Origin of the sequence: Gordonia terrae (assembly GCF_001698225.1) — a bacterium.
Classification (GTDB): domain Bacteria; phylum Actinomycetota; class Actinomycetes; order Mycobacteriales; family Mycobacteriaceae; genus Gordonia; species Gordonia terrae.
Map to the genome: position 1 here is coordinate 917,201 of NZ_CP016594.1, position 57,252 is coordinate 974,452.

50 protein-coding genes and 2 pseudogenes (2 of these 52 only partly in view) are annotated in these 57,252 nt (G+C 65.5%); 27 read left to right on the top strand and 25 right to left on the bottom strand.

Annotated features, from left to right (window positions below):
- On the top strand, window positions 1-374 hold the 3' portion of the coding sequence (locus BCM27_RS04275; RefSeq protein WP_004020724.1) for an HNH endonuclease. The gene continues 124 nt to the left of window position 1, outside the view; 374 of the gene's 498 nt are visible here — the last part of the coding sequence; its start codon lies beyond the left edge, outside the window; its stop codon occupies window positions 372-374.
- Window positions 375-404: 30 nt separating this feature from the next.
- On the opposite strand, the gene BCM27_RS04280 is transcribed toward BCM27_RS04275, so the two are convergent.
- From BCM27_RS04280 to BCM27_RS04290, 3 genes are all read right to left on the bottom strand, one after another.
- Complete coding sequence (locus tag BCM27_RS04280; protein ID WP_004020723.1) at window positions 405-1,064, bottom strand: DUF305 domain-containing protein; 660 nt, start codon at window positions 1,062-1,064, stop codon at window positions 405-407.
- Window positions 1,061-2,536 (bottom strand): LVIVD repeat-containing protein, encoded by a 1,476-nt coding sequence (locus tag BCM27_RS04285; RefSeq protein ID WP_004020722.1) that lies wholly within the window; start codon window positions 2,534-2,536, stop codon window positions 1,061-1,063. The genes BCM27_RS04280 and BCM27_RS04285 overlap by 4 nt, the downstream gene beginning before the upstream one ends.
- 247 nt (window positions 2,537-2,783) lie before the next feature.
- A complete protein-coding gene (locus BCM27_RS04290) occupies window positions 2,784-3,110 on the bottom strand; it encodes a hypothetical protein (protein ID WP_004020721.1) in 327 nt (108 codons plus the stop codon).
- A 183-nt stretch (window positions 3,111-3,293) separates the two neighbouring features.
- Between BCM27_RS04290 and BCM27_RS04295 the strand changes: the two genes are divergently transcribed.
- Window positions 3,294-4,139, top strand: a complete 846-nt coding sequence (locus tag BCM27_RS04295) for a 3-hydroxybutyryl-CoA dehydrogenase (RefSeq protein WP_004020720.1) — start codon at window positions 3,294-3,296, stop codon at window positions 4,137-4,139.
- A 134-nt stretch (window positions 4,140-4,273) separates the two neighbouring features.
- Window positions 4,274-5,140, top strand: coding sequence for an oxygenase MpaB family protein (locus BCM27_RS04300; protein ID WP_004020719.1), 867 nt, complete (start codon window positions 4,274-4,276; stop codon window positions 5,138-5,140).
- Here the strand turns inward: BCM27_RS04300 and BCM27_RS04305 are convergent.
- A complete protein-coding gene (locus BCM27_RS04305) occupies window positions 5,137-6,423 on the bottom strand; it encodes an MFS transporter (RefSeq protein WP_004020718.1) in 1,287 nt (428 codons plus the stop codon). The genes BCM27_RS04300 and BCM27_RS04305 overlap by 4 nt on opposite strands.
- Before the next feature lie 65 nt (window positions 6,424-6,488).
- Here BCM27_RS04305 and BCM27_RS04310 point away from each other — a divergent pair, with 65 nt between their 5' ends.
- On the top strand, window positions 6,489-7,181 hold the full coding sequence (locus tag BCM27_RS04310) for an SDR family NAD(P)-dependent oxidoreductase (RefSeq protein WP_004020717.1): 693 nt from the start codon (window positions 6,489-6,491) through the stop codon (window positions 7,179-7,181).
- 93 nt (window positions 7,182-7,274) lie between these two features.
- On the opposite strand, the gene BCM27_RS04315 is transcribed toward BCM27_RS04310, so the two are convergent.
- From BCM27_RS04315 to kstR, 3 genes are all read right to left on the bottom strand, one after another.
- A complete protein-coding gene (locus BCM27_RS04315; RefSeq protein ID WP_033204363.1) occupies window positions 7,275-7,742 on the bottom strand; it encodes a MaoC/PaaZ C-terminal domain-containing protein in 468 nt (155 codons plus the stop codon).
- Entirely contained in the window at window positions 7,739-8,749 is a 1,011-nt protein-coding gene (locus BCM27_RS04320) for an alpha/beta hydrolase (RefSeq protein ID WP_004020715.1), read from the bottom strand. The genes BCM27_RS04315 and BCM27_RS04320 overlap by 4 nt, the downstream gene beginning before the upstream one ends.
- 123 nt (window positions 8,750-8,872) lie before the next feature.
- A complete protein-coding gene (gene kstR / locus BCM27_RS04325) occupies window positions 8,873-9,523 on the bottom strand; it encodes a cholesterol catabolism transcriptional regulator KstR (protein ID WP_004020714.1) in 651 nt (216 codons plus the stop codon).
- Between the two features lie 133 nt (window positions 9,524-9,656).
- Between kstR and BCM27_RS04330 the strand changes: the two genes are divergently transcribed.
- The 7 genes from BCM27_RS04330 to BCM27_RS04360 all read left to right on the top strand — a co-directional run bounded on the left by BCM27_RS04330 (window position 9,657) and on the right by BCM27_RS04360 (window position 18,777).
- Window positions 9,657-11,867: an acyl-CoA dehydrogenase family protein gene (locus BCM27_RS04330; RefSeq protein ID WP_004020713.1), complete on the top strand. Its 2,211-nt coding sequence runs from the start codon at window positions 9,657-9,659 to the stop codon at window positions 11,865-11,867.
- 119 nt (window positions 11,868-11,986) lie between these two features.
- Window positions 11,987-13,126 carry an acyl-CoA dehydrogenase family protein gene (locus tag BCM27_RS04335; protein WP_004020712.1) on the top strand — a complete coding sequence of 380 codons (1,140 nt, stop codon included), beginning with the start codon at window positions 11,987-11,989 and terminating at the stop codon, window positions 13,124-13,126.
- Entirely contained in the window at window positions 13,116-14,279 is a 1,164-nt protein-coding gene (locus BCM27_RS04340) for an acyl-CoA dehydrogenase family protein (protein WP_004020711.1), read from the top strand. Before BCM27_RS04335 ends, BCM27_RS04340 begins: the two co-directional genes overlap by 11 nt.
- Window positions 14,276-15,340, top strand: coding sequence for a bifunctional MaoC family dehydratase N-terminal/OB-fold nucleic acid binding domain-containing protein (locus tag BCM27_RS04345; RefSeq protein ID WP_004020710.1), 1,065 nt, complete (start codon window positions 14,276-14,278; stop codon window positions 15,338-15,340). Before BCM27_RS04340 ends, BCM27_RS04345 begins: the two co-directional genes overlap by 4 nt.
- The gene (locus BCM27_RS04350; RefSeq protein WP_004020709.1) at window positions 15,337-15,810 is read left to right on the top strand and encodes a MaoC family dehydratase; all 474 of its coding nucleotides are present in this window, start codon (window positions 15,337-15,339) and stop codon (window positions 15,808-15,810) included. Before BCM27_RS04345 ends, BCM27_RS04350 begins: the two co-directional genes overlap by 4 nt.
- Entirely contained in the window at window positions 15,810-16,982 is a 1,173-nt protein-coding gene (locus tag BCM27_RS04355) for a lipid-transfer protein (protein ID WP_004020708.1), read from the top strand. Before BCM27_RS04350 ends, BCM27_RS04355 begins: the two co-directional genes overlap by 1 nt.
- 160 nt (window positions 16,983-17,142) lie before the next feature.
- Window positions 17,143-18,777, top strand: a complete 1,635-nt coding sequence (locus BCM27_RS04360; RefSeq protein ID WP_004020707.1) for an acyl-CoA synthetase — start codon at window positions 17,143-17,145, stop codon at window positions 18,775-18,777.
- On the opposite strand, the gene BCM27_RS04365 is transcribed toward BCM27_RS04360, so the two are convergent.
- From BCM27_RS04365 to BCM27_RS04375, 3 genes are all read right to left on the bottom strand, one after another.
- Window positions 18,778-19,422: a LysE family translocator gene (locus tag BCM27_RS04365; RefSeq protein WP_033204413.1), complete on the bottom strand. Its 645-nt coding sequence runs from the start codon at window positions 19,420-19,422 to the stop codon at window positions 18,778-18,780. It lies immediately after the preceding gene.
- A gap of 171 nt (window positions 19,423-19,593) precedes the next feature.
- Window positions 19,594-20,892, bottom strand: a complete 1,299-nt coding sequence (locus BCM27_RS04370; protein WP_004020705.1) for an SLC13 family permease — start codon at window positions 20,890-20,892, stop codon at window positions 19,594-19,596.
- A gap of 18 nt (window positions 20,893-20,910) precedes the next feature.
- Complete coding sequence (locus tag BCM27_RS04375; protein WP_004020704.1) at window positions 20,911-22,581, bottom strand: MFS transporter; 1,671 nt, start codon at window positions 22,579-22,581, stop codon at window positions 20,911-20,913.
- Between the two features lie 213 nt (window positions 22,582-22,794).
- Between BCM27_RS04375 and BCM27_RS04380 the strand changes: the two genes are divergently transcribed.
- The gene (locus tag BCM27_RS04380) at window positions 22,795-22,992 is read left to right on the top strand and encodes a hypothetical protein (RefSeq protein ID WP_004020703.1); all 198 of its coding nucleotides are present in this window, start codon (window positions 22,795-22,797) and stop codon (window positions 22,990-22,992) included.
- Window positions 22,993-23,044: 52 nt separating this feature from the next.
- On the opposite strand, the gene BCM27_RS04385 is transcribed toward BCM27_RS04380, so the two are convergent.
- The 3 genes from BCM27_RS04385 to kstD form a co-directional block, all read right to left on the bottom strand.
- Complete coding sequence (locus tag BCM27_RS04385; protein ID WP_004020702.1) at window positions 23,045-23,476, bottom strand: DUF6918 family protein; 432 nt, start codon at window positions 23,474-23,476, stop codon at window positions 23,045-23,047.
- Window positions 23,477-23,598: 122 nt separating this feature from the next.
- Window positions 23,599-24,462 (bottom strand): MaoC/PaaZ C-terminal domain-containing protein, encoded by an 864-nt coding sequence (locus BCM27_RS04390; protein ID WP_004020701.1) that lies wholly within the window; start codon window positions 24,460-24,462, stop codon window positions 23,599-23,601.
- Window positions 24,463-24,465: 3 nt separating this feature from the next.
- A complete protein-coding gene (kstD, locus tag BCM27_RS04395; protein WP_004020700.1) occupies window positions 24,466-26,199 on the bottom strand; it encodes a 3-oxosteroid 1-dehydrogenase in 1,734 nt (577 codons plus the stop codon).
- A gap of 179 nt (window positions 26,200-26,378) precedes the next feature.
- Between kstD and BCM27_RS04400 the strand changes: the two genes are divergently transcribed.
- Entirely contained in the window at window positions 26,379-27,842 is a 1,464-nt protein-coding gene (locus BCM27_RS04400) for an FAD-dependent oxidoreductase (RefSeq protein ID WP_004020699.1), read from the top strand.
- Between the two features lie 38 nt (window positions 27,843-27,880).
- Here the strand turns inward: BCM27_RS04400 and BCM27_RS04405 are convergent, their stop codons facing one another.
- Window positions 27,881-28,684, bottom strand: a complete 804-nt coding sequence (locus BCM27_RS04405; protein WP_004020698.1) for a MaoC/PaaZ C-terminal domain-containing protein — start codon at window positions 28,682-28,684, stop codon at window positions 27,881-27,883.
- A 266-nt stretch (window positions 28,685-28,950) separates the two neighbouring features.
- Here BCM27_RS04405 and BCM27_RS04410 point away from each other — a divergent pair, with 266 nt between their 5' ends.
- The 3 genes from BCM27_RS04410 (at window position 28,951) to BCM27_RS04420 (ending at window position 31,486) form a co-directional block, all read left to right on the top strand.
- On the top strand, window positions 28,951-29,916 hold the full coding sequence (locus BCM27_RS04410) for a thioesterase family protein (RefSeq protein ID WP_004020697.1): 966 nt from the start codon (window positions 28,951-28,953) through the stop codon (window positions 29,914-29,916).
- A gap of 4 nt (window positions 29,917-29,920) precedes the next feature.
- A complete protein-coding gene (locus tag BCM27_RS04415; protein ID WP_004020696.1) occupies window positions 29,921-30,514 on the top strand; it encodes a TetR/AcrR family transcriptional regulator in 594 nt (197 codons plus the stop codon).
- A gap of 126 nt (window positions 30,515-30,640) precedes the next feature.
- A complete protein-coding gene (locus BCM27_RS04420; RefSeq protein WP_157781277.1) occupies window positions 30,641-31,486 on the top strand; it encodes an MBL fold metallo-hydrolase in 846 nt (281 codons plus the stop codon).
- A 229-nt stretch (window positions 31,487-31,715) separates the two neighbouring features.
- On the opposite strand, the gene BCM27_RS04425 is transcribed toward BCM27_RS04420, so the two are convergent.
- Entirely contained in the window at window positions 31,716-32,882 is a 1,167-nt protein-coding gene (locus BCM27_RS04425; RefSeq protein WP_033204366.1) for a PucR family transcriptional regulator, read from the bottom strand.
- 279 nt (window positions 32,883-33,161) lie between these two features.
- Here BCM27_RS04425 and BCM27_RS04430 point away from each other — a divergent pair, with 279 nt between their 5' ends.
- The 4 genes from BCM27_RS04430 to BCM27_RS26190 all read left to right on the top strand — a co-directional run bounded on the left by BCM27_RS04430 (window position 33,162) and on the right by BCM27_RS26190 (window position 38,974).
- The gene (locus BCM27_RS04430) at window positions 33,162-34,202 is read left to right on the top strand and encodes an NAD(P)-dependent alcohol dehydrogenase (protein ID WP_239450688.1); all 1,041 of its coding nucleotides are present in this window, start codon (window positions 33,162-33,164) and stop codon (window positions 34,200-34,202) included.
- A 63-nt stretch (window positions 34,203-34,265) separates the two neighbouring features.
- Window positions 34,266-36,854 carry a flavin-containing monooxygenase gene (locus BCM27_RS04435; protein ID WP_004020692.1) on the top strand — a complete coding sequence of 863 codons (2,589 nt, stop codon included), beginning with the start codon at window positions 34,266-34,268 and terminating at the stop codon, window positions 36,852-36,854.
- A 132-nt stretch (window positions 36,855-36,986) separates the two neighbouring features.
- Window positions 36,987-38,594, top strand: a complete 1,608-nt coding sequence (locus BCM27_RS04440; protein WP_033204421.1) for a 4-coumarate--CoA ligase family protein — start codon at window positions 36,987-36,989, stop codon at window positions 38,592-38,594.
- Between the two features lie 248 nt (window positions 38,595-38,842).
- Window positions 38,843-38,974, top strand: a complete 132-nt coding sequence (locus BCM27_RS26190; protein WP_255220196.1) for a hypothetical protein — start codon at window positions 38,843-38,845, stop codon at window positions 38,972-38,974.
- Window positions 38,975-39,430: 456 nt separating this feature from the next.
- Here BCM27_RS26190 and BCM27_RS25350 read toward each other — a convergent pair whose 3' ends face one another.
- Genes BCM27_RS25350 through BCM27_RS04455 form a run of 3 tightly spaced genes read right to left on the bottom strand, consistent with a single transcriptional unit; the run spans window position 39,431 to window position 42,872 of the window.
- Window positions 39,431-40,369 (bottom strand): alpha/beta fold hydrolase, encoded by a 939-nt coding sequence (locus BCM27_RS25350; protein WP_004023286.1) that lies wholly within the window; start codon window positions 40,367-40,369, stop codon window positions 39,431-39,433.
- A complete protein-coding gene (locus tag BCM27_RS04450) occupies window positions 40,366-41,877 on the bottom strand; it encodes a flavin-containing monooxygenase (RefSeq protein WP_004023285.1) in 1,512 nt (503 codons plus the stop codon). The genes BCM27_RS25350 and BCM27_RS04450 overlap by 4 nt, the downstream gene beginning before the upstream one ends.
- A gap of 50 nt (window positions 41,878-41,927) precedes the next feature.
- Window positions 41,928-42,872 (bottom strand): 3-hydroxyacyl-CoA dehydrogenase, encoded by a 945-nt coding sequence (locus BCM27_RS04455; RefSeq protein ID WP_004023284.1) that lies wholly within the window; start codon window positions 42,870-42,872, stop codon window positions 41,928-41,930.
- A 496-nt stretch (window positions 42,873-43,368) separates the two neighbouring features.
- Here BCM27_RS04455 and BCM27_RS04460 point away from each other — a divergent pair, with 496 nt between their 5' ends.
- Together BCM27_RS04460 and BCM27_RS04465 are read left to right on the top strand one after the other, a co-directional pair.
- Window positions 43,369-44,565 carry a PucR family transcriptional regulator gene (locus BCM27_RS04460; protein ID WP_157781278.1) on the top strand — a complete coding sequence of 399 codons (1,197 nt, stop codon included), beginning with the start codon at window positions 43,369-43,371 and terminating at the stop codon, window positions 44,563-44,565.
- Window positions 44,566-44,861: 296 nt separating this feature from the next.
- On the top strand, window positions 44,862-45,713 hold the full coding sequence (locus BCM27_RS04465) for an SDR family NAD(P)-dependent oxidoreductase (RefSeq protein ID WP_004023282.1): 852 nt from the start codon (window positions 44,862-44,864) through the stop codon (window positions 45,711-45,713).
- 193 nt (window positions 45,714-45,906) lie between these two features.
- On the opposite strand, the gene BCM27_RS04470 is transcribed toward BCM27_RS04465, so the two are convergent.
- From BCM27_RS04470 to BCM27_RS04480, 3 genes are read right to left on the bottom strand one after another with little or no spacing between them, the layout of a single operon-like run.
- The gene (locus tag BCM27_RS04470; RefSeq protein ID WP_004023281.1) at window positions 45,907-47,364 is read right to left on the bottom strand and encodes a class I adenylate-forming enzyme family protein; all 1,458 of its coding nucleotides are present in this window, start codon (window positions 47,362-47,364) and stop codon (window positions 45,907-45,909) included.
- Window positions 47,361-48,293 carry an alpha/beta hydrolase gene (locus BCM27_RS04475; RefSeq protein ID WP_004023280.1) on the bottom strand — a complete coding sequence of 311 codons (933 nt, stop codon included), beginning with the start codon at window positions 48,291-48,293 and terminating at the stop codon, window positions 47,361-47,363. The genes BCM27_RS04470 and BCM27_RS04475 overlap by 4 nt, the downstream gene beginning before the upstream one ends.
- On the bottom strand, window positions 48,290-49,099 hold the full coding sequence (locus tag BCM27_RS04480) for an enoyl-CoA hydratase/isomerase family protein (RefSeq protein WP_004023279.1): 810 nt from the start codon (window positions 49,097-49,099) through the stop codon (window positions 48,290-48,292). The genes BCM27_RS04475 and BCM27_RS04480 overlap by 4 nt, the downstream gene beginning before the upstream one ends.
- Before the next feature lie 3 nt (window positions 49,100-49,102).
- Between BCM27_RS04480 and BCM27_RS26195 the strand changes: the two genes are divergently transcribed.
- Window positions 49,103-49,231, top strand: coding sequence for a hypothetical protein (locus BCM27_RS26195; protein ID WP_255220195.1), 129 nt, complete (start codon window positions 49,103-49,105; stop codon window positions 49,229-49,231).
- Between the two features lie 162 nt (window positions 49,232-49,393).
- On the opposite strand, the gene BCM27_RS04485 is transcribed toward BCM27_RS26195, so the two are convergent.
- The gene (locus BCM27_RS04485; protein WP_004023277.1) at window positions 49,394-50,236 is read right to left on the bottom strand and encodes an SDR family NAD(P)-dependent oxidoreductase; all 843 of its coding nucleotides are present in this window, start codon (window positions 50,234-50,236) and stop codon (window positions 49,394-49,396) included.
- Between the two features lie 256 nt (window positions 50,237-50,492).
- A complete protein-coding gene (locus tag BCM27_RS26245) occupies window positions 50,493-52,451 on the bottom strand; it encodes an alpha/beta fold hydrolase (RefSeq protein ID WP_004023276.1) in 1,959 nt (652 codons plus the stop codon).
- A 108-nt stretch (window positions 52,452-52,559) separates the two neighbouring features.
- Here BCM27_RS26245 and BCM27_RS04495 point away from each other — a divergent pair, with 108 nt between their 5' ends.
- The 3 genes and pseudogenes from BCM27_RS04495 to BCM27_RS26290 all read left to right on the top strand — a co-directional run.
- Window positions 52,560-52,967 carry a winged helix-turn-helix transcriptional regulator gene (locus tag BCM27_RS04495; RefSeq protein WP_033204372.1) on the top strand — a complete coding sequence of 136 codons (408 nt, stop codon included), beginning with the start codon at window positions 52,560-52,562 and terminating at the stop codon, window positions 52,965-52,967.
- Window positions 52,968-53,231: 264 nt separating this feature from the next.
- Window positions 53,232-53,612 (top strand): annotated as a pseudogene (locus BCM27_RS26035) (transposase); the annotation flags it as partial.
- Window positions 53,613-53,617: 5 nt separating this feature from the next.
- Window positions 53,618-53,781, top strand: a pseudogene (locus BCM27_RS26290) (IS256 family transposase); the annotation flags it as partial.
- Between the two features lie 369 nt (window positions 53,782-54,150).
- Here the strand turns inward: BCM27_RS26290 and BCM27_RS04500 are convergent.
- Together BCM27_RS04500 and BCM27_RS04505 are read right to left on the bottom strand one after the other, a co-directional pair.
- The gene (locus tag BCM27_RS04500) at window positions 54,151-55,686 is read right to left on the bottom strand and encodes an acyl-CoA synthetase (protein WP_004023271.1); all 1,536 of its coding nucleotides are present in this window, start codon (window positions 55,684-55,686) and stop codon (window positions 54,151-54,153) included.
- A 305-nt stretch (window positions 55,687-55,991) separates the two neighbouring features.
- Window positions 55,992-56,588 carry a hypothetical protein gene (locus tag BCM27_RS04505; protein ID WP_004023269.1) on the bottom strand — a complete coding sequence of 199 codons (597 nt, stop codon included), beginning with the start codon at window positions 56,586-56,588 and terminating at the stop codon, window positions 55,992-55,994.
- A gap of 236 nt (window positions 56,589-56,824) precedes the next feature.
- Here BCM27_RS04505 and BCM27_RS04510 point away from each other — a divergent pair, with 236 nt between their 5' ends.
- A protein-coding gene (locus tag BCM27_RS04510; RefSeq protein WP_051987163.1) for a TetR/AcrR family transcriptional regulator crosses the window boundary here: on the top strand, window positions 56,825-57,252 show its 5' portion. It continues 235 nt past the right edge of the window; 428 of the gene's 663 nt are visible here — the first part of the coding sequence; its start codon is at window positions 56,825-56,827; its stop codon lies off the right edge, out of view.

Consider the following 57,252-nt stretch of genomic DNA (forward strand, 5'->3'; position numbering starts at 1 on the left):
TCCATTCCCCGACGCTGTCGCTGCCCATTCACAAGGTGGTGGCGATCAAGCGAGATGCCTACCGCCCGTTCGCCGGTAAGACGATGGACTCGTATGCGTCGAACGCGACCATCCTGCGCCGTGATCAGTGGATCTGTGCGTACTGCGACGGACCGGCAGACACCGTCGACCACATCGTCCCGGTGTCGCAGGGCGGCCCGAGCACGTTCGGCAATCAGGTCGCGGCATGCAAGTCCTGCAACGGGTTCAAGGCCAACCGGACGCCACGCAAGGCGGGGATGGCCCTGCGTCACGCACCGTTCGTCTACGACCCCTGGGCGGCGGACCAGAAAGAGGTGTGGGAGATGTTCACCCTGCATCCGAAGACCGATTGAGGCTGACGCCGATTCGTTGACGACCCGTGATCAGGTCGGCAGCGGGTCGGCGCCGCGCTCCTTGAGCAGCATCGTCATCACCCCGATCTCGTCGCCCTGGTCGCCGATCATCATGAGCGCCAGGTCTTTTGTCGCGGAGCCGGAACGCGCGTCGTTGTAGGCCGCCTGGGCCATCGACATGCCGCCGCGATGGTGGCGGATCATCAACTGCAGGAACAAGATCTCCGCCTCGTCCGGTGGCAGCGTGGAGAGCCGGCCGACCTCGTCGATGCTGGCCATGCCCGGCATCGGCGGACGGGAGTCGTCGGGTCCGGCGCCGTGGTGGGAGTGCCCGCCGGACATCCAGGACATCGGCTCCGCCGCGGTGATCGGCTGGTCGAACCACTGCAGCCAGCCTCGCATGGTCGCGGTCTCGGCGGTCTGCGTGTACACGATCCGGTCGGCGACACCGCGGATCTGCGGTGTGACCCCGGGTACCGCGCCGATCGTCCGCGACATCAGGATGGCCTGGTCGTGATGCGTCGACATGTCCTGGGCGAAGCCGATGTCCGACAGGCTCATCGCGGAGGAGTCGTGGTCGCGTCCCGGCCACACCGCACCGATGACGACGCCCATGGTGACGAGCAGGGCGGCGGTGACGCCGAGGACAGCCGCCCGCACCAGCGGGACGCCGGGCCGACGACTGCTCATCCGATCGAGGAGTTCTGGTCCGGCGGCGGGGTGTACACCGCGGGACTCAGCTGCAACACCTGGAAACCGCCGTCGGAACAGGTGACCCGCAGCTCGTTGCCCCGGAACTCCGGCGGGGACATGCACCAGTCGGTCGACATGTCGCCGCCGACGACCATTCCGCTACGCGGACCGACCATCTCGTTCAACCGGACCTTGCCGTTCGCGATCGACATCCCGAGACTGAGGAATTCGACGGCGGGCACACCCAGCAGCGAACCGACGACGTGCGGCGAGTTGGGTGTCTCCAGCAGGGTGGTGCCGGTACGGGCCGGCGGGTTGTAGTAGGCGATCTCGCGAATCCGGTCGAGGTCGCGGATGTCGAAGACTCGGATGCCCGACGACTCCCAGCCGCATGCCAGGGCGGTGGGATCGTTCGGCCGGTCGACCGCGCAGTAGTGCGGATTGCTGCTGAACAGCGAACCGCCGGTCGACGACCGCAGGTTGGTGTCGAGGTTCTCCGGGAGATTGATCTCGAGTTTGATCTGCGCGGTGTAGCGGGGTTTGTTCACCCTCGTCACGTCGAAGATCTTCACCCCGCCGGAGCCGGCCTCGTCCGCGGTGACGATGTGCGGCCGGCCGCGGTAGGTGATCGGGATCGAATGCTGGTTGAGCTGGCCGTCGGGCCACAGATACGCGGCGATGTGGGGGACCTGGGGGTGCGGCCGTCGGCGCTGGACGTCGCTGATGTCGAGCACGGTCACCCCGGCCATGTTGGACAGGAACATCCGATTGCCGTCCGGCGAGACGCCGAAGCCGTGCCCGAGAAACGAGTGGAGCCCCTGCCAGATGACGCGGGGCGACCGGGGCTCGGCGATGTCGATGGCGCTGAGGTGACCGGGGAAGACGCCGGAGGCCCAGTAGGTGCGGCCGTCGGGGGAGAAGCCGCCCTCGTGCGAGGTGAACGGGAGTGGCGTCGACGTGCCCGGTCCCCTGTTGAGGAGTTTGGGGCGGGCGCAGTCGGAGATGTCGTACACGGCGAAGAAGCCGCCGCCCCACAGCAGCGGCACCGAGGTCGCGGCGAGGAGCTTGCGTTCCTTGTTGACCTTCAGGGTCTCCCAGGTGCCGCCGCGCATCGCCGGGTCGGTCAGCGAGCCGACCACTCGCGGTGCGCGGGGGTTCGAGGCGTCGATGACCTGAACGCCCGGCGGGTTCACCCAGTTGTTCCCGGGGAACAGGCTGCCGGTGTAGCTGCAGTGCTCGAAGTTCGCCGACACGATGCCACCGCCCGCGCCGCGCACCCCGCCGAGTCGCGTGATGTTGCAGCGGTAGCCGCGCATGCTGCGTCCGGACAGGCGATCCTCGGCGCTGACGTCACCCTGCAGGCCCGGTTCGGGTTGCGACCCTGGGCCACACTCGGCCTGGGGAACCGACACCTCGGAGATGTCGGGGAACAGGTGGTTGGCCGCCTGTGCGGGTGCGGCGACCAGCATCGTGGCGAGGAGTGTCGCGCCGGCGGCGAGACACGTGACGGCGCGGGATCGTCGGCGCCATCGCCCTGCCGGGCGGGCCGAAACGTGCGCGTCGAATCGAACTGGCATCATCGCATCCCCCGATCGTGATCTGAGTCACGCTAGCGGGCGGGGTGAGACGACACGGCGGAATCGTCGAATCGGCCCCGACGCAGACAACCGGCCCGGGATCGCCGGACCGGCTGTCGATGGAGGGGATGGAACCCGGTCAGACGGCGTCGCCGCCGTCGATGCTGCCGTAGTCGCCGACCTCGACGTTGCCCTCGTCGTCGACGGCGGTGTCGAAGGTGCCGTCACCGTCGGTGTCGGCCACTGCGATGTCGGTGAGACCGTCGGCGTCGGTGTCGGCTTCGATGACGTCGATCTCGCCGTCGGCATCGGTGTCGTAGGCGATGGAGTCGGCCTGGCCGTCGCCGTCGGTGTCGAGGATGGCGTCGGTGGTGCCGTCACCGTCGACATCGGTGAGTGCGGCGTCGACGGCCCCGTCGCCGTCGGTGTCGATGAGAACGGCGTCGGCGGGGATCTCGGTGCTCATGGTGGGTCCTTCCACGTGGATCGCTGAGGGTGGTGGAGCGCTGCTGGTGCAGTGCTTCCGGGCGGTTCGTGTACTTGGAGGCGGCACCCGGGGCGAATGTTCCCGAGATGCCAGGAGTCGTTCGATCGGCTGATCCGAGGACCGACTACCGTTTGTCGTACCACTCGACTTCGGAGGTTCACTGTGCAGCAGATCGGCGTCATCGGCGGAGGCACCATGGGTGCGGGCATCGCGGAGGTGTGTGCCAAGGCGGGCAGCGACGTCGTGATCGTCGAGGTCAAGCAGGAGTTCGCCGACGCCGCGCGATCGCGGGTCGAGAAGTCGTTGGCCAAGGCGGTCAGCCGGAACAAGCTAGCCCAGGACGACGCCGACGCCGCGCTCGGGCGTCTGCGGGTGACGACCGACTACGCCGACCTCGCCGATCGCGAGCTCGTGATCGAGGCGGCCCCCGAGATCGAAGAGCTCAAGCGCGAGATCTTCGCGAACCTCGATCAGGCAACCGGCGCGAACACCATCCTCGCCACGAACACGTCGTCGATCCCGATCATCAAGGTCGCAACGGCGACCAAGACGCCCGAGCGCGTCGTCGGCGTGCACTTCTTCAACCCGGTGCCGGTGATGCCGCTGGTCGAGATCATCTCCACGCTGACGACCGCGCCCGAGACGGCCGACGCCGTGAGCGCATACGTCACCGACACCCTCGGCAAGACCGCGGTCCGCGCGGGCGACCGGTCCGGTTTCATCGTCAACGCCCTGCTCATCCCATACCTGTGTCAGGCGATCCGGATGTTCGATTCGGGTTACGCCTCGGCCGAGGACATCGACCTCGCGATGAAGGGCGGCTGCGGCTACCCGATGGGTCCGCTGACCCTGCTCGACACCATCGGCCTCGACGTCACGTTGTCCGCCGCGGAGTCGCTGTACGCGGAGTTCGCCGAACCCCACTATGCGCCGCCGGCCCTGCTGCGCCGCATGGTCGACGCCGGCCGCCTCGGACGGAAGACCGGTCGCGGTTTCTACACCTACTGATCCGGCAGAAGACAGACGCCGAACCCCGGCTCACCTTCGGGTGAGCCGGGGTTCGCTGCATCCGGGACTGTCGACCGATGTGTCGACACGCGCTAAGCTGGCCACGACACAATCAGGCAACACTTGTTATCAGAATGGGCGGGGCCATGACGCAGGGCGATCAGCGCATGTCGCGGACCGAGATGGACAACATCGACAGCAGCTTCTTCGCGCGTTCGCTGCTGTCGATGGGGCAGACGATGAGCACGACGAACGTGATCATGCAGCTGGCGAACCCGGCGGTCGGATACGGCGTCGCACACAGCAAGGTCGAGAACGGGCGACTCGATCGTCATCCGGTCAAGCGCGCCCGGACCACCGCGTCGTACCTCGCGGTCGCGATGCTCGGCAACGCCGACGACCGGCGCCGGTACCGGCACGCCGTCAACCGGCAGCACGCACAGGTGCGGTCGGACGAGAACAGTCCGGTCGAGTACAACGCGATGAACACCGACCTGCAGCTGTGGGTCGCGGCGTGTCTGTACTACGGCTGGGAGGACATCTACGAACGGGTGCACGGCCCCCTCCACGGCGCGGATCGCGAGAAGTTCTACCAGCAGGGCAAGGTCTGCGGCACGACGCTGCAGATGCCCGCCGAGGCCTGGCCCGCCACGCGCGACGAGTTCACGGCCTACTGGGACGACCAGGTCTCGCGCATCGAGATCAGTGACGAGATCCGCGACTTCCTGCTCGACATCGCGAACTTCGGCTACGCGCCGACCCGCATCCAGGAGAAGTACGGCCCGGTCAAACTCCGCCGGACCATCGGCTATCTGCCCCAGCCGTTCCGCGACGCTCTCCGGGTCGAGTGGACCGACGAGGACCAGGAGTGGTTCGACGGCTACATCGCCGGGCTGGTGGAGAAGGAGCGTCGCACGCCGCTGTGGCTGTCCCGATTGGGTTTTCGTCTTCTGCTCGCCGATGTTCGGCTTCGGGTCCGGATGGGACGGCCGCTCGTCTAGGGGAGAGCGGCGCCGCTGCGGCGAGCGGCCAGGAAGGCCAGTGCTCCGGCGACCAGACACGCGACTGCTCCGACCGCGAGACCGACACGCGCGTCGAAGGTCTCGATGATCGCGCCGACGATCGGACCCCCGATCGGCGTCGACCCCATGAACGCCACCGACCACAACGCCATCACCCGACCCCGCATCCGCGGTTCGGAGTTCAGTTGCAGTGTGGCATTGCCGGTCGACATGAACGTGACACTCAGCCAGCCGACTCCGAAGAGCGCACAGATCGCAGTCGGCAGATTCGGTGCGAGGGCGGTCGCCCCGACCGCGACGCCGAAGCCGAACGCGGCCAGCGTGAGTGGGCGCAGGCCGGTCGTTCCGCGAGCCGCGACCACCAGGCCGCCGACAACCGCACCCACACCCATCGCCGACGTCATGAAGCCCAGTGCCTCGGGCCCGCCGTCGAACACGAAGTCCGCGACGGCCGGCAGGGTGACCGGAAAGTTGTACGTCAACGTCCCGACGAGCGCCATCGTGGCCAGCGGAATCCAGAGCGCGGGGCTGCCGCGGACATATCGGAGACCTTCTCGCAGCTGGCCTTTCGCGCGTGGGATCGGGGTCTCCGTCGTGATCTTCGACGAGTCGAGCGCGAGGAGCGAGGCGACCACGGCGACGAAGCTGACCGCGTTGACGGCGAAGCACAAACCGGATCCGACGAGGCCGAGGACCACGCCGGCGACGGCCGGACCCACCGCGCGGGCGGCGTTGACCATCACCGAGTTGAGGGTGACCGCGTTGCGTATCAGGTTCTTGCCCACGATCTGATGGATGAACGCCTGGCGTGCCGGCTGTTCGAAGGCGTGCCCGAGCCCGAGCATCACCGCCAATACGCCCACGTGCCAGACCTCCACCACCCCGGTGAGCGTGATGACGGCGAGCGCCGCGGCCAGCAGGCCCATCATCGACTGCAGGGCGATGAGCAGTCGGCGCCGGTCCACGCGATCGGCGATCACCCCGGCGTACGGACCGATGAGCAGGACGGGCAAGGCCTGGAGGGCGACGATGAGCCCCAGAACCGATGCCGACCCGCTCAGCGTCAGGACGAGCCAGGCCTGCGCCGTCGCCTGCATCCACGAACCCGTCATCGAGACGGCCATCCCCGCGTAGAACAGCCGGTAATTGGGGATGCGCAGCGACGCGAACATGCTCGTCCGGTCCGACTCGACGGGGGGATGACCGCCCGGCTCACGGTCCCGCAAATCGTCTTCGATCTCGGGAACGCGCTCGTCGGTCATCGACGACCATCGTAGGCGCGCGGCGTGAGCCGCCGGGGTGACGCACCTCCAGTAGGGTCGGCAGGATGACTCAGACGGTGATCGTGTCGGGTGGGACTGGCGGCCTCGGGTCGGCGGTCACCCGGAAGTTGCTCGACGACGGCAGGCGCGTGGTGGTTCCCTGGATCGCCGAGTCCGAGTTGTCGAGGCTGCCCGAATCGGACCGGCTGGTCGGTGTTCACGCCGATCTCTTCGACGAGGCGTCGGTGGCCGAGGTCGTGGCGGTCGCGGCCGGTGACGCGTCGGCGCCGGTGACCGCGGTGGTGAATCTGGTGGGCGGTTTCGCGATGGGGGACCGGGTCGACGCCACGCCGGTCGACGAGTTCGAGCGCCTCCTGCGGCTCAACCTGCGGCCGCTGTATCTGCTGTCCGCGGCGGCGATCCCGAAGCTCGTCAAGGCCGGTGGCGGGTCGATCGTCGGGGTGTCGGCCAAGGCGGCGTTCGCGCCCTTCTCCGGTGCGGCGGGTTACATCACGTCGAAGGCGGCGGTGTGGGCGTTCATCAGTGCGCTCGCCGCCGAGTACAAGTCCGACGGCGTCCGGGCCAACGCGATCTTGCCGTCGGTGATCGACACCCCGGGCAACCGGGCGAGTCAGCCCGACTCGTCCCGCGCGGGTTGGGTGTCGCCGGAGTCGATCGCGGAAACGATCTCGTTCCTGGTCTCCGATGCCTCCAGCGCGATCACCGGAGCGCAGATCCCGGTGCCCGGCGTCGGCTGAGCCGGGCACGATCGGAGATCAGGCGCACAGTCGACGGAATCAGACGCACAGTCGACGGGGCCTCGAAACCGCTGCAGCGCAACCGTTCGGGGATCAGTCGCGCGAACGGCGCGGACGGGCGTGCACATAGGCCTCGACGACCGTGCGCATCACGGGTTTGCCCTCGCCGTTTCGCAGCTCCGCCGACGAGGTGACCAGTGCGCGGTCGCGGTCGTCGAATTCGATCGCGTCGATGACGGTCGACCCGGTGAGGGTGTCGCCGGGTCGGACCGGACGCAGGAACTCCACGTCGCCGAGTCGCTTCCCGGCGATCACCCGCCAATTGGTCAGCACGCCGGTGACATTGAGCTTCTGATAGATCGACATCGTGTGCAGCCCACTGGCGATGAGCCCTCGGTAGGGTCCGCGTTCGGCGACGTCCTTGTCCACGTGGAAGTCCTGCGGATCCCATGCGCGAGCGAAGTCGAGGAGTTCCTCTTCGCTGACGACATGCTCGCCGAACTCGAAGATCTGGCCCACGGACAGGTCATCGGCCCACAAGCGGTCCGATGCGTCGCTCACCTCAGGTCTGCCGCGATCTTCGGCCAGGTGGTCTCGAGGTCACGTTCCCAGTAGCCCCACGAGTGCGTGCCGCTCGGCCGGAAGGTGACCTCGTGCGGCACCTTGAGGGCCCGCATGCGCGAGACCATCTGCTTGGTGCACTCGTTGACCGCGGCCTCGATGATGCCGCCGATGACCATCTGGTTGGCCAGCGTCAGCGGATCGCCGGCGACCAGCGGCGCCTCGAGCCGGTCGAACTGACCGGGCATGCCGGTCCCGCTGGTCATGTAGACCTTGGTGCCGCGCAGCTTGTCCGCGTGGATGTACGGGTCGTTGTCCCGCCAGCCCGCCGAGTTGACCGGTCCCCACATGTTGTTCAGGTTGCCCTGCCCGCGGTCGGCGACGACCATCCGGATGTAGGCCTGTCCGACCGGATCGCTGGTGCGGGCGCATCCGCTGTAGGCGGCGGCCGACCGGTACAGCTTCGGTGCGGCGATCGCGAGATTGAGCACCGACGTGCCGGCCATCGAGATCCCGGCGATCGCGTTGACCCCGGTGGTGTCGAATTCCTTGTCCACCAGCGGTGGGAGTTCCTTGGTGAGGAACGTCGTCCACTTGTTGCGGCCGAGCACCGGATCGTCGTGCTGCCAGTCGGTGTAATACGAGAACGCGCCGCCGATCGGCGTGACGACGTTGACCTCTTTGTCGGCGAAGAACTTCGCGTACTGGGTCTTGGCCGCCCAGGTCGCCGAGTCCTCGCCGCCGCCGGCGCCGTTGAGCAGGTAGAGCGTGGGGCGCGACTTGGTCGTGTCCTTGGGGCGCAGCACGTTGACCGGGATGAGTTTGCGCATCGCCGCCGAGTACACGATGAGGGTCGACTGCTGGGCCGAGTCGTGGACCACGGTGTCGACGCGGGCGCGATCGGGGTCGGGTGTGGGTTCGGCCAGCGCGGCCGGAGCCCATCCGGCGGTCGCGACCGCAACGGCACATCCGGCGACGCACAGTCGTCGCAACCAGGAGGATCGCACCTCTAGCCCCTTCTGTTAACAAAATTCTCAGACGTAACAAAGGTAGCCGAGAACGTCGAGGGCACCCAACCCGAGAAGGCCCTCGTCACCCAGTTGTGACGTCACTTTCGAGGGGGGAGGTGACTACTTGGCGCGATCTTTGAGCAGCAGTCGGACGGTCAGCTCGAGTCGGTTGGTGACGTCGGTGGCCGACGCCCGACGGGTGAGCCACTGCACGAGGTTCGACATCCACACGTCGGAGAGGACACGGGCGATCGCGAGATCTTCTTCGGTCGGCTCCCCGTTGTCGACGATGGCGCCCGCGAGGAGCCGGTCGATGATCCCGGCGACCTGGTCGACCTCGGCGGTGGCGGATGCATCGGCGAACATGAAGGCGCGCGTCATCGCCTCGGTCAGGAGCGGATCGCGCTGCATGGCGAAGGTGATCATGTCCAGGACATGCCGGAGCCGGTCGATGGCGGTGTCGCCGCGCAGCTGCGAGCGGTCGACCTTGGACTCGACGCGCTCGAACTCGCGGGCCAGCGCGGTGACCAGCAGGTGGACCTTCGACGGGAAATAGCGATACAGCGTGCCGACGGCCACATCGGCCTTGTCGGCGACGGTGCGCATCTGCACGGCGTCGTAGCCGCCCTTGGATGCCAGGGCGAGGGTGGCGTCCAGGATGCGGCGGCGACGTTCGCGCTGCGCGGTGGAGCCGGCTTCGGATGAGGCGGCAGGCGCCGCAGCCCCGTTGGGAGCGTCGACCGCGGCGTTGCCGGGTGCAGAACGGGCCATGTGCTCTCGAACATCCTCACGTGTCAAACGGTCTGGCGGGTGGATCGCGGGTGGGTACCCGATCCGAGTACACCCATGGCATATTAGAACAGGTTCTAATTATTCGTCACAACTCGACATACAGGGATTGCCAGTGACAATCGCCACGTCTTCCGAGCAGATCGCGGTGCGCGACAGCATCGCGTCCTGGGCGCGCTCCACCAGTGTGACCGACATCGTCCGTTCCGACATCGACAAGCCCCGCGACCAGTGGACGCAGTTGCTGTCCCAGATCGCCGACCTGGGCGTGTTCGCCGCAGCGGTCCCCGAGACCTCCGACGGCCTCGGGGCGAGTTTCCTCGACGTGGCCGCCATGCTCGAGCAGTGCGGGGTCGACCTCGTCCCCGGCCCGCTGGGTCCGACGGTGTCCGCGGCGATCGCGCTTGCGATCGCCCGCCGCGACGCGCACGAGGGTGGCGCCGACCGGGGCGCCGCGCTGTTGCCGGAGGTGCTCGCCGGATCGGTGCCGGTGGTGACGCCTGCGACGAGTTACGCCGGGGTGGCCCGCGAACTGTCCGGCGGCGACCTCGACCTCGGGCTCGTCGGCGGGTACGTCGAGGGTTGCGCCGTCCTGGTCGAGTTCGGGACCGCCGACCGCGAACGGTCGTGGTGGATCGTCCCGCCGGGTGTCGGCGTCGCCAATGTCGCGCCGCAGACCCCGCTCGACGGCACCGCATCGGTCAGCCGCGTCCGCGTGTCCGAGATCGAGGTCGACGACCTGATCGAACTCGGGGACCCGACGTTCGTCGCCGGCTTGCTGTCGGCGACGCTCGCCGCCTACCAGAGCGGCGTCACCCGGTGGGCCCTCGACACCGCCGTCGAGTACGCGAAGGTCCGCACGCAGTTCGGCGTGCCGATCGGATCGTTCCAGGCGATCAAGCACATCTGTGCGGAGATGTTGTGCCGCAGTGAACGGGTCACCGCGGTCGCATGGGACGTCGCCCGCGCGGTCGACGACGTGCTCGCGGCCGCGCCGGGGGACGAGCTCGTCTCCGCCCGCGAGCAACTCGAGATCAGCAGGCTGGCGGCCGACGTCGTGGTCGGTCGCGACCCGGTCGCCAACACCAAGGACTGCGTTCAGGTTCTCGGCGGGATCGGGTTCACCTTCGAGCACGACGCCCATCTCTATCTCCGTGCGGCGCTCGCCGCGCAGGCGACGCTGGCGAACGCGTCGTCGCACGCCGCCGCACTCGCCGGGCTCGGCCTGTCGGGGACGCGGCGACGTTTCCGTCTCGACCTGTCGCAGGTCGAGGACCGGCGCGAGGAGGTCCGGGCCACCGTCGCGGCGATCGCCGACGCGGCCCCGGACGAGCGCCGCAGACTCCTCGCCGAGACCGGCTATCTGACCCCGCATTGGCCGGCGCCGCACGGCCTGGGTGCGGACGCGGCGCTGCAATTGCTGATCGACATCGAGCTCGAGTCGGCCGGCATCGAGCGGCCCGATCTGGTGATCGGCGCGTGGGCGATCCCGACGATCCTCGAGCACGGCACCGACGCGCAACGTGAACGGTTCGTCGCGCCGACACTCGCCGGCGACATCGTGTGGTGTCAGTTGTTCTCCGAGCCCGAGGCGGGCTCGGACCTGGCCGCGTTGCGAACCCGAGCCGAGCGGGTCGACGGCGGCTGGCGACTGGACGGGCAGAAGATCTGGACCTCGCAGGCCCACAACGCCCAGTGGGCGATCTGTCTCGCGCGCACCGATCCCGACGCGCCCAAGAACAAGGGCATCACCTATTTCCTCGTCGACATGAGTTCGCCCGGAATCGACATCCGTCCGTTGCGCGAGCTCTCCGGACGGGCCAACTTCAACGAGGTCTTCCTCGACGGCGTCGTCGTGCCCGATGACTGCGTCGTCGGCGACGTGAACGGCGGCTGGCGCTTGGCCCGCACCACCCTCGCGAACGAGCGGGTGGCAATGGGTGGGACCGGTCTGGGCAAGGAGATGGAGGCGCTGCTGTCGCAGGTGCGGTCGATGGACCGGGAGCTGACCGACGAGGAGCTGTCGGCGCTCGGCATGCAGCTCGCCGACGCGCATGTCGGCCGGGTCCTCGATGCGCGGGCGGCGACGAGGCAACTGGCCGGGCTCGATCCGGGCGCGTTGTCGAGTGTGCGCAAACTGATCGGCGTCGAACACCGGCAGTCCGTGCCCGATCTCGCGCTGCGGCTCCTGGGGGCCGCCGGTCTGGCGGCGTCCGAGGCCTCCGACGCGGTGCTGCAGAACCGGTGCCTGTCCATCGCGGGCGGGACGACCCAGATCCTGCGCACGGCTGCTGCGGAACGCATTCTCGGTTTGCCCCGGTCCTGACTGCGGCCGAAATGCCGAAACCGCAGATAGGCGCCGATTCCGACACCCTTGCGCACGGATTCTGATACAACTAGAACAGGTTCTAGTTCTTGACGGGTTCATGGTGAGGGAGGCACAGGGTGGACTTTGCCCTGGACGGCACTGCGATCGCGGTTCGCGACGTCGCCGAGGACGTGTTCGCACGACGACAGCCCGACTGGGAGTCGACGTTCGGTGGGCACGATCCCGGGGGGACGGACGCGACCCGCGGAGGGTTCGAAGCCGAAGGCTGGCAGGCACTCGTCGACGCCGGGCTGCTTGCGCTGCCGTTGCCGGCTGCGCTCGACGGCGACGATGTCGACGAGTCGGGTCTGCTCCCGTTGTTCCGCCGGATGGGTCGCGCCGCGTCGGTGACGCCCGCGCTCGGGTCGCTGACCGCGGCGCTCGTGTTCGGCAGAGCCGACGCCCAGTCGGGCGAGGGGTCGGTGTGGTCGCGCTTCGGGAAGTCGCTCACCGGCGGGAGTTGGGTGTCGGTTGCGATCGGCGAACACGGTGACGCCCTGACCGCCACACCGCGGACGTCTGTCCGTGACGGTCGGCTCAGCGGCACGAAGGTCGGGGTGTTGCACGCCGACGGTGCCTCGCTGTTCCTCGTCGCCGCCGATGCGGGCGTCGTCGCCGTGTCCCCCGACGCCGAGGGGGTCGCCATCGCGCGCACGCCGACCTCGAGTGGCTGGGGCGAGTACACGGTGACCTTCGACGACGTACCCGTCGACGACGCCGACATCGTGGTCCGCGACCTCGCGGTTCTCCGCGACCGGTATCGCCTGGCCCTGTGCGCCTATGCGGACGGCCTGGTCGCCGGCGCCACCCGCCTGACCGCCGACCACGTCTCGACGCGTGAACAGTTCGGCAAGCCGATCGCCCTGTTCCAGGCGGTGGGTCAGCAACTGGCGGACATCTACGTCGTCGGCCGGTCGATGGAACTGGCGACCACTGCGGCGGCCTGGCGACTGTCCGAGGGACTCGACGCCGCAACCGATCTCGCGATCGCCGCCTACTGGCTGGCCGAGGAGATCCCGCCGACCACGCGGACGATGACCCACCTGCACGGCGGCATCGGAGTCGACATCACCTATCCGCTGCACCGCTACTTCTCCCTCACCAAGGACCTGGCGCGCCTGGTGGGCGGAGCGCACGTGCGGCTCGACGAGCTCGCCGACATCACCGACGTCCCCGCCGACGACACCCGTATCGCAGAGGTGCCCGATGTTCATTGATCTGACCCCCGAACAGCGCGCGCTGCGCGCGGAACTGCGCGAGTACTTCGCCGATCTGGTCACTCCCGATGAGGCGGCGGTGATGCTCACCGAACGCCACGGACCGACCTACCGCAAGGTCATCAAGCGGATGGGCGACGACGGCTGGCTGGGCGTCGGCTGGCCGAAGGAGTTCGGCGGCAAGGGCTTCGGCGAGATCGAACAGCAGATCTTCACCAACGAGGCGGTGCGTGCCGACGTCCCGCTGCCGTCGGTGACGCTGCAGACCGTCGGGCCGACGCTGCAGGTGCACGGCACCGAGGATCAGAAGCAGAAGTTCCTGCCCGCGATCCTGGCCGGTGACGTGCACTTCGCCATCGGGTACACCGAACCCGAGGCCGGCACCGACCTGGCGTCGTTGACCACCACCGCGGTCCGCGACGGCGACCACTATGTGGTCAACGGGCAGAAGATCTTCACGACCGGTGGGCACGACGCCGATTACATCTGGCTCGCCGTCCGCACGGACAAGGACGCGCCGAAGCACAAGGGGATCTCGATCCTCATCGTCGACACGTCCGATCCGGGCTTCACCTGGACGCCGATCATCACCGCCGACGGTGCGCATCACGTCAATGCCACCTACTACCAGGATGTTCGGGTTCCGGTGTCGATGCGCGTCGGCGACGAGGGCGGCGGCTGGAAACTGATCACCACCCAGCTCAATCACGAACGCGTCATGCTGGGCCCGGCCGGCCGGATCGACGGACTCGCCGCGCGGGTGCGTGCGTGGGTGCAGCGGCCCGGTCCTGACGGGACGGTCATCGCGAAGCATCCGGACGTCCGCCGCGCGCTCGCCACCATCGACGCGTACGGCCGTATCAACGAGTTGCTCAACTGGCAGGTGGCCGCGACGGGAGAGGCCATCTCGATGGCCGACGCGGCGGCCACCAAGGTGTTCTCGACCGAACGCATCCAGACCGTCTGCCGGATGGTCGACGAGATCGTCGGGCGCTACGGCGATTTCACCGATCCGGAGACCGCGGCGCTGGTGAACTGGCTCGACGTCCAGCAGAAGCGCCACGTGGTCATCACCTTCGGCGGTGGAGTCAACGAGGTCATGCGCGACATGATCGCGACCGCCGGTCTCGGCCTCCCGCGAGCCAAGCGATGAGCGCGCCCGAACTCGCCCGCGACGGCGTCGCCGAAGACGAGGCGATCCGTGCCGCCGCGCAGGAGATCATCGACGCCGGCCCGAGCGCGCCGGTCACCGGTCGGGACCCGATCAACCAGCCCATGATCAACAACTGGGTCGAGGCGATGGGGGACACGAACCCCGTCTACACCGACGCCGACGCCGCCCGGGACGCCGGACATCCCGGCATCGTCGCGCCGCCCGCGATGGCGCAGGTGTGGACGATGCGCGGCCTCCACGGCGTGCGGACGGCGGATGACCCATTGGGCCGCGCGAGCGAACTCTTCGACGAGGCCGGCTTCACCTCGGTGGTGGCGACCAACTGCGACACCGTCTATCACCGCTACACCCGCCCGGGCGAAGAGGTCGCGCTGTCGGCCGAGCTCGTGGAGGTGGTGGGCCCGAAGAACACCGCCCTCGGTGAGGGCTGGTTCTTCACGACCAAGAACGTCTGGTCGGTCGGGGACGGCAGCGGGACGCGGGAGGTCGTCGCCGAGATGCGGTTCCGCATCCTCAAATTCCGGCCCGCGGCCAGGACCACGGCGACCGAGCAGGCGCCGGTTGCCGACGTACCTGCCGACCTGGACCCGGCGCGATTGCTGAAGCCCAGCGCATCCCGGGACACCGCCTTCTTCTGGGAGGGGGTGGCCGCGCATGAGCTGCGGATCCAGCGTGATGGCGACGGCGTGCTGCGTCACCCGCCCGTGCCTGCGACCTGGAAACCGCGTGCGGCCGACGGAACGGTCCCGCCGACGGAGTACGTGGTCGCGGCCGGTACCGGAACCATCTACAGCTACGTCGTCCACCGCGCGCCGAAGGTCCCCGGACGGCAGCTGCCGTTCGTGGTGGCGCTCGTCGAACTCGACGAAGGGGTTCGCATGCTCGGCGAACTCCGGGGCGTCGAACCGGACGAGGTGTCGATCGGCATGCGCGTGCGGGCAACCTATCTGGACTTCCCGGCCGACGAGGAGACCGGGGCCGACCCGTGGACACTGCACGCGTGGGAACCGGCCACGACGACGGAAGGTGCTCCGGCATGACGAGCGTTGCAGCTTACCCCGCGGCGGTCGGAACGACGCTGCCGCCGTTGACGATCGAGGCGACGCCGACGTTCGTGGTGGCGACTGCGCTGGCCACGCGCGACTTCCAAGACGTGCACCACGATCGCGATCTCGCACAGGCCAAGGGGTCCAAGGACATCTTCGTCAACATCCTCACCGACACCGGACTGGTGGAACGGTTCATCACCGACTGGGCCGGTCCGTCCGCCCGGATCGGCTCGATCGCACTGAAACTCGGCGTCCCCTGGTATGCCTACGACACCGTCACCTTCACCGGCGAGGTCACCGCCGTCGACGACGGGGTGATCACGGTCGCCGTGACCGGCACCAATTCGCTGGGCAAGCACGTCATCTCGACGGTCACACTCACGATCGGCGCGGCCGAGCCCGCCGCCGTGGGTTCGGGGTCGGAGCATCGAGGCCCGGCCGGTCGAGGGGAGGAACTCTGATGGGGTCACTGTCCGGCCAGGCGGTGATCGCCGGAATCGGCGCCACCGAGTTCTCCAAGGATTCCGGTCGCAGCGAGCTGCGGCTCGCCGCGGAGGCGGTGTCGGCGGCGATCGCCGACGCCGGTCTCACACCCGCCGACGTCGACGGTCTCGTCACCTTCACGATGGACACCAACAGCGAGATCTCCGTCGCGCGAGCAGTGGGTATCGGAGACCTGACGTACTTCTCGCGGATCCACTACGGCGGTGGTGCCGCGTGTGCCACGGTCCAGCAGGCCGCGATGGCGGTGGCCACCGGCGTCGCCGACGTCGTGGTGGCCTACCGTGCCTTCAACGAGCGATCCGGTCTGCGCTTCGGACAGGTGAATTCGGCGGTGGCGAACCAGGAGAACTCCTCGGGTACCGAGAACGCCTTCACCTACCCGCACGGTCTGTCCACCCCGGCCGCCTTCGTCGCGATGATCGCGCAGCGCTACATGCACGACTTCGGGTCCACCAGCGAGGATTTCGGGCGTATCGCCGTCGTCGACCGCAAGCATGCGGCGGTCAACCCGGACGCGTTCTTCTACGACAAGCCGATCACCCTGGAGGATCACCAGAACTCGCGCTACATCGCCGAACCCCTGCATCTGCTCGACTGCTGCCAGGAGTCCGACGGTGGCGTCGCACTCGTCATCGTGTCCCCGGAACGGGCGAAAGACCTGCCGCACAAGCCCGCCGTGATCGCCGCCGCCGCTGCCGGCAGTGCGGCCGACCAGTACATCATGACCAGCTACTACCGGGATGAGCTCGCCGGTCTGCCGGAGATGGGGCTCGTCGGCCGCCAGCTCTGGTCGCAGTCGGGGCTGCGTCCCGACGACATGGACATGGCGATCCTCTACGACCACTTCACCCCGTACACGCTCCTCCAACTCGAAGAGCTGGGGTTCTGCGGGCGCGGCGAGGCCAAGGACTTCGTCCGGGAGCCGGGAGCCCTCGAGGTCGGTGGCCGGTTGCCACTCAACACCCACGGCGGCCAGCTGGGCGAGGCCTACATCCACGGCATGAACGGGATCGCCGAAGGGGTCCGGCAGATCCGCGGGACCTCGGTCAACCAGGTCGAGAGCGCCGAGAAGGTCGTCGTCACGGCTGGGACCGGAGTTCCCACAAGCGGATTGGTGCTGACCGCATGAAGCGCACCGATTTGAGAACCCCAGACGACCCTTCGAGGCTCGTCGCTATCGCTCCTCGCACCTCAGGGAGCAGATGGTCGACCGCTATCGCTCCTCGCACCTCAGGGAGCAGATGGCGAACCCCCACCAACCCACTCCGTATGACCAAGGAGCGCGCACGATGAAGTTCAACCTCGCCGATGTCTTCGAGACCGTGGCCGACTCGGTACCCGAGCGGATCGCGCTCAGCTACCAGGGCAGGCAGATCAGCTACGCCGAACTCGACACCCTGTCGAACCAGGTGGCACATCTGTTCGCCGGGTCGGGGATCGGCGCGTTCGACAACGTCGCCCTGTTCCTGAAGAACAGCATCGAACACGTGACGAGCCTGTTGGGTCTGCTCAAGGTGCGTGCGGTTCCGGTCAACGTGAACTACCGCTACACCAACGCCGAACTGCAGTACATCTTCGACAACTCCGACTCCCGCGCGATCATCGTCGAACTGCCCGAGCACCAGCGCAGTGTCGCCGAACTCCTGGCCGAGATCCCCACCGTGCGCACGGTGTTCGTGATCGGCGAGATCGTCGAGGAGCTGGCGACGGCGGCCGCCGCACTCCCCGATGGACGCACCGTGGAGATCGTGTCCTTCGCCGACGCCGAGTCCAAGCCGGACGGCCGCGACTTCGAGCCGCGCAACGGCGAAGAGTTGTATCTGCTCTACACCGGCGGCACCACCGGGTACCCGAAGGGTGTCATGTGGCAGCACGACGACTTCTTCCGCAAGCCGCTTTCCGGCGGCAATCCGTACGGGGAGGCCCGCAAAGACCTCGACGAGATCGGCACGGCGGTCAAGGATTTCCCGCCCATCGCCTTCCTGCTCGCGGCGCCGCTCATGCACGGCGCGGCGTCGTACTCACTGTTCACCTTCTTCACCCTCGGCGGGCGACTGGTCATCCAGCGGGACTTCGATCCCGAGGCCATCGTCACCGAGATCGAGAAGGAGAAGGTGAACATCGTCCTCATCGTCGGCGACGCCATGGGCATGCCACTCGTCGAGGAACTCGAGAAGCGCAAGGATGCCGTCGACCTGTCGTCGATGTTCTCGATCACCTCCGGCGGTGCGATCTGGTCCCAGCACGTGCGCGATCGCATGCTCGCGGTGAAGCCGGACCTGGTGCTGCGGGACAACTTCGGCGCGTCGGAGTCGGGCAACGACGGCGAGATCATGATGGATGACAACGGCAACCTGAAGGTGCCGCCGACCGACCGGATGATGGTGGTCGACGAGCGGCACAACAAGATCGAGCCCGGCTCGGGGGAGGTCGGCTACATCGCGCGCATCGGCAACGTCCCGCTCGGTTACTACAAGGACGAGGAGAAGACGGCGAAGACCTTCCCGACGCTGGCCGACGGCACCCGGATCTCGATCCTGGGCGACATGGGCACCGTGGAGGCCGACGGGTCGATCGTGTTCCTCGGACGCGGTTCGCAGTGCATCAACACCGGTGGCGAGAAAGTCTACGCCGAGGAGGTCGAGGCGGTTCTGCACGCGCATCCGGCGATCGCCGACGCTCTCGTCGTCCCGGTCCCCGACGAGAAGTACGGGCAGCGTGTCGCCGCCGTGGTGAAGGTCGCCGACGGCGCCGTCGAACCGTCGCTCGAGACGATCCAGGACCACTGCCGCGAGACCCTGGCCCGCTACAAGGTCCCGCGGACCGTCGTCTTCGTCGACGAGGTCAAGCGCACCCCGGCGGGCAAGGCCGATTACCGCTGGGCCAAGGCCGCCGCCGCGGCCCAGGAGACCGCCCCGGTCTGATCAACCCTCGAGTGCGAGACGCACTCCGAGCCCGATCAACGCGACTCCGCCGATCGCTTCGACGCGACGGCGGAGTCGTGTGTTCTGGAGCCAGCCCGCGATGCGGCCGGCGGCGCCCACCAGTACGGTGAAGTACGCCGCGGTCAGCGCGATGTAGATGGCCCCCAGCCCGAGGGTCGTCCACCCCGTCGAGGACCCGTCCGGCACGAAGCCGGGCAGCAGGCTGATGAACAGGATGCCGATCTTCGGGTTGAGGATGTTGGTGAGCAGGCCGGCGGTGAAACCGGAGAACAGCAGTCCCGCCTTCCGGCCCGCGGGCGGCTCGACCACGTCCTGCGATGCTGCGAGATCGGGTGCGGCGCGCAGCAGCGCGCGGACCGAGCTGATACCCATCCACACGAGGTAGCAGGCCCCGACGATCTTGAGGATCTCGTAACCGGTCTCGCTGGCCTGCAACAATGCCGACAGGCCCAGGACGGCGGCGGTGACCCAGACCATCAGTCCGCACACGATGCCGGCGGCGGTCCGGAAGGCTTCGCCGCGTCCACCGCGGACCACTCCGCGCAGGACCACCAGGGTGTCCGGACCCGGCAGCAGCACGATCAGCGCCGCGGTGACGACGAAGGACAACAGTGCGGCGAGCATGAAGGTCATGGTAGGAACGCGCGCGCAGCTCGGTGTACGTGGGGCGGGTGGCTCCCACTGCTGGCCGAGCAGCGTCGACCGAGCGCAGCGAGGCCGCCGCGTCCCGTTCTGCTGGCCGAGCAGCGTCGACCGAGCGCAGCGAGGCCGCCGCGTCCGTCGAGGTCACCTGGGTCAAGCCACAGACGTCAGCCGCAGCACCGCCCACAGTGCGACCACCGCGACGACGAGCGTGGCGGGAACGGTGAGTGCGCCGAGGCGTAGGTACTCGCGGGAGGTCGGGGAGCCCCTGCCCCCGCCCGTGCTGTCGCGGCGCATGATGTCGCGCCACAGCAGATTGGCCAGCGACCCGAAGTAGGCGAGGTTGGGTCCGAGGTTGACGCCGAGAAGCATCGCCAGGACCAGGCCGGGGTCGTGGGCGACCAGCGGGATGAGCAGCAGGGTCGCGGGCAGGTTGTTGACCAGGTTGGCGAGGACGGCGGCCAGTGCGGCGACCGCGAGCAGTGCCAGGAGTGTGGACTCGCCCGGGATGAGTCCGCCGATCCAGTCGCCGATCGGGCCGGTCCGGACCGGGAGGATGACCACACCGAGCACGGCGACGAACCCCAGGAACGGGATGTTCAACGCGGTGGCCGTGTTTCGCAGCGTGGGCAGCGGGGCGTCGAGCAGCCGCGGCACCGTGAAGGCGGCCGCGCCCACGCCGGCCACCGCGGCCAGCGGCACGCCCAACGGTTCGGTCACGACGAACGCGACCAGTAGCAGACCGAGCATCACCAGCATCAGGGTGGGGCGGGGCGGATCCTCGACCGCGGGTTGCTCGTCAGCCGGCGAACCCGGCGCCCTGCGCGCAAGCGAGTCGGCGAAGTACAGGCGGAAGATCAGATACTCGACGACTATCGCGGCCACCCACGGCGCCAGCATCACGCCGGTGAAGCCGAGGAAACTCAGCCCGGTGGCGGAGAACGCCAAGAGGTTGGTCAGATTCGACACCGGCATGAGGGTCGAGGCGGTGTTGGCCAGGTGCGCGTTGGCGAATGCCACCGGGGTGACCCGCGCGCCGATGCGTCGTGCGGTGGCGACGGCGACCGGGGTGAGCAACACGATCGTGGTGTCGAGGCTGAGGACCGCGGTGGTCGCCGCAGCGGCGAGAAAGACGATGCGTAACAACCGATGTGGTGAGGATCGGCTCCAGTGGGCCAGGATTGACCCGATCCAGGTGAAGACGCCGGCTCGGGCGCTGGCATCCGCGATCACCAGCATCGCGGCCAGGAATCCGATGGTCGGGGCCATCGTCGTGATCTCGTCGGCGGCGTCCCGAACGTCGACGAGACCGAGAGCTATCAGCAGCCCGGCGATCGGAGCCGCCACGACAACGGCCGGAAGTCGCTGGGCGACAACGGTGGCGACGATCACCACCAGCAGGCCGACGACGCCGACCACGGTGCCGGCGACGCTGTCCGCGGTGAGTACCACCGGGACAGGCTACGTCACTCAGTCGCGGGCGTAGGTGTCGTCGCGTTCGGGTTCGGAATCGGGGTCGCGCAGCTCTTCGTCGGCAGCGGTCACCTCGACCACGCGTCGCGGCGTCAGCCACAGTAAGGCCACCGAGCTGGCGAGCATGATCCCGCCGAGGACCAGGCACGCAGTCTCGAACGGCACGTAGAACGCCTCTTGACTGCCGTCGGCGATCTTCTCGGCGAGTGCTGCGGCCTGGCCCGACAACCTGTCGACCACCACGCTGGCCTCGGCCAGTGAGCGTTCGATGAGCGTCCCGGCCTGGTCGGCCTCGGCGATCATGGCCTGACCGCCCGCCGTGTCGCCCGCGGCGATCCGCTGTTGACCGGCCGCGGCGAGCTCATCGCGGGCCAGCTGCGCGGTCTCGCCGATCCGCGACTGGTACCCCGCGGCGACGATGCTGCCCGCGATGGCGATCCCGATCGCGGCGCCGATCTCACGGGCCGTGTCGTTGACGGCCGACCCCACACCCTGATTGTCGAGCGGGGTGTTGGACATGATGGCCGTGGTCGCCGGTGCGGAGGCCAGACCGATGCCGACCGCGATGACCGCGACCACGCCCGCGAGCGCCCAGTACGACTCATACCTGAACAGGCCCAGGAGCAGCAGACCGATCCCCGACAGCAGCGCGCCGCCCGCGATCACGAATTTCAGCGAGTGGAGCCGTACCGCCAGCCAATTGGCGATCAGCGTCGTGATCCCCACACCCACGACGAACGGCATCAGGGCCAGTGCTGATTGCAGCGGCGTGTACCCGAAGACCAGCTGGAGCAGCTGCAGCAGCAGGAAGAACATGCCGAACGATGCGAGGAACTGGACGGCGACGGACAGGGCCCCGGACCCGAACGCCCGGTTCGCCAGCAATCGGACGTCGAACAGCGGTGACGCCGAACGGAGTTCCACGACGACGAAGGCAACCGCCAGCAACACGCCGCCGATGATGCAACCGAGGACGATGATGTCGGCCCACCCCCGGTGGGGCGCTTCGAGCAGTCCGAGGACGATGCCCGTGATGGCCAGGACCGAACACACGGTGCCGGGGATGTCGAACCGCCCGGGATCGGTGTCCTTCGACGTTCCGATCGTCAGGCACAGCGCCGCCGCGACTCCCGAGGACGCGGCGAAGGTGATGAAGATCGAGTGCCACGAGAAGAACTCGAGGAGAATGCCGGTCACGAGGAATCCGGCGATGGCGCCACCACCGGCGATGGCCGACCAGATGCTGATCCCGACGGCTCGCTTGTTCTCCGGCATGCCGGAAGTGATGAGCGACAGCGTCGTCGGCATGATGAGCGCGGCCGCGGCACCGGCGACGCATCGCGCGAGGATCAGTTGGGTCGGGGTGTCGACCCAGATCGCGATGAGGGACGCCAGGCCGAACAGCAGCAGTCCCACGATGAGGACTTCCCGACGTCCCAGCCGATCACCGATCGCGCCCGCCGGGAGCAGGAGCGCCGCGAGCGCCAGGGTGTATCCGTCGACGATCCAGGTCATCTGTCCGGCGTCGGCGCCGGTGTCGATGGCGATGTCGGGCAGGGCCGTGTTGAGGGCCGCCATCGCGGCCACGACCATGCTGACCGACAGACAGGCGACGAGGACGAGCCAGGCAGATCGAGCGTCGAGGCGGATGGCGGACGGTAATCTCATTCGGCGTCCTGCGCTTTCGGGGTCTGCATGCGGCGACACGTGGTCGGCCGGCACCGACACTGTGTTGCGATTTCGTTATCGCGACACGCTATGTGGGCGCCGACGCTACACGAGTAACTTGTGACACATTTATCACTGCAGTATCGATACCGGGCGAACGTGAGACCGCGCCGGTCCCCGTTGGCCCCGGACAACCGAAAGTGGTGACAGGTCATGGCCTCACCCCGAATCGCACGAACCCCCGCCGCTGCTACTCCCGCCGTCGCGACCCCGGTCGCATCGCCCGACGTCGCCCCGAACGGGACCGAGATCTCGCCCGCCCGCGTCCATGTGTGGCGTGTGCTGTCGATGCTCGCCGCACTGATCGGCATCGTCGTGGCCCTCGTGGCCATCGCGTCGTCAGCGGTCTGACCCGACTCCGTCGGAGTGGCGTCCCGGCCGCCGACGACGCGCGTACCGACGCCTAGGCGGCGTGCCGCTCGATGGCGGCACCCAGACGCGGCAGTGCCGCGATCACGTACTTCTTTCCCTTGCCGCGCAGCGAGTTGTACGCCTTCGCGAGTGCGGGCTTGGCCGTCTCCGCCTGCTCGTCGGTGACCGAGAGCAAGGCCTCGGCCGCGGCATCGCTGTTGGCCGAGAGGTGATCGCCGAAGGCGACACCGGCGGGCTTGGAATCCCAGAACGGCGCCAGCGCCTTCAGGAAGTCCTCGGCCATCTGATCGGTGGCGCTGTGCACGACACCGGGCTTCACCTTCTGTACCGCGGAGTAGGCGGTCTTCACAGCAGCGCCGCTCAGACCCGACTGGTCGGCCACCTCGGCGTCGATGACACCGACGAGGTCGGTCACCAATGCACTGCGGTTGTCGGCGAGTAGGGGCGTCAGCGAATCGCTCATGGGCGTCTCCTCGGGGATATGCGACGTGGAACCTGCGGGCCGCCTCGCGGTCCGCGTGTGTAGCGTACTGGCCCCTCGAGACATCGTCTCCGGGCCGCGGCCGAGCCGTCGCGACGGCGGGGCTATCGGCGACGTTCGCAGACCACATTGCCGAGGGCCTTCGCGCCGTCGCGTTCGACGACGGTCGCGGTGGCCAGCAGCCGGGAACCGTCTTCCCAGATCTCGACCGCGAGGGTCTCGCCCGGGAACACCACGCCGGCGAACGAAGCCGAGTAGTCGGCGACCGCGGTCACGTCGCCGCCGAGGACCTCGTCGACGATCGCGCGGCAGACCGTGCCGTAGGTGCACAGGCCGTGCAGGATCGGCCGGGGAAAGCCCGCGCGGGTGGCGAATTCGGGGTCGGAGTGCAGCGGATTGCGGTCTCCGCACAACCGGTAGAGCAGTGCCTGCTGGGGGAGCGTCGCCACGGTCAGCCGATGATCGGGAGCGCGGTCGGGATAGTCGACCTTGGCCGACGACCCGCGCTCGCCCCCGAAACCGCCCTCGCCCTTGGCGAAGATGGACGAGCGAGAGGTCCACAGCGTCTGACCCTCGTCGTCGGCGGTCACCGACTCCTGCACGATGACGGCAGCCGAACCCTTGTCCTGGATCTCGGCGATCCGGGTGCGGGTGGTCGCCTTGCCGGCGGCCGGGAGCGGCCGGTACGCGGTCACCTGCTGGCTGCCGTGGACGACCTTCGCGAGGTCGATGTCGATGCCGGGGAACGAGACCTTCGGGGGTTCGGTGGTGTGGAACCCGGCGGCGACCGTGGCGAAGGTGGGCAGCACCTTCGGCGTGGCGTCGTGGATGTACTCGAGCCCGGTGGTGTCCATCGGGTCCGAGGCGGCACCCACCGCGAGGTTGTAGAGGGCGGCGTCCGACGCCGACCATTCGAAGCTCACCTCGGGCAGTTCGGCACCGAGGGCGACGGAGGGATCGATCGGCATGGGTCAGACTCCTGTGGTCGCGGTGGCCTTGGCGGCGATGTCGTCGGCTGCGAGATAACCGAAGACCATCGCGGGTCCGATGGTCGCTCCCGGGCCGGCGTAGGTGTGTCCCATGACCGGCGCGCTGGTGTTGCCCGCCGCGTACAGACCTTCGATGACCGAACCGTCCGCTCGCAGTGCCCGACCCGAGGCATCCGCGTTGATCCCGCCCTTGGTGCCGAGGTCGCCGGGCACCATCTTGACCGCGTAGAACGGGCCCTTGCTGACCTCGCCGAGGCTCGGGTTGGGCTTGTTGGTGATGTCTCCGTAGTAATGGTCGTAACCGCTTGTGCCACGGCCGAAGTCCTCGTCGACACCCGTGCGGGCGAAGCCGTTGAACCGCTCGGTGGTCGCGGTGAGTGCGTCGGCCGGCACGCCGATCTTCTCGGCGAGTTCGGCGATGCTGTCGGCCTTCACGACGACGCCTGACTCGAACCACTTCTTGGGCAACGGCTGTCGCGCGTTGATGCCGGCGAAGAGGTAGCGGTTGCGGCAACGCTGGTCGAAGACGAGCCACGACGGCACGTTCTCGCCGGGACCCTCGCCCTGGCCGAACTCGCCGCCGTACATCTGGTGCACCGCTTCGACATACGGCAGGGATTCGTTCATGTAACGCTTGCCGCGCATGTTCACCATGAAGGTGCCCGGTACCGCCCGCTCCGACAGCGCGAACCACGGACCGCGCGGCAGCGGGATCGTCGGACCCCACCAGGCGTCGTCCATGAGCGACACCGCGGCGCCGATCTTGAGTCCGGCGTTGATGCCGTCGCCGGTGTTGCTGGGGGCGCCGGTGGTCCACTCGGAACCGATGGGGTCGCGCTGGTACTTCTTGCGCATCTCGTCGTTGTGCTCGAACCCGCCGCAGGCGAGGATCACGCCGTGACGGGCCCGGATCTCGACGCGCTTGCCCTCGGATTCGGCGATCACGCCGACAACGCGGCCGTCTTCGGTGATGAGGTCGGCCAGGCCGGTGTTCAACCGCACCGGGACGCCCGCCTCGCGGACGCCGAGGAGGAGTTCGGCTGCGAGAGCTGCGCCCATGGCGATCAGCTTCTTGCCGCGGCTGCGCGCCCAGAAGAACCGGCTGCCGACCTTTGCCATCCGCAGCGGACCGCGCCAATGCCGCAGGCCGGTGTTCAGCCAGCGGTAGTCCGACTGCAGGACCACCATGTTCAGCGGCGCCTTGGTGTACTGCGGGTGCAGGGTCTTCAGGTCGTCCCCGAGCAGGCGCGCGTCGAACGGGCGCGGCTCGATCGACCGTCCGGCGAGCCGGCCGCCGGGTGCCTCCGGGTAGTAGTCGGAGTAGTTCTTCACCCACTCGAGATCGAGCGGGGAGTGCGCCATCAGGAAGTCCAGCGCCTCGGGGCCGCGGTCGATGTAGGCGTCGATGCGTTCGGCCGGCGCGTGTTCGCCGATGATCGCGTGCACGTACTCGCGCGCCTTGTCCGGGGTGTCGACCACGCCGTCACGCCGCAGCACCGAGTTGTTCGGGATCCAGACCCCGCCGCCCGACCGCGACGTCGAGCCGCCCCAATAGGGCGATTTCTCGATCAGGACCGTCGACAGGCCCTTCTGAGCTGCGGTGATCGCCGCGCTCAGGCCCGCACCGCCGGCCCCGACGACGACGACGTCGAAGGTCTCGGGTCCAGGGGTCTCGGGTTGGGTACTGGTCTGTTCTGGTTCGGTCGAGCCGGCCATTGGGTCCCCTTCGTGCGCGCAGCTGGAACGTGTTCTACCTGAATTAGAACACGTTACAGAAATCCGACGCCAGGGGTGGTGCCGGACGGGGTGACGCCCAACCTCCCGGTGTGTGGGATCCGGGATGGCCCACCCCGGCATCGCGGTGAGTGGATGGGTGTCCAGCGAAGGAGAATGACATGAGTGATCCGACCTTGATGCCGGTCTCGGCAGCCGATGTCCAGTGGACCTATGAAGCCGACGTCGTGGTGGCCGGGTTGGGTGTGGCCGGTGCAGCTGCGGCTATCGAGGCCGCCCGCGCAGGTGCCGAGGTCGTGGCGCTCGAGCGGCTCGGCGGAGGTGGTGGCGCTGCCGCGATGTCGGGCGGGTTCATCTATCTGGGTGGCGGGACCGCGTTGCAGCGTGCGTTGGGCTTCGACGACACAGTGGAGAGCATGAAGGCCTTCATGAAGGCCGCGCTGGGCCCCGGCGTCGACGAGGCCAAGATCGACGCCTATTGCAAGGGCAGTGTCGAGCACTTCGATTGGCTGGTCGAGGCGGGGGTGGTCTTCGACGAGTCGTTCTGGGGTGAGCCGGGGTGGGAGCCGCCGCATGGTGAGGGTCTGATGTACTCCGGCGGTGAGAACGCCGCGCCGTTCAACGCCACCATCCCTCCGGCACCGCGGGGTCATCTCCCCCGTCGTGCCGAGAACGCCGAGGGGGAGCAGGCCGGAGGGTTCATGTTGATGAAACCGCTGCTTGATCTGGTGGACCAACTCGGCGTCCGGACGCTGTACAACAGTCGTGTTCAGTCGCTGGTGGTTGATGACGACGGCCGGGTGGTCGGCGTCGTGTCGCGCAGCTTCGGTGAAAATTCGGCGATCCGTGCGCGGCGCGGGGTGGTGCTTGCAACGGGGAGTTTCGCCTACGACGACACGATGGTGCGTGATCATGCACCACACATCGAGGGCCGTCCGGCGGCCTCGATCGAGAGTCACGATGGGCGGTCGATCTTGTTGGGTCAGGCGTTGGGGGCGGCGACGGCGCACATGGATGCGACTGAGGTGGCGATCTTCAGTGATCCGCAGATGATGGCCCGGGGAATTCTCGTCAATGGCCAGGGGCAGCGCTTCGTCACCGAGGACACCTATCCGGGCCGGATCGGGCAGGCGACGTTGTTCCATCAAGGCGGGGAGGCGTTCCTGGTCATGGACGAGGCTTCGCATGAGGAGGCGTCGGCCACGGAGTCGACCAGTGCGATCCTGCGAACCACCCCGAAGTGGGTGTGTGAGAGCGTGAGCGAGCTCGAGTCCGAGATCGGCCTGCCTTCTGGATCGTTGTCAGCGACGGTCGAGTTGTACAACATGCATGCCGCGAACGGATCCGATCCGTTGTTCGGGAAGAAATCTCAGTGGGTGAAACCGATCGGGACGCCCGTTGCCGCCTACGATCTACGCGGGATGGTCGGGGGATTCACACTCGGCGGCCTCAAGACGACCGTCGACTCGGCGGTGCTGCACATATCCGGGGTGCCCATCCCTGGTCTGTTCGCGGCGGGCCGCTGTACATCCGGAGTGTGTGCCGGGGGGTACGTGAGCGGCGCCAGCCTCGGGGACGGCAGCTTCTTCGGACGCCGGGCGGGAATCAGTGCTGCCGCAGGGTGAACCGCGATTGTCCCCCAGCGGGCTGCGGTATCTCATCGTCAGTCCGCGAAGGTCGCCGCTGCACTGTCGATGACGACTCCCTGAGGGCCGGATACCACGAATCCGTCTGCGGGAGTCTTGGAGACATCGATCCGCAGCTCGTCGCCCGGTAGAACCACCGACCGGAACCGCCCGGAGAGCGTTGCGAGGTCGGCAGGATGAGTGCCGCGGTGCCGTGCCAGCGCCACAACCGAGGTCGAGAGGGTGGCCAGGCCGTGGAGGATCGGACGGTCTTGGCCGATGGCACGTGCGGCCAACGGGTCGATGTGGATCGCGTGTCGATCTCCGCACAACCGGTAGAGCGCCGCCGCGTTCTCGGCGGTTCGCACCGAGGTTGCGAATGAGAGTGACTCGGCAGCTGCGACATTCGAGCCGCGCCGGCCGCCGAAGCCACCGCACCCCGGGGCGAAAATCGACCAGACAGCGGTGAAGAATTCACAGCTGACGCTGACGTCGAAGATCGCCGCGGAACCCTTGTCCCAGACGCCGTCCACCCGGGCGGAAAGTGTCGCCCGACCCCTCGGTGGCAGCTGGCTGTGGACGACGAGCTTTTGCGAGCCGTGCAGCGACGTCTCGATGGGAAACGCGCCCAGTGAGCCCAATTCGTCAGGGGCCCATTGTCCTAGGGTCAGCCCGAAGGTCGGAAGTGCGCGCAGGTTTCGCTCGTAGACGAGGTCGAGCTCATCCGGTTTCACGCCGACCGCCAATGCGAAGAGGATGACATCGCGCTCATCCCATGCGACTGTGCGCGAACCCAAGTCGCGGCCCGCCCAGCCGGCCGCCGATTGTGTGGCGATGGTCATCGATTTTTTCCTTCCCGCACGACCTCCGGGTGCCATGGGTGTCTGGTGACCACGAACCTACCAAGCAAGCGTTAGGTATGGAAAGTGGCTCGGCAGTTCGAGGTCGAGGCGGGGTGAACAGCCGCAATGGCCCATGGTCGACGTCGTTCAAACCCCGGCAATCGTTCGTAGCCTCATGTCTACCCATTGTAGTATGGTCATAATACTTTCAACTCGACGACTTCTGGAGGGGCGATGATTCGCAGTAGTTCAGACGACGTGGTGGAATGGCGACCACCTCGTGCACCGTGGCCGGTTGCAAGCTGTGCAGTGGACGGCCGGGCATCGAGCATCGCCCGGCACGTTGGACGCCCCGGTCGCACCCGGCCTCGGATGTCGACGTGACCCGCAGTGGTGTGCGATCTTTCGCCGACGTCACCGACGTGGTCGAGACCAGCTCGACGACGTTCGTCGCCAACCTCGATCCGATGTGGGGGTTCGAGGATCACCCCAATGGGGGGTATCTGCAGGCGTTGATGTCTCGTGCAGCGCTACGTGCGTCTGGCCGCCGCGATGTCATCGCGATGAACACCAGCTTCCTTAGTTCGCCACGAGCGGGTGCGGTGACCATCGAGACCGAGGTCCTGCGACGGAGCCCGTCGACCACTCAGATGCGAGCACGGTTGATGGCCGACGACGAGGTGCGAGTCGAGGCGCTGCTGAGCCTCGGCGAGCTCCAGGAGGACGCGCCAGTCGAATGGTCCGCTTCGACCGTTCCGGTAGGCGGCCCTGCCTACGACGACTGTGAACGGCACACTCCTCGTTTGGACGTCGCGCCGAGAGTGCCCCTCATGCATCAAATCGATCTGCGTATCGAGCCGGCGTCCCTGAATTACTACACCGGCCGCCCCCGTGGACTAGGAGAGCTGCGGGGGTGGCTGAGTCTGCCCGCGGGGGAGGATTTCGACTCCGTCTCACTGGTATTCGCTGCTGATGTGATGCCACCCGCCACCTACGACATCGAATTCGGGGGCTGGGTACCGACGTTCACGATGAGCACCTATGTGCGGTCGCGCCCCGCGCCCGGCCCGGTCAACATCGTGGTCAACGCCCAACTCGTGCAGGGCGGGAAGGCCAATGAGACCTGCACCATCCGCGATAGCGCAGGCCGAGTAGTTGTCCAGTCGCATCAACTGGCAGGCGTTCGCCTGACACCGGGTGTGCCAGGGATGCGCAGGGCAAGCGAGGAGTGAACAGATGGCCCGGTACGGGAACGACCACAAGGTGCGCACCCGCAGGCGTGTCCTCGAAACGGCTGCTCGGCGGTTTAAGTCCGACGGCATCGACCGGTCCGGTGTCGCGACCCTCATGAAGGACGCCGGCCTCACCAACGGGGCGTTTTACGCGCACTTCGCATCGAAGGACGCTCTCGTGGCCAGCGTCGTAGCAGAGCAATTGCGCCGACAGCTGCAAGCCCTGACGGAAATCTCGCCCGGTGTGCCCGCCGCCATCGAGTTCATCGATGTGTATCTGTCCCCTCGGCACCGCGACGCACCGGGCGACGGGTGTCCCTCGGCTGCGTTGCTGGCCGACATCGCCCGGGGCTCGGACACAGTACGTGAGGCCTACACCCGCAATATGCGCGACGTGATCGACCTCGTTGCCGTCAATCTGACCCCAGAACACGGTGACGGCGCGCGCCCTGCTGCGGTCGGACTCCTCGGGCAGTTGTTCGGGACCATTCAACTCGCCCGGGCGATCACAGACTCTGACCTTTCCGACGACATCCTGACCGCCGGCCGGGCAACCGCCCGCGCGATCGTCCGGCGCGGCGTGGCCGTGCCGAACTGACCGTCCCTGTGATCGCATGCAAGCGCGCCGAACCCGTCGAATTGGTTCACGACCGTACGACCTCCGCATATGCACTTCGCAAACTTCAAGTTTCATCTCACCGCCCGCCTGATCGGAGTCAAACGCATGTCTGAACCTGAAGCCGCCCCGCAACTCTCCGTTGTCACCAGTGCCCCAGTCGCTCTGACAACCGGCGGAACGTTCTCGCCGACAACGGCGACACTCATCAGTGGTCCGAGCGAAGTCGCGCTCGTCGACACGCTCTATACGCCTCGGGACGTCGAACTCCTGGGCGATGAGATCGAGGCGACCGGAAAGGTCCTCACCACCATCTTCATCACCCACGCTCATTTCGACCATTACGTCGGATTGGGTGCGTTGCTCGATCGGTTCCCCGACGCGCGGGGCGTCGCCCTTGCCCCGGTGGTCGACCTCATCGAGAAGAACATGGCCGCCGACAAGACGATCACCGACGACTGGCTGCCGGGCAACGTCACCGACTACTCGCGAATTCCAGAGGTGCTGGACGGCAACGTCTTCACTGTCGACGGAATTGAGTTGCGTGCGGTGGACGTCGGGCAAGCGGATATCGAGCACAGCAGCGTGCTGCATATTCCTTCCATAGCGGCTGTGATTGCCGGAGACGTCGCGTACAACGGGGTGCACCAGATGTTGGGACTGAGCGGTCCTGACGACTGGCAACGATGGATCGACAGCGTAGACAGGGTGGCAGCTCTTTCACCGAGGACAGTCGTCGCCGGCCACAAGATTCCAGGACGAAGTGACGACGACGTCGCCGCGATCCTCGATGGGACCCGCGATTACATCAGTGCTTTCATGCACGAGTCGACTGTCGCGTCAGGGCCCGAAGCGCTCGTCGCTGCCATGGTCGGCCATTTCCCGGACTTCGCCAATCCTGCGACCCTTCACTTCTCGGCGATGATGCACTTCCAGCGAGAGCGGAATGACTGAAGCGCCCTCAGCCGTGGGGGCGGCCCCACCCGCAACGACCTGTCACCCGCCCGCCGTCGCTGATGTCAAGTGGCTCTTGCCGCTTTCGTGAATGGGGCACTCGGCGGTAATGCGATGCCTAGCGCGCTCGTGCAGTTCGATTGCGTACGCCCCGATTTCCTTTCATGACCGCATTCTGGTGGATCTCCCGGAGGTCCGGCAGGCAAGGACCGTCGGCTGCGCTCCGAAGTCACTCTGGCATCGGTGCTGCACTCAGGCCGAGTGTCTCATCGATGGCCAATGCGAGTTCGAGAGCGGCACGCCGTTCCGTGACAGTGTGACCCAGCAAAGACTCGATCCGCTCGATTCGTGACCGAACAGTGTTGTGGTGCACGTAGAGTCGCGCAGCCGACGCCCGTGAGTTGCTATTGCTCTGTAGGTATCCCATCAGGGTCGACCTCAAGAGATCCATGGCGGGTGTTTGTCGGGCCAACGGTCCCAGTTCGTTTCGAACGAAGTCACGGGCCCGCCCTACGTCCTGCGTGCAGAGCGAGATCATGTCGACGTCTCGGAATCGGGTGACTCGACCGGTCGGCCGAGAACGCAACTGAGCGACGCGGGCAGCCTGGCGAGCCTCGTCGTGAGAGGCCCGAAACCCGTCGATCCCCGTTCGGGCGGTACCGATTCCCACCAGAATCGGTCCATCTGTCTCGTCGAGACGCGAGAGGACATCGCTGTCGGCCGGAACCCATGACCATACGGTGCGCAGGTCGACTCTGACGTGCAGCGCGCCCGCCGTGGCGGACGGCAATCTCAGATGTTGCACCGCCTGTTCGAAGACGCTCGTAAAGTCGGACGGGGGGCCGGGAACGCCACTGCCCGGCGACGCGTCGAACAGCTGGACCAGTGCGACATGAGAACCGTTGAGGGCGTAGCCTAACTCCCTTGAAGCGGAGCGAACGTCGACGTCGGGTTCCTGCAGCACCGCTCGGACCTTCTCGTTGAGAGCAAGATCCCGATGTTCGGTTATTCGGCTGGCTTCGGCGGCGTATATCGCGGTCACACCCTCAGTGAGGGTAGCTCCCCACCGAAGCATGAACGTCGTTCCCTCTTGGATCACCTCCACAGAGCGTCCGCGAGGCCAGTCCTGCTTGTCAACCTCGATGATGAACTGGCGCACCAGCTCCCCGGCTCCGACGTGGTATGCGCGCAGGATTGACGGGAGCGGAAGGCCCATAGAGGCGAGTAGCGTTGTCTGCGAACGTAACTCCGAGGTCGGTGCAACCAGTTCAAGTGGCACGCCGCGGGCCATGTGGCCAACCAGCGCGTACAAGTTGCCTTCGCAGGTCACTCGGACGATAGAGGCGACCTCTGGGTCTTCCGCTTCGGGTACGTGCTGGAAGATCACTGCGATCATCGCCTCGACGGCGGGGCCCAACCGTGATTGCCAACCGGCGGCGACCTTTGCGACGTCGTGTGGTCCTGTGATCGGTGATTGATGCATATCAGGTGTCCCTCGTTCAATCAGGCCAGTATGGCCTTTCACCAACTCTCCAACTGGTCAGTCCACGGGTCCAGAACGGTGATATGTGTCCGTAGTCACTCCCGGTCTCCTGAGGTTAGCTCGATTCAGGCCACCACACGATCGAAGTCCGCGGTGCCGACGCTTGGGTCGCCACTGCCAGACGGGAAGGGCATGACTGTGAAAGCAGTGCAGATGGTAGCGCCGGGCCGGCTTGAACTCAGAGACGTCGGAGTTCCGGAGGTTGGCCCTAGGGGAGTGCTGGTCAAGGTGGCAGGGGCGGGTGTGTGTCACTCCGACCTTCATGTGCTGCACATGGAGCAGCTTCCGATGACTGGGTTCACCATGGGTCACGAGGGGGCGGGGTGGGTGCAGGAGGTTGGTGCTCACGTGACCGGATTCGAGAAGGACGATCCAGTCCTGGTGACTGCAGGATGGTCGTGTGGTCGGTGTCGTGCATGCGTGGAGGGACGCGACAACGTCTGCCAGGTGACGGGAAGTCGCATGCAGGCGCCGACAATTCCGGGTCTGGGCCCCGACGGGGCGATGGCCGAGTACATCCTGGTCGATGCCCACCACTTGGTGAAGCTGGGATCAATCGATCCGGCGACCGCGAGTCCGCTTGCCGACGCGGGTTTGACACCGATGGGTGCCATCAACAGCGCGCGGAGTCGGCTGACGCCTGATTCGACCGCTGTCGTCATCGGTTTGGGCGGTCTGGGGAATGTCGCATTGCAGATTCTGCACGCCACTTCGGGTGCTCGGGTGATCGGTATCGACCGCGAACAGTCGAAGCTCGACCTGGCGGAGAAGTCCGGCGTCGACGAACTGGTGCTCGCCGGCCCCGGCGCCGCGCAGCACATCCTGGATGAGACCGCCGGCTACGGCGCCGACGCAGTGTTCGATTTCGTCGGTGTGCAGGACACGGTTGATCTGGCCACGTCGATCATCGCCCCAGGCGGAGCGCTTCGCTTCATCGGCCTCGGTGGTGGGCAGTTCACGTTCGGAGCGGACTACAGCAACCGGCTCCCGTGGCAGGTCAACGCCCAACTGGTATACGGCGGTACACGAACCGATCAGCTCGAGGTCCTTGATCTGGCCAGGCGTGGAAAGGTCACCCTAGACGTCCAGCGATATCCACTGGCCGAATTCGAAAGGGCCTTCGCCGACTTGGAACTCGGCCGGGTATCGGGCCGAGCGGTCCTCATCCCGTAACCACCGGTCGCCCTGTTCGAACGGCCGCGCCGTTCGACTTCCTCAAGTTCACAGAAGGAAACAATGAACACCAACCACGATGTTGTCATCATCGGCGCCGGATTCTCGGGCTTGTATGCCATTCACAAGTTCCGCGACGAGCTTAATCTTTCCGTACAGGCTTTCGAAGCCGGCTCTGGAGTGGGCGGAACCTGGTATTGGAATCGCTATCCCGGCGCCCGGGTCGATGTGCCTTCTATAGACTACTCGTATTCGTTCTCGCCAGAGATCCAGCGAGAGTGGCAGTGGTCGGAGAAGTATGCGGCTCAACCGGAGCTTCTCTCTTATATCGAATTCGTAGCTGAGCGTCTGGACTTGAGGCGCAGCATCGCCTTTGATACCCGAGTACTGTCGGCCCGCTGGGATGAAGACTCGAAACGATGGTCCGTTCATACCGATGATGGCTCCGTTGCCACGGCCCGATTCCTGGTGGCGGCCGTAGGAAATCTCAGCACCGAGAGCGGTTATGCTATCTCAGGCTCTGAGAACTTTGACGGAGAGATCTATCATACGAGCGCGTGGCCAGGCGACATCGACCTCAGTGGCAAACGGGTGGGAGTTGTCGGAACCGGATCTACCGGAATCCAGGTGATTCAAGAAGTCGGCAAGGTCGCCGGCTCGCTGACCGTCTTCCAGCGAACCCCGAACTACATCACCCCGCTGGGCAACGAGAGATACACCCCGGACCAGAGCGCAAGATTCGCCGAACACGCTGAAGAACTCCGGAAAGGGAAGCGCGACAATTTCTGGGGATGGGCTATGCCAACGCCGGAGGTGTCTGGCGATCTCGTGACGCCCGAGCAGCGACGAGCCAAATTCGAAGAGGCCTATCGCGCTGGCGGACAACAGATGACGGCGACCTATGGCGATCTGCTGACAAACGAGCGAACCAATGCGGCGGCCTCCGACTACCTACGCCAGAAGATCCGCGAGCGTGTCACCGACCCTCGTAAAGCCGACCTACTCACACCATCCGGCTACCCGTTCATGAGCAAACGGCCGCCGATGGAGGTGGACTACTATGAGATCTTCAATCGCGAGAATGTCGACATCGTGGATGTCCGAGCGAACCCCATCTCGCATTTCAACCCCACCGCGCTCGTCCTCGAAGACGGCAGCGAACACGACCTTGATGTTGTGATCATGGCCACGGGATTCGATGCAGTGACCGGACCATTGTTGGCATTGGGCATCGGCGGACGCGGCAAACTCTCATTGCGTGATGCCTGGCGGGACGGACCCCGATCGTTACTGGGCATAGGCACGCCCGGATTCCCGAACCTCTTCACGATCACCGGACCGACCAGCCATGTCGCATTACAGAACAACGTGCTCTCCATCGAGGACCACGTCGATTTCGCGGCAGAACTCGCCACAAGAGTACTCGAGACGGGGGCAGAGACCATAGAACCGAGCGAGGAGGCGACGCAGCGGTGGGCCTCCATTGTGGACGGACTCCTCGAGAGCACACTCATACCCTCTGGCCGATCATGGTGGATGGGTGACAACGTGCAGGGAAAGAAGAGGTCCACCTTCATCTATGTGGGCGGCGGCCACCTCTTCCGGGCTGTCCTGGCAGACGTTCGCGCTCACGGATTCGGAGGGTTCACTATTGACGGGATCACAACACCTCCCTCACCGATGCTGTTGCTGGATCCGTCCGTCGTAATGATGGTCAACGGGATGATGACTCTGGGCACCAAAAGCTTTGAAGACTGCGAGACGGTGGAAGAGATGCGGGAACTGGTGGACGGTTTCCCCATGTTCCAAGTCCCTGGCCCGGACGTCGAGGTCATCCGCTCTTGCTACCAGGGACCGACAGAGGAGCGGGATGTCCGAGTCTACGTGCCGGCGATGGACGGCCGTTCCGACCGCCCGGTTCTGCTCTACTTCCACGGGGGTGGATTCCTTGCGGGCAGCCTGGATTCGAATGACAATGTGTGTCGGACGTTGTCGCATCGCCTGGACGCCGTTGTGATCGCGCCGAGTTATCGTCTTGCACCTGAGCATCCGTTCCCTGCGCCAGTCGAGGATGCTCTCGCAGCGCTTGCTGCCGCAGCCGATCTGGCGCGGATGTACGGAGGCGACCCACGCAACCTGTTCGTGGGAGGCGAGAGCTCCGGCGGCAATCTCGCTGCAGTCCTCGCTCAGCACGCGCGTTCGGTCCGCCACTCCGACATCGACATCGCGGGTCAGTTGCTCATCTCACCTGCGATCGGGCCGGACCCGCAGACTGAGTCCATGCGCGAATTCTCACACGTGCCCGGGTTGCCCGGAGTCGTCGTACGGGAGATGTGGAAGGCATATCTCGGTGACTGGTCGAATGCGGAGTCTCCGTTGGTCAATCCGCTCCGAGGTGGGTCCCTTGACGGACTCCCACCGGCACTCGTCGTCACCTTTGAGGTCGATCCGCTCAGAGATGAAGGTGAGAACTACGCTAGCGAGCTTGAACAGGCTGGGGTTGATGTGATGTCGGTGCGAATAGATGGTCTGGTGCATGGTGCTCCGCTTGGACTCAGCGCCTTTCTGCCTCGGCATCACGAGATCTACGACGCCATTAGCGTCTTCGTCGCCAACACTCTCGTTCAGAGGCGTTCGGCAATGTCGGAATGAGTGGTGACAGAGTTCGGAGCTTGTCAGGCGGGTCCCCTCGAAGTAGTTGTGTCGAGGGGACCTGTCCGCGTGTTTTGCCAGGTCGACGTCGTGATGACAACGAACGTCGAGAAATTCCCCAATGGAGGTGTCATGAGCTTCACGAGTCCGTTCCCCGACGTCGAGATCCCGGACGTGAGTGTGTTCGAGTTCCTGTTCGGCGCGGTGGCCGAGGAGGACCTCGCCCGTACCGCGCTGGTGGACCCGAAGTCGGGGGCGACGACCACCTATGCGCAGCTGATCTCGCAGATCGAGGCGGCGGCGGGCGCGTTGGCGTCGCGGGGGATCGGTGTGGGCGACGTGGTGGGCATCCTCTCGCCCAACATCCCGGCGTTCGCCACGGTGTTCCACGGGATTCTGCGGGCCGGTGGCACCGCGACGACGATCAACGCGCTGTTCACCGGTCCCGAGATCGCCAAGCAGCTGCGGGATTCCGGCGCCAAGATGCTGGTGACCATCTCGCCGATGCTGGAGCAGGCCAAGGCCGCCGCCGACGAGGTCGGGCTGGCGGATGCGGATCTGATCGTCCTCGACGGCGAGGGCCAGGACGCCTCCGGACACCCGAACGCGGCGGACCTGCTGGGCGTCGGGCTGGCCGCGCCGGAGGTGTCGTTCGATCCGTCCACCCATGTCGCGGTGCTGCCGTACTCGTCGGGGACGACGGGCAACCCGAAGGGTGTGGCGCTCTCGCACCGCAACCTGGTGGCCAATGTGGCGCAGATCCGTCCGTTGCAGGGCATGGGCGCCGACGATGTGGTGATCGCGGTGCTGCCGTTCTTCCACATCTACGGGATGACGGTGCTGCTGAACGCGGCGCTGTACAACCGGGCGTCGCTGGTCGTGATGCCGCGGTTCGATCTGGTCGAGTTTCTGGAGAACATCCAGAACCACAAGGTGACGATGGCCTACATCGCGCCGCCGGTGGCCGTGGCGCTGGCCAAGCACCCGATCATCGACAACTACGACCTGTCCTCGCTGCACACGATGATGTCGGGCGCGGCGCCGCTGGACGACGAGCTGGGTCAAGCCGTGGCCAAGCGACTCGACCTGCACATGCTGCAGGGCTACGGCATGAGTGAGCTGTCGCCGGTGAGTCACATCATCCCGGCCGACACCCCCGGTCTGCTGGGTCGGCAGGACCCCCCGCTGTCCTCGACCGGGTGGGCGGTGCCGAACTCGGAGAACAAGATCGTCGACCCCGCATCGGGTGCGGAGGTCGAGTTGCCGAGCGAGGGGCTGTCGGAGCCGGGCGAGCTGTGGGTCAAGGGGCCGAACGTGATGCTGGGCTACCTCAACAACGAGCAGGCGACCGCCGACACCATCGACGCCGACGGCTACCTGCACACCGGCGACATGGCGCAGGTCGACCCGACCGGATGCGTCTACATCGTCGACCGGCTCAAGGAGCTCATCAAGTACAAGGGTTACCAGGTGCCGCCGGCCGAGCTCGAGGCGTTGCTGCTCACCAATGACAAGATCGCCGATGCCGCGGTCATCGGCGTGATCGAGGCGGAGTCGGGCGAGGAGATCCCCAAGGCTTTCGTGGTGCGTCAGCCCGATGCGGAGATCACCGCCGACGAGGTCATCGAGTTCGTGGCGTCGAAGGTGGCCCCGCACAAGAAGGTCCGGGCGGTCGAGTTCATCGAGACGATCCCCAAGTCGGCCTCGGGCAAGATCCTGCGCAAGGACCTCCGCAAGTAGTCTGTGCGTCTGACACGAGTGTGACGTTGTGCCCGGAAACCGGGCACAACGTCACACTGGTTTCGAGCAGCCGGCGCCGACAGGCGCTCCTCGCAATACCAAGCCCGATGCGCGAGGCCGGGCTTAGGTTCGCGTAGCGGCCATAGGAATCATCCAAACATGCAGTATCACAGGGCAATCGCCGACGACGGGATAGCCGTCGCGGTGGCGTGTCGGGTACTTCAGCTCTCTCTCCAGACCTACTACCGGTGGCTGGCCACCCGATCACCGATGCCGAGACGCCCGCGGCGTATCGGGCCAACACCGTGTTCGATGCCCACCGCGAGGACCCGGAATTCGGCTACCGATTCCTCGCCCGGGGAAGCGACCATCGTGGGTGAGACGATGGCCGAGCGGACTGCGTGGCGGATCTGCCGTGACAACGCCTGGTGGTCGGTGTTCGGCAAGAAACGAGGTCGTAACGCTCGACGACCGGGGTCACCAGTCCATGACGATCTGGCCCAGCGCAACCTTCACCTCGGAGGAGCCAAATCGGTTGTGACTGATCGATATCACCGAACTCCCACTGGTGAGGGCGAGCTCTATCTGTGCGCAATCAAGGACGTGCACTCCGGGCGGATCGTCGGCTACAGCATCGATTCCCGGATGAAGTCCCGGCTGGCCGTGGCAGCGTGCACCGCGCGGTGGGCCATCGTGGTGAGGTGGCCGGGTGCATCGCTGGGACACCCGGGAACAGCTTCGGATCGCGATCGTCACTTGGATCGAACGGACCTACCACCGCCGGCGCCGGCAAGATCGCCTCGGTCGGTTGCCGCCTGTCGAGTTCGAAGCGATGATCAACACCGCTGCTGCCGCGGCGTGACACTCAAACTGTCACCAATCCGTGCAGCAGTCCCGTTTGTTGTGACGTGGCCAGGTGGTCGGTTGGCTCGGATAGACACGACGAAGGCTGCGAAAAGCCGAGCGACTTCGTCAGGGGCCTCGATCTGCGGCATGTGACCTACTCCGGGAAGCAGGTGGGTCGAGGCATGGGGGAGAAGTCTGCGTGCCTCGGCAAGATGCCGGGCCGGGAGAATACGGTCACGGTCACCCCAGATGACGGTTGTGGGTTTGCGAGCGTTGGCCACGCCGGTGGACAACTTCTCGCGCCATTCGCTCCGCACTCCGCGCAGTGTCGCCAATTCCCGTGCGGTTTCCCATACGACTTCGGCTGTGCCGGGCTGTTGTGCGATGGCCTTCGCGTGCTCGATTCGCGAACCTGTGACGAGATCGGGGTTCGCGAAGAGCATACGCTCGGTGAGCCGGGCGCTCGATTGCGTGGTGTGCGTGGCAAGGAAACGTCCCAGCACCCGGGTGGAAAGGAATCGAATCGGCAGCGCGACGGACTCTCCGAATCCCGCGCTACTGATGAGCACCAAACTCGCAACTCGATCTGGGGCCAGAATCGACAGTTGCTGAGCTACCGCGCCGCCGAGAGAGTTGCCAACGACATGCAGTGGTCGACGTTCGCCCAGAGTGTCGAGCGTTGCAAGGCTGGCGCTCGCCAGCATCGGAAGAGAGGTCGGTAACGCGGAACGCTGCGTGAATCCTGAGCCCGGCAGGTCGATGGCGATGACTCTGTGATTCTGCGTGAGCCGCTTCGTCAGCGGCGCCCAGTCCTCTAGGCTTCGCCCGATTCCGTGAATCAGGAGCACCGGGGGTGCGGCTGGATCTCCCTCGACGCGAACCCGTGTCTGCCGCCCTTCGACATCGACGAAGGCTGGAAACGCGGTCATCCGGCGACAGCAGGGGCGACTAGCGGTGCGGACGCGAAATGTAACGAGGATTCCTCGATCGGGTCTTTCCCGAGGACTTGGCGGTCGATCTTGTAGTCCTGCGCGACGCTCCACGGCTCGGCGGAGCCCTGCTGCGGGAAGAGGTGCATCGCCCGGTTCACATAACCGCTTCCCATTTCGATGTAGGGGCGTCGAGTCATCGTGTCGTCGTCGACGACAGGTATCACGGTTGTATACCCGTGTCGATCCATATGTGCGAGTAGGCGACAAGTCCATTGTGCAACCAGATCGGCTTTGAGTGTCCAAGCGTTATTGACGCTACCCAGCGTGAAGGTGAAGTTGGGAATGTCGCTGACCATTGCCGTTTTGTAGATCAAATGGTCATGCAAATTGACATCTCGACCGTCAACTCGCAGCTGGATCTTCCCAAATGGAACCATATTAAGGCCGGTGGCAGTGACGATGATGTCGGCTTCAATCTCCGAACCGGATTGGAGCAGAATGCCGTTCTTGCTGAAACGGGCGATTCGGTCGGTCACTACTCCGGCCTTACCGGATGCAATGGCCTTGAACAGGTCTCCGTCCGCGACGACACACATCCGCTGGTCCCATGGCGCGTAGTCGGGATTAAAATGTGCGTCGACGTCGAAGCCTTCAGGGAGTGCTTTGATATTGACTCGCCGAATAACGGCTCGCATCGTGTTCGGAAACCTACGGCTCACGCGATACAAGAAAGTCTGCTTTCCGACATTTATCGTTCTGATAATTCTATGCGCGTGCGTTCTTGGAATGAGTCGTCGAATGAACAGGGCCAGTGGGTCTCTTCTGGGCGCGGGCAGGACGTAGGACGGCGAGCGCTGCAACATGGTGACATGCTCTGCGTCCTCGGCCATCGCCGGCACGAGAGTCACAGCAGTTGCCCCGCTGCCGATTACGACGACCTTCTTCCCGGTGTAATCGAAACTCTCGGGCCAGTGCTGTGGATGAACAATGTCGCCGCTGAAGTCTTCGCGACCCTCGAACTGGGGGGAGTAGCCCTCGTCCACATCGTAGTAGCCGGCCGCCGATGACAGAAAGTTGCAGGTCATGGTGAATTGGTGACCGTCGCGGACACGCTCAACCCTGACGCTCCACTGCGCCCGAGCCGTTGAGAAGTCAGCGGACACGACCTTGTGGCCGAAATGAATGTGGGCGCCTAGGTTGTTCTCGTCGACTGTCTCCTGGAGATACTCCAGGATTTCGGACGCGTCGGCGATCGCATTCTCCCTGTCCCAGGGTTTGAACCCATAGCCGAAGGCGTAGAGATCGACGTCGGATCGCACTCCTGGATAACGGAAGAGATCCCACGTACCACCGATGGACTCGCGGGACTCCAGGATGGCGAAGGTCCTACCGGGTTGCAACGTCTGTAAGTGATAAGCCATGCCGATGCCGGTCAATCCGGCACCAACAACGAGGACTTCGACGTGCTGGGGAATCGCGGACGCATCTTTCGTGGATGAGGTCATGGTCAGACTCCTTGATATGGTCTCACGGTGGATGGTGGGTTCCGGCGTCGTCACGGCATCACAAGCGCCGCGATTTCCGCCGCCTCCGAGATGTCTGGTACATCGAGGAAGTCCGCCGCCGCGAACGATGGATCAGGCCACGTGTAGTAGCCCTGACCGGTCTGGGCGCCAAGCAACCCTTTGCTGAGAAAGTTCGTCTCGATGTACTTGGCATTCGCTGTCATCTGGGAATCGTTGTTCACTGTCCCCCAGTAAGCCAAGATATCGAATGCGGTCTTCATGCCGACTTGGTCCAGCAATCCGAAAGGACCGATAGGGAATCCAAACTTCATGAAAGATCGATCGACGTCCTCTGCCGTGCTGATGCCGTTTGTTACCAACGTCTGTGCGGCATTGGTCAGGGCAACTGTCCATGTGTTGACAACATAACCGTTATGCTCCTTGCGTACCGGAATAGGCGTCATGCCGATTTCGATTGCGAATTCGGTCACCGCGGTCAAGGTGGCCCGTGCGGTGCTGGGGTGAGCCATGATCTCGGCAAAGTTCATCGCCCAGATTCCGTTGCCGAAATGCAGCGCGCAAAATCTGTCCGGTCGGCCGGTCGCCTCCGCGAAGGTACTGGGCAGAAAAGTTGAGGAGTTGGTCACGACAAGGGCGTCCTCCGGCAGGAGGTCGGCCAGTTCCTCGTAGACCGCGGTCTTCACATCTGGGACCTCGGGTACGGCCTCGATGACCAGGGCAGCATTCGCGACGGCTTCCGCAAGATGTGTCCCGTAGCTGAGTCGTGCGCGGGTCGCCGCGATATCGGCGTTACTCGCGCCGAAGTTGGCGGTATAGAGCGTGGCGTACTGATCGTGCATTTCCTGACATCGTGCGATGGCTTGTTCGGCAATGTCGTAGACCACAACGGTCTTGCCTTTATAGGCGCTGTGCCAGGCAATCTGGCTGCCGAGAAGACCTGATCCGAGGATAGTGACCTCGTTGAGTTGAGACATGGTTCGCGAGACTCCTTCGGAGGAGGTTGGGTTGATGCCCTCGATGGCAGTGATTGCGGGAGGACATCCTTCTGGAATGATGTGACTGCTGAGATCACGGCCCCTACCCTGTGACCGCGACCACAATGTATTGCGCCCCCGACGCGCGGCGCTCGTCTCACAGCGCCAGAGTCTCGTTTGCAGTTTGTCGCCGTGCCACAAAGTGCGATGCACCCTGGTCGGCGACCCGGCTAGCATCGGCCCCTTTACCTACTCGGAGTACCCAAGATCCGACAGATGCAATTTCGCAAGGCTTCGAGACACAAGGGGAGGCCATGTGCGACAGTGCGCTTGACGACTGGTCGGCGAAGGTCGGTCGAGGTGGGTGACAACGATGAACCGAGCGATCGATGGTGCAGAGCCAGAGTGGGCGCCCTTACGCGGCCGGGATGATGAGCGGGTGTGGCGCGCCGTCCTGCAGCCGATTGCTCGGACTCTCCGGAGGTCCGCGGCGGAGGTGGCGGAGGACACCGTCCAGTTCGTCCGGGAGAAGCTTCCAGAACTGTTCGTCGATCTACAAAGGGTGGACGAGGCGAGGACGAGTACAGAGGAGAGCGTCCGGCTTTTCGCCCAGCTGCTAGAGGTCGGAGGGGATCCCGCCAACAGCGACCTACCGCCGTCAACTCTGGCGATCATGCGGTCGGCCGTCTGGAGACAGATGCCCCTGTCCTGGCACTCACGCTTCTATCGCCTCGCACTCGAGCAGGTGTGGCGCTGGATGCACGGACGGATCCTCGGACAGACCATGGAGGGCGTCGATCGCGAGCGTGCGGTTAGCCTTGCCACGACGATGTTGTTCGAGTTCATCGATCGCGCCATGAGTCGCGCCGACCAGGCGTACGAGGTTGAGCGGGAAACGTGGCTGCAGGGCGCTGCAGCCTCTCGTGCCGCGGCGATAGATGATGTGCTTGCCGATCGTGATCGAGACGTGCACTCACTGTCGGCGAGACTCAGGTACGACCTGAACCTGCACCACTTGGGAATCATCGTGTGGCGCGGCTTCCCATCCAGCTCTGACGCTTCACTCCCCGAGCTGAGCGATGTGGTAGCCGGAATCGCGCGGGCGATCGGCGCCGGGTCCAGCATTTCGCATCCACTGGGTTCATTTGCAGTCGCCGGTTGGTTCAATAGCCATCGCCCCTTGGAACTCGACCTGGAGTCCTGTCTCGACGCCACGGGTGCTTCGCTGATACCAGAGGGTGTCAAGGTGGCGACAGGGGAGTGTGCCACCGGAATCGACGGATTCAGGCTGACGCACGCGCAGGCCGGACACGCGCGCCGAGTAGCGACACTTCAACACTCGAGTGCCACCGGCGTCACGCGGTACGAGGACATCGCCGTCATTGCATTGTGTGTCGCCGACCCGCAGCACGCCAAGCGCTTCGTGAGGCAGACACTCGGCGCGCTTTCGGCCAGTGGCGAATTGACCCGCCGTCTAGCGATGACGTTGAGCGTCTACCTCCGGGAGAACAGGAGCCGAACGAAGACTGCCGCAGAACTCTCGGTCCACCCCAATACAGTGAGCTACCGGGTACATCAAGCAGAGGAGCTCCTCGGACGGAGAATCGACGAGGATTCCCTCGAGCTACGCGTCGCCTTGGAGATTCTTCCGGTCCTTGACGGGCTTGACACGTCGCGCTCGGGTATCGGGTGACCGACCAGCTCATGACTCATCCTCAAACGTCTTCGGGGAAATTCAGCGGTTTTTCGTTTGTCATGACGTAACAACGAGCGGCGGAACTCTTGACACAGGACGACGAGCGCCATCCCGCAGCGTTGCAATAAGTTCTGAGGAGTTTGCGAATCCTGCCTTCGCAGAGGCGGAGCGCTATCCCAAGTCACGACCGCGGACTGTCGATCTGCACTCCTGTGCGTCCTCGAGTTCTGCGGCGATACGCCGATTACGACTCAGACTCGGTGCAATCAGGGCGCCGTCAGGGGGTTTGTCGAATGAAGTGGCACACGCAAAAGCGGACCATCGACGGTCGCGTCGTGGTGATCACCGGAGGGGGACGGGGCATCGGTGTCGCTACCGCTCGGGCCCTTGCACAAGAGGGCGCGAGAATTGCTCTTGCGGACCTGGACGGCGACCTCGCATCGAGTGTTGCTGCGGAACTGAATGGTGAGGCGTTCGGAGTTGGCGTCGACGTGAGCGACCCGACAGCACTCAGTGCCTTCTTCGACGAAGTCGATCGTCGGATGGGGCACTTTGACGTGCTTATCAACAACGCCGGGATCTTCACGATCGACGCGATCGAAGACACAGATCCCCATTTGATCGACAATCTCATTGCGGTCAACCTCGGCGCGGTTGTACACGGAACACGCGAAGCTGTCCGCCGTATGAAGCCGCGGGGGGCCGGACACATCATCAACATGGCATCTACTGGTGGGCGCCTCGCGGGTGCCCGGCTGGCACCTTATGTGGCATCGAAGTTCGGTGTGATCGGTTTCTCAGAGGCTGTGGCTCTCGAGTTGCGCGGCACAGGAGTTGACATGTCGGTGATTCTTCCGCACCAGTGTAAGACAGACATGACGGCCGGTATCGGCCGTTTGCGGGGCATGCCGCTGATCGAGCCGGCGGACGTTGCTGACCGTATCGTTCACACTCTCCGATACCCGAGATTCGAAGTGCCTGTACCGAGAGGCATCGGCACGATGCTGTGGGTGAACCAGGCGCTTCCTGCCCGCGCACGGGCAGCCCTATTCCGAGCAATGCGAGCCGACCGGGTGTTTGACAGAATCGATACCGCTCAGCGACTGAAATACGAGACGCGGCTCAGGCGCCAAGCGCGCCCGTGAGCAAGCCCGCCCCCGCCCCCGTGAGCTAGGCGTTGGGTTCGTGAACAGGGCGACGGCAAGCGTGGTTCGGCCGATGAGTCCTTTGAAGGAGAAGGGGGAGAACGCGTTTGTCGGTGTGATCCCCAGAGGGCTGTTCCTGCATGACGTATGCCGCGGCTGCTGGCCGATGATCCTGCTTCTGAGCGTTAAGGGCTCATCGTTGGCTTGTGAATCTGTCGAGAAGTGCGCGCTTGTCGATCTTGCCCACTGCGTTCAGCGGTAGCGCCGCAACGACGACGATGTCGACGGGTCGCTTGAAGGGGCTGAGTTCGCGGGCGCACAGTGCATCGAGTTCACCGGATCTGACGTCGTGAGCATCGGTTATCTCGACGAACGCGACAACGAGTTCCCCCCATTTCGGGTCCGGGACGCCGATCGCGGCGGCTGCGGTGACCTGTGGATGTTCGGTGAGTACGTCCTCGATTTCCTTGGGGTAGATGTTCTCGCCGCCGCGGATGATCATGTCTTTCGTTCGGCCGACCACGGTGAGGTAGCCGTCGGTGTCCAGGACCCCCAGGTCCCCGGTGTGCAGCCACCCACCGACGAGAGCGTCGCGGGTGGCATCGGGCCGGCCGAGGTAGCCTCGCATGATGTTCGGGCCTCGAACGATGATCTCGCCTACCTCGCCGGGCGGCACCACCATGTGCGCCGCGTCGACGATCTTGATCTCTTGGCCCGCCAACGGTATCCCCGCTGTCCCGGGTTTGCGTGGCCCGTCGACGGGGTTCAGAGTCGAGCCGCAGGTGCCTTCTGACAGGCCGTAACCCTCCAGGACTGGGAACCCGAACCTCGATTCGAACCGCGAAAGCAGCCCCGGTGGTGCGGGGGCGGCCCCGCATACGGCCAGTCGCACCGACGACACGTCGACCACAAGGTCGGTCGGAAGGTCGGCCAGGATGGCGAAAATAGTTGGGACGGCGCTGAAGACGGTGATGCGATGTTCGAAGACCGTAGGGAAGAAGTTCGACGGGTCGAAACGTCGCTCGATCACGACACTGCCCCCGGCCAGCAGCGGCGTGAGGACGCTGATGATGATGCCGTTGACGTGGAACAGCGGAAGCACCAGTAGGCAGCGGTCGGCGGCGGTGAGCCGCAGGCCCGCTCGTCCCATCTCGACCATGGCGTTGATGTTGGCGTGGTCGAGCATCACCCCTTTTGGCGTGCCGGTTGTTCCGCTGGTGTAGATCAGCAGGGCCAGCGCGGTCTGATCGACAACCGGTTGCTCGACGTTGTGCGCGGTCGGAGTGAGTTCGTCGACGACCACAACGGTGACGCTTGTGCCATGGCTCATCGGGTCGGCAACCACAAGGGCCTTCGCGGCGCAGTCCTCGAGCTGCCGGGTGGTCTCGCGCTCGGTAAAGGCTGGGTTGATCGGTGTCATCGTCGCGCCGAGTCGCCACACAGCGAACATCAACACAACGAAGTCGACGCTGTTGGGCAGCATCGCCGCAACGACGTCACCAGGACCGACACCCCGACCGCGCAGAACGTCCGCCGCGCCGAGCACACGGTCGAGGAACGTCGCGTTGTCCAGCTCGACGCCGTCGGCGATGAGAGCCGACGCGGTCGGTTGCTCGGCAGCGCGACGGTCCGGCAGAGTCGCGAACGTCATCTGCGCACCTCCGGGGCGAGATGGCGAACCAGGAATGCGACTTGATCGGTCGCCAATTCCTCGAACACGGGCCCCGTGTAGAAATCGAAGTGGCCGGCCTCGTAACGCTTGACCTGTGCGTGCCGCGCGGTGGTGGCGTAACGCAACGTGGGTCCGGCCGGGGTCACGCTGTCGGTGTTGCTGACACACACGAACACGGGCGAAGCGATCGAGCGGATCGACCGCCCCGGCCGATACCGCACAATCGACGGGATGGCCCGCGCGGCCGCGGAGTTCTCGAAGTTCATTCCTGGCGGGGAGATCTCGACGTACCCGGGCAGAGCATCAGGTGCACTCATCAACCCGACACTGCCTGGCTTGGAGGCGATCGGAATAGTGACCGGAGGACGCCGCGCGACCATGGCGATCAGGTCCCGGACCACAGGGCCCACCACCCTCGCTGTTTCGATCGGACTGGCAGCTCTCGCCGACGCGAGCCCGTCGGTGAACGGACACTGCGCGATCACCGCCGCGAGCTCGGGGTGACGCGCCCCGATAGTCAAGGCGTGTCCGCCTCCGAATGAACTACCCCACAAGCCAGTTCGGGTCCCGTCGACGTCGTCGCGGCCTCGCACGAAGCGTATCGCCGCCTCCCAGTCCTGCAATTGACGTCCGATCGACAAGAGTTGTCTCGGCGATCCCTCGCTGTCGCCGAAGTGGCGGTAGGTGAATGCGAGCGCCGCGATCCCGGCGGCGGCAAACCGCTCGGCGAAGGCGTCGAGGCGCATCTCACGGGTGCCGCCGAGACCGTGGCCGAGCACCACGACCGGTGGTGGGGTGGTGGTGTCGTCGGGCAGGTACAGCCACGCCCGGCATCGGTCAGGACCCGAGAGGAACGAGACGTCCAGACGAGTGATCGTGAACCTGGGCTCGCCGGTGCCGGTGCTCATCGCTGCTCGCTTCCGTTCTGCTTCGGTACGAAGCCGGCCGCCAGTGCAGCTGCATAGATCTCGGGATCGTAAAGGGGGAGTTCGCCGAGATTGTCGGTCGAGGCCATGTAGTCGAGCATCAACTCTTGGGCCCGCGCGGAGGGCATGAGCGAGATGAACTCTGCGTTCTCCCTGACCAGACCATCCTCGAGAGGCATCGACCCCCCAAGATAGATCGACCGCTTGATGGCGCCCACTGCTTCCTTGTCGCGGGCACCGAAGTGTTTCGCCATCCCGATCGCGGTGTCCATCAGCTCTTCCGGGGGCACGACGGCGTCGACAGCACCGACCTCCAGTGCCTCCCTCGGTGTGAACGGCTTGCCCTCGAGGATCGCGGTGAGCGCTCGGTGTGTGCCGATGAGGCGGGCCAGTCGCTGAGTGCCGCCGCCGCCCGGCGGGAAACCGAGTAGGACTTCGGGCTGGCCGATGAACGACTCGTCGTCGACCATCACGCGCAGGTCACACGCCCAGGCGAGTTCTGCGCCCAGTCCCAGCGCCGAGCCGTTCAGAGCACCGATCACGACGACGCCGCTGGAGTTCATCTTGAGGAACGTGGCATGGAGACGGTCGAGTTGGATCGCCCCCCAGACCGGGGTCTTGCTGACCAGGCCTTCGAGGATGCGCCCTCGGTCGGCGTTCTTCGCGGCGCGCACCAGAGCAGACGCGACGGTCGGGCTGAGCTTCGGTGTCGCGGCCCCCTCCGATTGCAGCCAGAAGACATCAGCGTGGCTGGCGAAGCGGGTTGGGTGCGCGCCGGTGAGCACCATGGCGTGGATCGATGGATCTTCGTCGGCACGATCAATGAGGGTGTCGAGCTGTTGAGCCAGCTCAAGTCCGAACAACTGGTGGTGACCACCGTCGATCGTGACAACCAGGACCGGTCCCCGCTGGTCGGTTAGCATGGTTCCGCCGGAGTGCTTGGACATGACGTCCCCTCTTCTGTGTATCCGCGTCGCACGACGCGGGGAATGGGTGGCGCGGTGGTGGTCTTGGCGCTGCGCTGACCGCAGTACCGGTATCCGGTGCGCTCCACTGCGGCGTGGGCGGGTGCCTGTGCGAGCTCAGCTGAGTGGCGTGTCGACGTCGAGTAGGGCACGACGGAATGGGGTTCTGCGTGCCATCGCCACGTCGCCGATCGGTCCCGCGATTCCCCGCACGGCGGCGACCCGGCTCCATTGCGCCGGAAACGTCACCGAGCGTCGTCGGCGTTCTAACGCTTCGACGAGTGCAGTGGCAGCTTGTTCGGCTGAGACCTTCTTGGAGAACACCTTCGGCAGCGCATTGATCAAAGCTGCTGCGCCAGGGTCGCTGTCGACGCCGTTTCGGATCATGTCGGTATCGATCAGAGCGAAGTAGGCCACCATCGCCGACGCGCCGTGGGTGGCAAGTTCAACACTGAGCCCGCGGCCGATTTGTTCGACAGCTGCTTTGGTCATGGCGTAAGGGATGGATCCCGCACCATTGAAGTAGGCGAACACCGAGCTGAGAACGACGACCTGGCCGCGGTTGGCGATGACGGAGTCGAGCGTGGCTGACAGCGTGTTGATTACGCCGTTGACGTTGACATCGACCACGGCTGCAACATCCCCGGGCGCCATACTGCGGAGGGTGCCGGTTCTTCCCAAAATGCCGGCGTTGGCAATGGCGATGTCGACATGCCCGAATATACTGACCGCGTGTTGAACTGCCGCTCGCACTGACTCGAGGTCGGTCACATCGCACGCTTCATACGCAGCGCTGCCGTCCGGCAGTGTCGCCGCAACGCGTTGTGCCGCGTCGGCATCGATGTCGGCGAGGACTACCCGCGCCCCACGCTGCGTCAGAATCCGTGCCGTTGCGGCTCCGAGACCGCGTCCAGCGCCCGTGACGAAAACCACCTTGTTGCGTAGCGAATATGTTGTCATGTCACCCGATCCACTCGTGAGGTTCGCACCCTATTAGAAGATGACAGCCGTTGTGGCCAAACGTCATTCAGTGAATTTTCCTTGCTGGTGCAATCGCCACGCCGCGGAGTCAGAACCGGGGCGGCTGTGTCTGTGAAGGAAATCAAACATGTGATGGCATGCATCGAGGTGAGAGGACCTGAAGTGGTCTTGATGCTCTCGAACCGAGACGAGCCGCCTTGCCGGCGTCGGACGCTGCGTGGCGTGCGGCCGCCGCTCATCGACTGGCGGCCGTGGTCTGGGTGTCTGTTGACAGATGCGCTAGTAGGAGGTCGGTGAACTCTCGATGATTCTGGAACACACCGCCGTGCCCCGCGTCCGGAAAGATCATCAACGTGCTGTCGGGGATTCGGCGGTGCATGTCCCGGGAGAGTTCGGTGGGCACCATGCGGTCGTGGTCGCCGTTGGCGATCAGGGTGGGCGCGGTGATCCGAGACAGATCGTGGGGTTGTTGCCGCCCCCACCGGCGGATGGCAGCGATCTGTCGGTTGAAGCCGCGGATCGCCATCGGTCGGTCTTTGTCTATGGCGCGCAGGCTGATCCGGCTGAGGTAGTCGCGGGCGGCGGTTTTGCCCGCGGGAGTGCGGGGGAAGAAGAGAAACTCTTTGGCGTCCGTGCGGTGCAGGGCTGCGCGCAGCATGTCCCAGAATATGTAGGCGGGCCCGGTCAGGCGGTCGATTCCGCGGCCGCCTGCTGGGCCGGTGCCGGTCAGGACGAGCCGACGGACCAGGTCGGGGGCGTCGAGCGCGATCTGCTGGGCGATGAAGCCGCCGAGTGAGAAGCCGAACAGGTCGACGTGTCCCAGGTCGAGGGCTGCGATCATGGCGCGTGCGGTGTCGGCCATCTGTTGCACTGTGTCGGGGATCGCTCCACCGGAGCCGCCCACACCGGCCAGCTCGAGAGCGATGACCCGGTGTTCGGCGGCTAGTGGGTCGATGACCGCCGGGTCCCACTCGTCAAGGGTGGCACCCAGGTGGGTGAGCACGACGACCGGCGTTCCGCCCAACGGTCCGAGGTCGCGGTAGACCAGCGAGTCGCCGGCAACGGTGATGGTGCTGGTGGGTGTCTCGGACCAGGTGGCGGGGCGCGAGGACTCTGCTGGATTGCCGATGCCGATGGGCGCGTCAAGCACTTCATCGGTGGCGTCCTCGGTCGGACCGGCGGTGACTGCACCCGGCAGGGTGGTGACCAACACCTTGCCGCGTCTGCCGCCGGATAGGACCTGCTCCATTGCCGCGAGCGTGCTGCGAAACGGAAGCACCCGGTCGACAACGGGCCGCAGCGCGCCGCTGTCGACGAGGCCGACCACCCGCTCAAGGGCCGAGCCGTCGGGCTGGATGAACAGGAACGTGTAGCGGACGCCGCGCTTGCGGGCACGGCGTCGGAGTCCAGCGCTCAGAGCTCCAATCGCCAGCTTCACCGGCAACGGGGCCGCGGCCTGTTCGGCCAGCCCGGGATCCGGGGTGCCGGCGATCCCGACCACGAGCCCCCCGGGGCGCACCACCTCGAGTGATCGGGTGGTCGTCTCGCCCCCCTGGGTGTCGAGGACCAGATCAACCGGGTCGTCGGCAAGTTTGGTGACGAAGTCCTCGTGGCGGTAGTCGATGACCTCGTCAGCGCCCAACTCCCGGACAAAGCCGGCGCTGGCCGCGGACACGGTTGTGACGACGGTGGCACCCAGGTGCTTCGCCAGTTGAATCGTGATCGAACCGACGGCTCCGGATCCGCCGTGGATCAGGACCCGCTGGCGCGGTTGCACGCGCCCGATCGTGACCAATGCCTCCCAGGCGGTGAGCCCCGCAACGGGCAGAGCAGCAGCGTCGACCAGCGAAACGGTCGAGGGTGCAGGCGCAAGCGCCACCTCGTCGACGGCAGCGAATTCCGCATAGGCACCCATGGTTTCGACGCCGGTGTAGGCGATCACCCGGTCGCCGACCGCGAACCTCGACACTCCCTGTCCGACTGCGAGGACCTCACCGGAGAGCTCGCCGCCGGCCACACCTGGCAGGTGGGGGTGGAACATCAGCTTGAACTCGCCCTTGCGGCTCCGTTCGTCGGCGGGATTGATGCCCGCAGCCTCCACCCGAACAAGAACCTGCCCGCGGGCGGGGGTCGGCCGGGGCACCCGCGCCTCTTCGAACGGGCCACCGTACTTCTTCAGGATGAATGCTCTCACTTCTGCCTCCGCCTTCCGCGACCAGCGCGCGTAAGTAGTTGCAATGTGTTACTGGTTTTGCCGATGGTACTCTGAGTGATAACAAACTGCAACCACCACGGAGGGCTGATGATCTCTGAACCCCGTTCCGAATGCCCGATCAATCGGACACTGGAAATGGTGGGTGACCAGTGGAGCTTGCTCATCCTGCGCGACATCGCCATGTACGACCGCAGGTCGTTCCGCGAGTTGCTGACCGGCAGCACAGAAGGCATCAGCGCCCCCGTCTTGTCTCGCCGTCTCGCCGACCTCACTGCGTCGGGATTTCTGTCCAAGACCGAGGTCTCACGGGGTAGGCAGGGGCGCTACTCGCTCACCCAGCTCGGCCTCGACACGATCCCGCTGCTCGTCGAGCTGGGGCGCCTGGGCCGCAAGATCGATCCGACCACGACCGACCACCAGGACCTTCTCGAGCACCTCGAACAGCACATGGCCGCCCTATACGATTCCCATCTCGGCGCCCGCGACACCGCCTGAGAAACCGGAATCGCGTCGGGGAACACACGTGGCCGATGGTCGGCGCCGCCCGCTCGGGTTGATCGATCGAGAGTCGTTCGAGAACAACGTGGCCTCACCACGGTCCCAGACCTACCGACCTGTACAGCTGATCAGCTCACCTACGAAAGGTGCTGCGCTGCTGTGCTTCACGCGCGGCGCTGTCTGATTTGGTGGAATTGTTTTGATCGCCCCGGCGTGGGACAGGAGGAATTACGACGATGACCGACACGATCGGGCCCATGGATGCCCCGGTGGCAGGACCGGTTCAGGCCGGCGGATGCGGTGCGTGAGCTCTCGAAGGCCGAGCAGGCTTTGGTGAGCGATCTGGTACGTAGCTCACGCGCTCACGGGGTGGCGCTGACCGGCTGACGGGCTGCGCGTTGACCAGGAGCGTCCTCGACTCCGCGCTCGATGTTGAGGAGATGACCGAACATCTTGGCTACGACAAACATGACGTGGTCGGCCGCGACACCGGAAATTCGCGGAACGGCACGTGCACGAAACGGGTCCTGACTGGCGCGTGCGGGCAGGTGGCCACCGAGGTCCTCCGCGACCGCAAAGCACTTCGATCCGGTGATCGTCGGTAAGAGCAAACGTCGCGTCACCAATGTGGATCAGGTGGTGCGGACCACTTCCCGAACGAGCAATCCCCACTCAAAACGCCCTCCTGGTGACCCGGTCGCTGGACCCGAAGGGTACCGGTCAGACGAAGTGGGGCGTGCGCTGGAAGCCAGCGCTCTACGCCCTCGCAATCTTCGTTGCCGATCGTATGCCCGCAGCCGAAGAACGCTGACCCACCGAGCAATCGGAAACCGCCGCTTGCACCGGATATCGGACACCCTCACGCGCGGCGCCGAACCCGGCGACGGCTCCCGGGGGTCGGGGGTCGCGGACGAGCCGCTCGCCCGGTTGGTTCATCGCGGCTTCGCGCGGGGTCGTTCAGGACGGCGACACGAATCTCGAGGCTGGAGCATTGGATATCCCGGCCGATCCTGGTGTGTGTGGTGTGTGGGAGCGGAGTCAGGCCGAGGCCGGACGGTTCGATGACAGCCGAGAGTTCGATGAGCCGGGCGCCCCTGACCGTTTCTCCGGATACCGACGGTGGCCATCAACTAACCACGAACAGGGTGACTCCCTGGTGTCGGTCGAGACGAGAGGATGGTCAGGGGGTAACGATCCGGTGTTTGGCGAGCTTGCCGGTCGGTGTCCGCGGGAGTTGGTCGACGAAGAGGTATCGCCGCGGCTGCTTGTAGCGGGCGAGTCGGTCGGCGGCGAGGGTGCGCAGGGACTGCTCGATGACATTGTCGTGGTCATGGTCGTCGGTGTCGCGTTGCACGACTGCCAGGACAGACTCGCCCAGGTCGGGGTCGGGCTCGCCGATGACTGCGATGTCGAGTACCTGCGGGTGCATGGTGAGGCAGTTCTCGATCTCTTGGGGGTAGATGTTGACCCCACCGGAGATGATCATGAACGACTTACGGTCGGTGAGAAAGAGGTAACGGTCTTCGTCGAGGTAGCCCACGTCGCCGGTGGTGGTCCACGTCGGGTGCTGGGGGTGCTGGGCTTTCGCGGTCTTGTCCGGATCGTTGTGGTATCGGAAGGGCAGACTGTCGCGTTCGAAGTAGAGCACCCCTACTTCATTGGGTGGGAGTTCGCGGCCGTCGTCGTCGCAGATGTGCGCGGTGCCCAGGACGTTGTCGCGGCCGACCGAGCCCGGTTTGCGCAGCCATTCCTGTGAGCTGATCAGGGTCATGCCGTTGAGCTCGGTCGATGAGTAGTACTCGAGGAGAATGGGACCCCACCAGTCGATCATGGCGTGTTTGACTTCGACCGGGCACGGTGCGGCGGCGTGAATGGCTACCCGGAGGGAGGACACGTCGTATTTGGTGCGGATGTGTTTGTCGAGTTTGAGCATCCGTACGAACATTGTTGGTACCCATTGGCTGTGGGTGATGCGGTAGGCCTCGATGAGTTCGAGGGCACGTTCGGCGTCGAAACGGTCCATGACGACGACGGTGCCGCCGAGAGCTTGTACTGCTGCGCACGTGCGCAGCGGCGCAGCGTGATACAGCGGCGCGGGCGAGAGATAGACGGTGTCGGCGTCGAAGGACCACCGGTCGCGCGCCAGGGCGGTCATGGTGTCCCCGGGGTCACCGACCTGGCGGTCGGGCAGGGTGGGCTCGATGCCTTTCGGTTTGCCGGTGGTACCCGAGGAGTACAGCATGTCCGCGCCGCGAGGTTGGTCGACGGGCTCGGTGGTGGGCATCGTCTGCATCAACGTCTCCAGCCGCCGATGCCCTTGGATGTCGCCGCCGAAGCTCAACCGGAGCAGCACGCGAGGTGTCGCGGCGTGCAGTTCTGCATCAACGGCGATCTTCGCCATCGACGCCGAGAAGAACACCGCCTTGGCCTCGCAGTCACCGACGATGTAGGCGACCTCAGCCGCGGTCAGGTGACTGTTGACCGCGGTGATGTACAGACCGGTGCGCAGGGCCGCCCAGTAGATTTCGAAGATGCGGGCTTCGTTGGTCGACACCACCGCGATGTGATCGCCCCGGCGCAATCCCAGCTCGCCGAACAAGTGCGCAATCTGGCGTGAATTGTGTTCCAGCTGAGCATAGGTGACGACCTGACCGGTCGAAGCCATGACGAGGGCTGGCTTGTCGGGACGGTTGGCGGCGTGAGTGCCGGGATACATGTTGTACTCCAAAAGGTGTGTGTAGGAAGAGCAGAAGTCAGACGCACTGGGGTCAGTCGGGCCTGGCTGGCAAACGAAGACAGCCGCAAGCGAGTCCTCAGCCAACGCCTTGGCTGCGGCAACGAGCTTTACATGTGCCTCGCGTAGTAGCCGATGCCATGTGCGTTCGGGGCCAGGATGATCCCCAGCCCGATAGGCCCCGCCCCGACCACCACGGCCATCGCGCCAGGTGCCGCCTTTGACTGCCGCACGGCGTGCCACGCCACCCTCAGCCAAACAGACAACTCATCTCATCGACCCCGCCATCAGTTCACTGCGGCGGAAGTGATCTGGGGCAGTTCCTGCTGCAGTGGCAGCAGCTTCTTTCGGGCTTCACTCAGCGTGATGTACTCATCCTCGCCGACCTCCTTCAGGTCGGCGATCGCCGCGTGCTCGAAGACATGCTCACCGATCATCCGGCCCTGCTCGTCGTAGGGCCAATGCATGCACAGATACTGCCGCAAAATGTAGAGCTTGTCTGGATCAGCATCCCAGCCCTGCGGCACAAGGGAACCTGGCATGAATGAGTTGAACCACGCCTCGGATGCGAACCCCCAATCTGAGACCGCCAGCTGCTCGTCCTCGACAACCATCACTGTCGCCTCACGCTCTTCCAACGAGCTGTAGAAGCTCAGCACCTCATCGCGGCCGTCGAGCGTCACACTCATCCCGTTGACATTGAGGTAATACCGCGGATGTTCCACCGTCATCTCCGGAGTGAAGATCCGGTCCTTGTAACCACAAATCTCGAAAATCGCGTGCCTACGGTAGTTCGCGATGATCTTGCGATGCAGCGGATTGTCGATCGTCTCGAGAAATGCGTCGATTCCACGCGTCTGGGAGGTGATGTCCAACTTCGCCATCAGAGGTGTCCTTACCTGTCGTCGACTGACACACGGCCACATCGACGGAGCTGTCAGGGGCGGTGCCGAGTAGTACTTGCATCCCGGAGTGTGATGCGGCTTACATTACTGACACAGTGTCGCAAAAAAGTGACGGGGTGTCAATAACGTTTTGAAGTGGAGTTTTGGTCGTCGCGAAGCGCGACTGGCTAAAGGAGTAATCTGATTCAGATGCTTTGAGGCGCTACAGTCTGTACATGTCCAACCCGACCACCGATCGTGCGCGCGAGCCGCTGATCGGTGACCGGCGAGTGTCGGCGCCGGCCAAGGGGGAACGGCAACGACGCTCGCTCCTCGATGGCATCGCTCGACTGCTGACAAGCCGGTCCATAGACGAACTCGGGATCGCCGAAATCGCAAATGAGGCCGGGGTCAGCAGGTCCGCCTTCTACGCATACTTCGACTCCAAGTACGCCGCACTCGCGGTGTTGACCTCAGAAGCCTGGGCCACCTACGCCGACCAGACCGACGTCTTCACCCGCCAACCCGACGAGGATCCGGCAGCCTTTTTGGACCGCACCGGCCGCGCTGCGCTTGGAATCTGGAAGAAGCATGCTGCCGTCCTCGTCGCATCCATTCAAGCGATCCCAGTCGACCCACGAATCGCCGCGCTGTGGAACACCTG

Excerpts from the sequence above, each read along its gene's own strand:
- BCM27_RS04280 (WP_004020723.1), bottom strand. The coding sequence starts at position 1,064 with ATGAGCAGTCGTCGGCCCGGCGTCCCGCTGGTGCGGGCGGCTGTCCTC.
- BCM27_RS04285 (WP_004020722.1), bottom strand. The coding sequence starts at position 2,536 with ATGCTGGTCGCCGCACCCGCACAGGCGGCCAACCACCTGTTCCCCGAC.
- BCM27_RS04290 (WP_004020721.1), bottom strand. The coding sequence starts at position 3,110 with ATGAGCACCGAGATCCCCGCCGACGCCGTTCTCATCGACACCGACGGC.
- BCM27_RS04300 (WP_004020719.1), top strand. The coding sequence starts at position 4,274 with ATGGGCGGGGCCATGACGCAGGGCGATCAGCGCATGTCGCGGACCGAG.
- BCM27_RS04305 (WP_004020718.1), bottom strand. The coding sequence starts at position 6,423 with ATGACCGACGAGCGCGTTCCCGAGATCGAAGACGATTTGCGGGACCGT.
- BCM27_RS04310 (WP_004020717.1), top strand. The coding sequence starts at position 6,489 with ATGACTCAGACGGTGATCGTGTCGGGTGGGACTGGCGGCCTCGGGTCG.
- kstR (WP_004020714.1), bottom strand. The coding sequence starts at position 9,523 with ATGGCCCGTTCTGCACCCGGCAACGCCGCGGTCGACGCTCCCAACGGG.
- BCM27_RS04340 (WP_004020711.1), top strand. The coding sequence starts at position 13,116 with ATGTTCATTGATCTGACCCCCGAACAGCGCGCGCTGCGCGCGGAACTG.
- BCM27_RS04345 (WP_004020710.1), top strand. The coding sequence starts at position 14,276 with ATGAGCGCGCCCGAACTCGCCCGCGACGGCGTCGCCGAAGACGAGGCG.
- BCM27_RS04350 (WP_004020709.1), top strand. The coding sequence starts at position 15,337 with ATGACGAGCGTTGCAGCTTACCCCGCGGCGGTCGGAACGACGCTGCCG.
- BCM27_RS04355 (WP_004020708.1), top strand. The coding sequence starts at position 15,810 with ATGGGGTCACTGTCCGGCCAGGCGGTGATCGCCGGAATCGGCGCCACC.
- BCM27_RS04360 (WP_004020707.1), top strand. The coding sequence starts at position 17,143 with ATGAAGTTCAACCTCGCCGATGTCTTCGAGACCGTGGCCGACTCGGTA.
- BCM27_RS04365 (WP_033204413.1), bottom strand. The coding sequence starts at position 19,422 with ATGCTCGCCGCACTGTTGTCCTTCGTCGTCACCGCGGCGCTGATCGTG.
- BCM27_RS04375 (WP_004020704.1), bottom strand. The coding sequence starts at position 22,581 with ATGAGATTACCGTCCGCCATCCGCCTCGACGCTCGATCTGCCTGGCTC.
- BCM27_RS04380 (WP_004020703.1), top strand. The coding sequence starts at position 22,795 with ATGGCCTCACCCCGAATCGCACGAACCCCCGCCGCTGCTACTCCCGCC.
- BCM27_RS04385 (WP_004020702.1), bottom strand. The coding sequence starts at position 23,476 with ATGAGCGATTCGCTGACGCCCCTACTCGCCGACAACCGCAGTGCATTG.
- BCM27_RS04390 (WP_004020701.1), bottom strand. The coding sequence starts at position 24,462 with ATGCCGATCGATCCCTCCGTCGCCCTCGGTGCCGAACTGCCCGAGGTG.
- kstD (WP_004020700.1), bottom strand. The coding sequence starts at position 26,199 with ATGGCCGGCTCGACCGAACCAGAACAGACCAGTACCCAACCCGAGACC.
- BCM27_RS04400 (WP_004020699.1), top strand. The coding sequence starts at position 26,379 with ATGAGTGATCCGACCTTGATGCCGGTCTCGGCAGCCGATGTCCAGTGG.
- BCM27_RS04405 (WP_004020698.1), bottom strand. The coding sequence starts at position 28,684 with ATGACCATCGCCACACAATCGGCGGCCGGCTGGGCGGGCCGCGACTTG.
- BCM27_RS04410 (WP_004020697.1), top strand. The coding sequence starts at position 28,951 with ATGGCGACCACCTCGTGCACCGTGGCCGGTTGCAAGCTGTGCAGTGGA.
- BCM27_RS04415 (WP_004020696.1), top strand. The coding sequence starts at position 29,921 with ATGGCCCGGTACGGGAACGACCACAAGGTGCGCACCCGCAGGCGTGTC.
- BCM27_RS04420 (WP_157781277.1), top strand. The coding sequence starts at position 30,641 with ATGTCTGAACCTGAAGCCGCCCCGCAACTCTCCGTTGTCACCAGTGCC.
- BCM27_RS04425 (WP_033204366.1), bottom strand. The coding sequence starts at position 32,882 with ATGATCGCAGTGATCTTCCAGCACGTACCCGAAGCGGAAGACCCAGAG.
- BCM27_RS04430 (WP_239450688.1), top strand. The coding sequence starts at position 33,162 with ATGACTGTGAAAGCAGTGCAGATGGTAGCGCCGGGCCGGCTTGAACTC.
- BCM27_RS04435 (WP_004020692.1), top strand. The coding sequence starts at position 34,266 with ATGAACACCAACCACGATGTTGTCATCATCGGCGCCGGATTCTCGGGC.
- BCM27_RS04440 (WP_033204421.1), top strand. The coding sequence starts at position 36,987 with ATGAGCTTCACGAGTCCGTTCCCCGACGTCGAGATCCCGGACGTGAGT.
- BCM27_RS25350 (WP_004023286.1), bottom strand. The coding sequence starts at position 40,369 with ATGACCGCGTTTCCAGCCTTCGTCGATGTCGAAGGGCGGCAGACACGG.
- BCM27_RS04450 (WP_004023285.1), bottom strand. The coding sequence starts at position 41,877 with ATGACCTCATCCACGAAAGATGCGTCCGCGATTCCCCAGCACGTCGAA.
- BCM27_RS04455 (WP_004023284.1), bottom strand. The coding sequence starts at position 42,872 with ATGTCTCAACTCAACGAGGTCACTATCCTCGGATCAGGTCTTCTCGGC.
- BCM27_RS04465 (WP_004023282.1), top strand. The coding sequence starts at position 44,862 with ATGAAGTGGCACACGCAAAAGCGGACCATCGACGGTCGCGTCGTGGTG.
- BCM27_RS04470 (WP_004023281.1), bottom strand. The coding sequence starts at position 47,364 with ATGACGTTCGCGACTCTGCCGGACCGTCGCGCTGCCGAGCAACCGACC.
- BCM27_RS04475 (WP_004023280.1), bottom strand. The coding sequence starts at position 48,293 with ATGAGCACCGGCACCGGCGAGCCCAGGTTCACGATCACTCGTCTGGAC.
- BCM27_RS04480 (WP_004023279.1), bottom strand. The coding sequence starts at position 49,099 with ATGGTGCTCACCGGCGCGCACCCAACCCGCTTCGCCAGCCACGCTGAT.
- BCM27_RS04485 (WP_004023277.1), bottom strand. The coding sequence starts at position 50,236 with ATGACAACATATTCGCTACGCAACAAGGTGGTTTTCGTCACGGGCGCT.
- BCM27_RS04495 (WP_033204372.1), top strand. The coding sequence starts at position 52,560 with ATGATCTCTGAACCCCGTTCCGAATGCCCGATCAATCGGACACTGGAA.
- BCM27_RS04500 (WP_004023271.1), bottom strand. The coding sequence starts at position 55,686 with ATGTATCCCGGCACTCACGCCGCCAACCGTCCCGACAAGCCAGCCCTC.
- BCM27_RS04505 (WP_004023269.1), bottom strand. The coding sequence starts at position 56,588 with ATGGCGAAGTTGGACATCACCTCCCAGACGCGTGGAATCGACGCATTT.